Annotated in this window: 54 protein-coding genes and 1 riboswitch (2 of these 55 running past the window's edge); of the genes, 22 read left to right on the top strand and 32 right to left on the bottom strand. The window is 54.3% G+C overall.

Annotated features, from left to right (window positions below; all coding sequences use genetic code 11):
- On the top strand, positions 1–358 hold the 3' portion of the coding sequence (gene yegQ, locus ACOTXF_RS08265) for a tRNA 5-hydroxyuridine modification protein YegQ (protein ID WP_008500866.1). Its footprint begins 1,004 nt before the window's first position; the window shows 358 of its 1,362 coding nt (coding positions 1,005–1,362); its start codon lies off the left edge, out of view; its stop codon occupies positions 356–358.
- A gap of 161 nt (positions 359–519) precedes the next feature.
- Here the strand turns inward: yegQ and ACOTXF_RS08260 are convergent, their stop codons facing one another.
- Positions 520–1,020 (bottom strand): DUF523 domain-containing protein, encoded by a 501-nt coding sequence (locus tag ACOTXF_RS08260; protein ID WP_048961864.1) that lies wholly within the window; start codon positions 1,018–1,020, stop codon positions 520–522.
- A 141-nt stretch (positions 1,021–1,161) separates the two neighbouring features.
- Between ACOTXF_RS08260 and yegS the strand changes: the two genes are divergently transcribed.
- On the top strand, positions 1,162–2,061 hold the full coding sequence (gene yegS, locus ACOTXF_RS08255; protein ID WP_021241471.1) for a lipid kinase YegS: 900 nt from the start codon (positions 1,162–1,164) through the stop codon (positions 2,059–2,061).
- Between the two features lie 53 nt (positions 2,062–2,114).
- On the opposite strand, the gene fbaB is transcribed toward yegS, so the two are convergent.
- Positions 2,115–3,167, bottom strand: coding sequence for a class I fructose-bisphosphate aldolase (gene fbaB, locus ACOTXF_RS08250; RefSeq protein ID WP_008500869.1), 1,053 nt, complete (start codon positions 3,165–3,167; stop codon positions 2,115–2,117).
- Positions 3,168–3,417: 250 nt separating this feature from the next.
- Between fbaB and ACOTXF_RS08245 the strand changes: the two genes are divergently transcribed.
- The 3 genes from ACOTXF_RS08245 to ACOTXF_RS08235 are packed head-to-tail and all read left to right on the top strand — an operon-like array spanning position 3,418 to position 6,646.
- Entirely contained in the window at positions 3,418–4,695 is a 1,278-nt protein-coding gene (locus ACOTXF_RS08245; RefSeq protein WP_048961866.1) for a nucleoside permease, read from the top strand.
- A complete protein-coding gene (locus ACOTXF_RS08240) occupies positions 4,692–5,696 on the top strand; it encodes an ADP-ribosylglycohydrolase family protein (protein ID WP_032675183.1) in 1,005 nt (334 codons plus the stop codon). Before ACOTXF_RS08245 ends, ACOTXF_RS08240 begins: the two co-directional genes overlap by 4 nt.
- Positions 5,693–6,646 (top strand): PfkB family carbohydrate kinase, encoded by a 954-nt coding sequence (locus tag ACOTXF_RS08235; RefSeq protein ID WP_048961868.1) that lies wholly within the window; start codon positions 5,693–5,695, stop codon positions 6,644–6,646. The genes ACOTXF_RS08240 and ACOTXF_RS08235 overlap by 4 nt, the downstream gene beginning before the upstream one ends.
- Here the strand turns inward: ACOTXF_RS08235 and ACOTXF_RS08230 are convergent.
- From ACOTXF_RS08230 to thiM, 3 genes are read right to left on the bottom strand one after another with little or no spacing between them, the layout of a single operon-like run.
- Complete coding sequence (locus tag ACOTXF_RS08230; protein WP_047747595.1) at positions 6,620–7,366, bottom strand: GntR family transcriptional regulator; 747 nt, start codon at positions 7,364–7,366, stop codon at positions 6,620–6,622. The genes ACOTXF_RS08235 and ACOTXF_RS08230 overlap by 27 nt on opposite strands.
- Before the next feature lie 42 nt (positions 7,367–7,408).
- Positions 7,409–8,209, bottom strand: a complete 801-nt coding sequence (gene thiD / locus ACOTXF_RS08225; protein WP_047747596.1) for a bifunctional hydroxymethylpyrimidine kinase/phosphomethylpyrimidine kinase — start codon at positions 8,207–8,209, stop codon at positions 7,409–7,411.
- Positions 8,206–8,976, bottom strand: a complete 771-nt coding sequence (gene thiM / locus ACOTXF_RS08220; RefSeq protein WP_048961869.1) for a hydroxyethylthiazole kinase — start codon at positions 8,974–8,976, stop codon at positions 8,206–8,208. The genes thiD and thiM overlap by 4 nt, the downstream gene beginning before the upstream one ends.
- 35 nt (positions 8,977–9,011) lie before the next feature.
- Positions 9,012–9,108, bottom strand: a riboswitch (TPP riboswitch).
- 183 nt (positions 9,109–9,291) lie between these two features.
- On the opposite strand from thiM, the gene ACOTXF_RS08215 reads away from it, so the two are divergent.
- Positions 9,292–9,927 carry a hypothetical protein gene (locus ACOTXF_RS08215; protein WP_223861870.1) on the top strand — a complete coding sequence of 212 codons (636 nt, stop codon included), beginning with the start codon at positions 9,292–9,294 and terminating at the stop codon, positions 9,925–9,927.
- Positions 9,928–9,935: 8 nt separating this feature from the next.
- On the opposite strand, the gene ACOTXF_RS08210 is transcribed toward ACOTXF_RS08215, so the two are convergent.
- From ACOTXF_RS08210 to ACOTXF_RS08175, 8 genes are all read right to left on the bottom strand, one after another.
- Entirely contained in the window at positions 9,936–10,148 is a 213-nt protein-coding gene (locus tag ACOTXF_RS08210) for a hypothetical protein (RefSeq protein ID WP_048961871.1), read from the bottom strand.
- 119 nt (positions 10,149–10,267) lie between these two features.
- A complete protein-coding gene (locus ACOTXF_RS08205) occupies positions 10,268–11,302 on the bottom strand; it encodes a major capsid protein (protein WP_136466613.1) in 1,035 nt (344 codons plus the stop codon).
- A gap of 18 nt (positions 11,303–11,320) precedes the next feature.
- Positions 11,321–11,662, bottom strand: coding sequence for a hypothetical protein (locus ACOTXF_RS08200; RefSeq protein WP_048961873.1), 342 nt, complete (start codon positions 11,660–11,662; stop codon positions 11,321–11,323).
- A 656-nt stretch (positions 11,663–12,318) separates the two neighbouring features.
- Complete coding sequence (locus ACOTXF_RS08195) at positions 12,319–14,463, bottom strand: chemotaxis protein (RefSeq protein ID WP_150319398.1); 2,145 nt, start codon at positions 14,461–14,463, stop codon at positions 12,319–12,321.
- Entirely contained in the window at positions 14,463–14,843 is a 381-nt protein-coding gene (locus ACOTXF_RS08190; RefSeq protein WP_095450852.1) for a hypothetical protein, read from the bottom strand. Before ACOTXF_RS08190 ends, ACOTXF_RS08195 begins: the two co-directional genes overlap by 1 nt.
- 114 nt (positions 14,844–14,957) lie before the next feature.
- Positions 14,958–15,434, bottom strand: a complete 477-nt coding sequence (locus ACOTXF_RS08185) for a hypothetical protein (RefSeq protein WP_150319397.1) — start codon at positions 15,432–15,434, stop codon at positions 14,958–14,960.
- Positions 15,435–15,449: 15 nt separating this feature from the next.
- Positions 15,450–16,367, bottom strand: a complete 918-nt coding sequence (locus ACOTXF_RS08180; RefSeq protein ID WP_136466619.1) for a DUF6945 domain-containing protein — start codon at positions 16,365–16,367, stop codon at positions 15,450–15,452.
- A gap of 291 nt (positions 16,368–16,658) precedes the next feature.
- A complete protein-coding gene (locus ACOTXF_RS08175; RefSeq protein ID WP_136466621.1) occupies positions 16,659–17,087 on the bottom strand; it encodes a hypothetical protein in 429 nt (142 codons plus the stop codon).
- A gap of 1,776 nt (positions 17,088–18,863) precedes the next feature.
- Here ACOTXF_RS08175 and ACOTXF_RS08170 point away from each other — a divergent pair.
- From ACOTXF_RS08170 to ACOTXF_RS08160, 3 genes are all read left to right on the top strand, one after another.
- Positions 18,864–19,424, top strand: coding sequence for a tyrosine-type recombinase/integrase (locus ACOTXF_RS08170; protein ID WP_232926850.1), 561 nt, complete (start codon positions 18,864–18,866; stop codon positions 19,422–19,424).
- Between the two features lie 501 nt (positions 19,425–19,925).
- Positions 19,926–20,192 (top strand): hypothetical protein, encoded by a 267-nt coding sequence (locus ACOTXF_RS08165; RefSeq protein WP_136466625.1) that lies wholly within the window; start codon positions 19,926–19,928, stop codon positions 20,190–20,192.
- 108 nt (positions 20,193–20,300) lie between these two features.
- Positions 20,301–21,287: a DUF4062 domain-containing protein gene (locus ACOTXF_RS08160; protein ID WP_136466627.1), complete on the top strand. Its 987-nt coding sequence runs from the start codon at positions 20,301–20,303 to the stop codon at positions 21,285–21,287.
- A gap of 49 nt (positions 21,288–21,336) precedes the next feature.
- On the opposite strand, the gene ACOTXF_RS08155 is transcribed toward ACOTXF_RS08160, so the two are convergent.
- Complete coding sequence (locus ACOTXF_RS08155) at positions 21,337–22,692, bottom strand: integrase (RefSeq protein ID WP_234115145.1); 1,356 nt, start codon at positions 22,690–22,692, stop codon at positions 21,337–21,339.
- A 656-nt stretch (positions 22,693–23,348) separates the two neighbouring features.
- Here ACOTXF_RS08155 and ACOTXF_RS08150 point away from each other — a divergent pair.
- Both ACOTXF_RS08150 and ACOTXF_RS08145 read left to right on the top strand, forming a co-directional pair.
- Positions 23,349–23,768 carry a YadA C-terminal domain-containing protein gene (locus tag ACOTXF_RS08150; RefSeq protein ID WP_234115147.1) on the top strand — a complete coding sequence of 140 codons (420 nt, stop codon included), beginning with the start codon at positions 23,349–23,351 and terminating at the stop codon, positions 23,766–23,768.
- A gap of 222 nt (positions 23,769–23,990) precedes the next feature.
- A complete protein-coding gene (locus ACOTXF_RS08145; protein WP_063448250.1) occupies positions 23,991–24,452 on the top strand; it encodes a hypothetical protein in 462 nt (153 codons plus the stop codon).
- A 78-nt stretch (positions 24,453–24,530) separates the two neighbouring features.
- On the opposite strand, the gene ACOTXF_RS08140 is transcribed toward ACOTXF_RS08145, so the two are convergent.
- Together ACOTXF_RS08140 and ACOTXF_RS08135 are read right to left on the bottom strand one after the other, a co-directional pair.
- A complete protein-coding gene (locus ACOTXF_RS08140) occupies positions 24,531–25,964 on the bottom strand; it encodes a glycoside hydrolase family 32 protein (protein ID WP_047747598.1) in 1,434 nt (477 codons plus the stop codon).
- A gap of 16 nt (positions 25,965–25,980) precedes the next feature.
- The gene (locus tag ACOTXF_RS08135) at positions 25,981–27,222 is read right to left on the bottom strand and encodes an MFS transporter (RefSeq protein WP_021241479.1); all 1,242 of its coding nucleotides are present in this window, start codon (positions 27,220–27,222) and stop codon (positions 25,981–25,983) included.
- 238 nt (positions 27,223–27,460) lie between these two features.
- On the opposite strand from ACOTXF_RS08135, the gene ACOTXF_RS08130 reads away from it, so the two are divergent.
- From ACOTXF_RS08130 to ACOTXF_RS08120, 3 genes are all read left to right on the top strand, one after another.
- A complete protein-coding gene (locus tag ACOTXF_RS08130) occupies positions 27,461–28,468 on the top strand; it encodes a LacI family DNA-binding transcriptional regulator (protein ID WP_021241480.1) in 1,008 nt (335 codons plus the stop codon).
- 332 nt (positions 28,469–28,800) lie between these two features.
- The gene (locus ACOTXF_RS08125; protein WP_014884533.1) at positions 28,801–30,177 is read left to right on the top strand and encodes a diaminobutyrate--2-oxoglutarate transaminase; all 1,377 of its coding nucleotides are present in this window, start codon (positions 28,801–28,803) and stop codon (positions 30,175–30,177) included.
- Between the two features lie 18 nt (positions 30,178–30,195).
- Positions 30,196–31,662 carry an aspartate aminotransferase family protein gene (locus tag ACOTXF_RS08120; RefSeq protein WP_316937065.1) on the top strand — a complete coding sequence of 489 codons (1,467 nt, stop codon included), beginning with the start codon at positions 30,196–30,198 and terminating at the stop codon, positions 31,660–31,662.
- Positions 31,663–31,698: 36 nt separating this feature from the next.
- Here ACOTXF_RS08120 and ACOTXF_RS08115 read toward each other — a convergent pair whose 3' ends face one another.
- The 4 genes from ACOTXF_RS08115 to ACOTXF_RS08100 all read right to left on the bottom strand — a co-directional run bounded on the left by ACOTXF_RS08115 (position 31,699) and on the right by ACOTXF_RS08100 (position 36,059).
- Complete coding sequence (locus ACOTXF_RS08115) at positions 31,699–32,214, bottom strand: protein disulfide oxidoreductase (protein WP_023325651.1); 516 nt, start codon at positions 32,212–32,214, stop codon at positions 31,699–31,701.
- A gap of 76 nt (positions 32,215–32,290) precedes the next feature.
- Positions 32,291–34,471: a polysaccharide biosynthesis tyrosine autokinase gene (locus ACOTXF_RS08110; protein WP_047747599.1), complete on the bottom strand. Its 2,181-nt coding sequence runs from the start codon at positions 34,469–34,471 to the stop codon at positions 32,291–32,293.
- 17 nt (positions 34,472–34,488) lie between these two features.
- A complete protein-coding gene (locus tag ACOTXF_RS08105; protein ID WP_021241484.1) occupies positions 34,489–34,920 on the bottom strand; it encodes a protein-tyrosine-phosphatase in 432 nt (143 codons plus the stop codon).
- 2 nt (positions 34,921–34,922) lie between these two features.
- Positions 34,923–36,059: a polysaccharide export protein gene (locus tag ACOTXF_RS08100; protein WP_045372638.1), complete on the bottom strand. Its 1,137-nt coding sequence runs from the start codon at positions 36,057–36,059 to the stop codon at positions 34,923–34,925.
- A 488-nt stretch (positions 36,060–36,547) separates the two neighbouring features.
- Between ACOTXF_RS08100 and ACOTXF_RS08095 the strand changes: the two genes are divergently transcribed.
- Both ACOTXF_RS08095 and ACOTXF_RS08090 read left to right on the top strand, forming a co-directional pair.
- Positions 36,548–36,880, top strand: a complete 333-nt coding sequence (locus tag ACOTXF_RS08095) for an RcnB family protein (protein ID WP_008500887.1) — start codon at positions 36,548–36,550, stop codon at positions 36,878–36,880.
- Entirely contained in the window at positions 36,825–37,310 is a 486-nt protein-coding gene (locus tag ACOTXF_RS08090) for a GNAT family N-acetyltransferase (RefSeq protein WP_008500888.1), read from the top strand. The genes ACOTXF_RS08095 and ACOTXF_RS08090 overlap by 56 nt, the downstream gene beginning before the upstream one ends.
- A 92-nt stretch (positions 37,311–37,402) precedes the next feature.
- Here ACOTXF_RS08090 and apbC read toward each other — a convergent pair whose 3' ends face one another.
- Positions 37,403–38,512 (bottom strand): iron-sulfur cluster carrier protein ApbC, encoded by a 1,110-nt coding sequence (gene apbC / locus ACOTXF_RS08085; RefSeq protein WP_047747600.1) that lies wholly within the window; start codon positions 38,510–38,512, stop codon positions 37,403–37,405.
- Positions 38,513–38,649: 137 nt separating this feature from the next.
- Between apbC and metG the strand changes: the two genes are divergently transcribed.
- Entirely contained in the window at positions 38,650–40,683 is a 2,034-nt protein-coding gene (gene metG / locus ACOTXF_RS08080) for a methionine--tRNA ligase (protein ID WP_039025047.1), read from the top strand.
- A 110-nt stretch (positions 40,684–40,793) separates the two neighbouring features.
- On the opposite strand, the gene ACOTXF_RS08075 is transcribed toward metG, so the two are convergent.
- Genes ACOTXF_RS08075 through ACOTXF_RS08065 form a run of 3 tightly spaced genes read right to left on the bottom strand, consistent with a single transcriptional unit; the run spans position 40,794 to position 43,709 of the window.
- A complete protein-coding gene (locus ACOTXF_RS08075; protein WP_008500891.1) occupies positions 40,794–41,264 on the bottom strand; it encodes a DUF1456 family protein in 471 nt (156 codons plus the stop codon).
- A gap of 46 nt (positions 41,265–41,310) precedes the next feature.
- Positions 41,311–42,030 (bottom strand): two-component system response regulator BtsR, encoded by a 720-nt coding sequence (btsR, locus tag ACOTXF_RS08070; RefSeq protein WP_047747601.1) that lies wholly within the window; start codon positions 42,028–42,030, stop codon positions 41,311–41,313.
- Positions 42,024–43,709 (bottom strand): LytS/YhcK type 5TM receptor domain-containing protein, encoded by a 1,686-nt coding sequence (locus ACOTXF_RS08065; RefSeq protein WP_421635259.1) that lies wholly within the window; start codon positions 43,707–43,709, stop codon positions 42,024–42,026. Before ACOTXF_RS08065 ends, btsR begins: the two co-directional genes overlap by 7 nt.
- A gap of 218 nt (positions 43,710–43,927) precedes the next feature.
- Between ACOTXF_RS08065 and mlrA the strand changes: the two genes are divergently transcribed.
- Both mlrA and ACOTXF_RS08055 read left to right on the top strand, forming a co-directional pair.
- Positions 43,928–44,668, top strand: coding sequence for an HTH-type transcriptional regulator MlrA (mlrA, locus tag ACOTXF_RS08060; RefSeq protein ID WP_008500894.1), 741 nt, complete (start codon positions 43,928–43,930; stop codon positions 44,666–44,668).
- A gap of 69 nt (positions 44,669–44,737) precedes the next feature.
- Complete coding sequence (locus ACOTXF_RS08055; RefSeq protein ID WP_008500895.1) at positions 44,738–44,851, top strand: protein YohO; 114 nt, start codon at positions 44,738–44,740, stop codon at positions 44,849–44,851.
- Here ACOTXF_RS08055 and ACOTXF_RS08050 read toward each other — a convergent pair.
- The 5 genes from ACOTXF_RS08050 to bglX form a co-directional block, all read right to left on the bottom strand.
- Positions 44,826–45,563 (bottom strand): ABC transporter permease, encoded by a 738-nt coding sequence (locus ACOTXF_RS08050; RefSeq protein WP_047747602.1) that lies wholly within the window; start codon positions 45,561–45,563, stop codon positions 44,826–44,828. The two genes, ACOTXF_RS08055 and ACOTXF_RS08050, sit on opposite strands and share 26 nt — an antisense overlap.
- Complete coding sequence (locus ACOTXF_RS08045) at positions 45,547–46,497, bottom strand: ABC transporter ATP-binding protein (protein WP_008500897.1); 951 nt, start codon at positions 46,495–46,497, stop codon at positions 45,547–45,549. The genes ACOTXF_RS08050 and ACOTXF_RS08045 overlap by 17 nt, the downstream gene beginning before the upstream one ends.
- Positions 46,490–47,647 (bottom strand): ABC transporter permease, encoded by a 1,158-nt coding sequence (locus ACOTXF_RS08040; RefSeq protein ID WP_047747603.1) that lies wholly within the window; start codon positions 47,645–47,647, stop codon positions 46,490–46,492. The genes ACOTXF_RS08045 and ACOTXF_RS08040 overlap by 8 nt, the downstream gene beginning before the upstream one ends.
- A gap of 12 nt (positions 47,648–47,659) precedes the next feature.
- Positions 47,660–48,577, bottom strand: a complete 918-nt coding sequence (gene osmF / locus ACOTXF_RS08035; RefSeq protein WP_232926857.1) for a glycine betaine ABC transporter substrate-binding protein OsmF — start codon at positions 48,575–48,577, stop codon at positions 47,660–47,662.
- Between the two features lie 147 nt (positions 48,578–48,724).
- Positions 48,725–51,022: a beta-glucosidase BglX gene (gene bglX, locus ACOTXF_RS08030; protein ID WP_232926858.1), complete on the bottom strand. Its 2,298-nt coding sequence runs from the start codon at positions 51,020–51,022 to the stop codon at positions 48,725–48,727.
- 189 nt (positions 51,023–51,211) lie between these two features.
- On the opposite strand from bglX, the gene dld reads away from it, so the two are divergent.
- Entirely contained in the window at positions 51,212–52,960 is a 1,749-nt protein-coding gene (dld, locus tag ACOTXF_RS08025) for a D-lactate dehydrogenase (RefSeq protein WP_048962890.1), read from the top strand.
- 112 nt (positions 52,961–53,072) lie between these two features.
- Complete coding sequence (locus ACOTXF_RS08020) at positions 53,073–53,627, top strand: GNAT family N-acetyltransferase (protein ID WP_234115148.1); 555 nt, start codon at positions 53,073–53,075, stop codon at positions 53,625–53,627.
- Positions 53,628–53,710: 83 nt separating this feature from the next.
- On the opposite strand, the gene pbpG is transcribed toward ACOTXF_RS08020, so the two are convergent.
- Both pbpG and ACOTXF_RS08010 read right to left on the bottom strand, forming a co-directional pair.
- The gene (pbpG, locus tag ACOTXF_RS08015) at positions 53,711–54,634 is read right to left on the bottom strand and encodes a D-alanyl-D-alanine endopeptidase (RefSeq protein WP_023293820.1); all 924 of its coding nucleotides are present in this window, start codon (positions 54,632–54,634) and stop codon (positions 53,711–53,713) included.
- Positions 54,635–54,801: 167 nt separating this feature from the next.
- Positions 54,802–55,389 (bottom strand): Yip1 family protein, encoded by a 588-nt coding sequence (locus ACOTXF_RS08010; RefSeq protein ID WP_008500904.1) that lies wholly within the window; start codon positions 55,387–55,389, stop codon positions 54,802–54,804.
- Positions 55,390–55,546: 157 nt separating this feature from the next.
- Between ACOTXF_RS08010 and ACOTXF_RS08005 the strand changes: the two genes are divergently transcribed.
- Positions 55,547–56,119, top strand: coding sequence for a DedA family protein (locus tag ACOTXF_RS08005; protein ID WP_232926859.1), 573 nt, complete (start codon positions 55,547–55,549; stop codon positions 56,117–56,119).
- 424 nt (positions 56,120–56,543) lie between these two features.
- On the opposite strand, the gene ACOTXF_RS08000 is transcribed toward ACOTXF_RS08005, so the two are convergent.
- Positions 56,544–56,643: the end of an SDR family oxidoreductase gene (locus ACOTXF_RS08000; protein WP_008500906.1), read on the bottom strand. Its footprint extends 665 nt past the window's final position; the window shows 100 of its 765 coding nt (coding positions 666–765); the start codon falls outside the window, past its right edge — the gene reads right to left on this strand; it ends in the stop codon at positions 56,544–56,546.

Raw genomic sequence — 56,643 nt, 5'->3', positions numbered from 1 at the left:
CGAAGGCTTCCTGCGCCGTCATACCCACGACGACTACCAGAACTACGAGCACGGCTACTCCGTTTCCGAGCGCCAGCAGTTTGTCGGTGACTTCACCGGCGAGCGCAAAGGCGCGCTGGCGGCCGTTGCGGTGAAAAACAAATTCACCAAAGGCGACAGCCTGGAGCTGATGACCCCGCAGGGCAACATGAACTTCACGCTGGAGCATCTGGAAAACGGCAAAGGCGAAGCGATTGAGGTCGCGCCAGGCGACGGGCACACCGTCTGGCTGCCGGTTCCGGAAGAGGTGGAGCTGAAGTTCGCGCTGCTGATGCGTAACTTCAACGGTGAAAGCACCCGAAACCCACACGGCAAATAGTCAATCAGGGAAATTTTTTCGCGCTGGGATAATTCTTAGAATCGGATCACATACCGCTTCGTTCAATACGGGTATTATCCCCCCGCTGAAAAACATAACCCATAAATGCTAGCTGTACCAGGAACCACCTCCTTAGCCTGCGTAATCTCCCTTACGCGGGCTTATTTTTTGCCTTCTCTCTTCTCAATCCAGGCAATGAGTTCGTCGATTTGCTTCTCTGTGAACACGGCGATCCCATTCTCAGCGAGCAACGACGCAGCAACCCCCATCCCCGCTTTCTGTATACCGCGAAACGATCCGTCATAAATAAACTCACTGCCGCACGTGGGGCTGCCATCGGTTAGCAATGCAGCGCTACACCCCGACGCCTGAGCAGCGCGTAGCGCGAGCCAGGCTGCAAGCTGATAATGTGCGGTCACGTCCTGCCCGGTATTTTCCATAATTCTGGCTTGCCCGTGCATCACGTCTTTGCCATCAGCGAATTTAATCTCTGCCGGAGGACGCGGTACAGGCAGCCCGGCAGCCAATTCAGGGCAGTGGATAACCAGACGTTGTTCCTGTTGCCAGCGAGCGAGTGGCTCGTTCATTCGCGCTTTTTCACTTCCGTTATAACGGACCCTAAAGCCCATCAGGCAAGCGCTTACCAAAATTTTATTCATCATCACTTTCCTGTGATTACATTAATCTCATCGCTGAAGTGTAACGCGCTTTTGTGCCTGTTTTGTTCCTTTCATCCTGTTCTTACCCGCTTTTTCCCTCTCTGCTATACACTCTTACTAACGCTAAAAAAGGGAGCAGCGCGGATGGCAACCTATCCAGACAGTTTATTGATTCTCAACGGCAAAAGTGCGGGCAACGATCTGCTGCGTCAGGCCATTCAGGGTTTGCGTGACGACGGCGCGCGCATCCACGTCAGAGTAACCTGGGAAAAAGGCGACGCGGCACGTTATATCAATGAAGCCCTCGGGCTTGGCGTTGAGACCATCATTTCCGGCGGCGGCGATGGCACCATCAATGAGATCGCATCAGCGCTGATCGACCTGCCCCCGGCAGACCGTCCGGTGATGGGTATTTTACCGCTCGGCACCGCCAATGATTTTGCCACCAGCGCCGGGATCCCCGAGGCGTTAGAGAAAGCGCTTCAGCTGGCGATCCTCGGTAAAGCGACCGCGGTAGATATTGCGCAGGTGAATGACAAAACCTGCTTTATCAATATGGCCACCGGCGGGTTCGGCACGCGCATCACCAGCGAAACGCCGGAAAAACTCAAGGCGGCGCTGGGCGGCGTGTCGTATCTGATCCACGGTCTGATGCGCATGGATACCCTCAAGCCTGACCGCTGCGAAATTCGCGGCGAGGATTTTCAGTGGCAGGGCGACGCGCTGGTGATTGGCATCGGTAATGGTCGTCAGGCCGGCGGCGGGCAGCAGCTGTGCCCGGAGGCGCTGATCAATGACGGTCAGCTACAGCTGCGGATTTTCACGGGTGACGGCCTGCTGCCCGCGCTGTTTACCACGCTGACGCAGCCGGAAGAGAGTCCGAATATCATTGACGGGAAATCCGCATGGTTTGAGGTAAATGCCCCGCACGGGATGACCTTTAACCTCGACGGGGAACCGCTCAGCGGGACGCAGTTCCGAATTGAAGTGTTGCCCGGCGCGCTGCAGTGTCGGTTGCCGCCAGACTGTGTGCTTTTGCGCTGATGGTATTGCCGGGTGGCGGCTACGCCTTACCCGGCCTACGCTTCGCCCTCAGGTCAGGCAATCGTGACTTTGCTGTCCAGATAAACGTCCTGAACCGCATTGATCAGCTTCACGCCGTCAGCCATCGATTTCTTAAACGCCTTACGGCCAAGGATCAGCCCCATGCCGCCCGCGCGTTTGTTGATAACCGCCGTACGCACCGCGTCTGACAGGTCAGTATCGCCGCCCGCCGCGCCGCCGGAGTTAATCAGCCCTGCGCGGCCCATGTAGCAGTTCGCCAGCTGGTAGCGCACCAGGTCGATCGGGTTATCGCTGGTCAGTTTGCTGTAAACGCGGTCATCGGTGTAACCAAAGTTCACTGCTTTATAGCCGCCGTTATTCTCGGCCATTTTCTGCTTCACGATATCCGCGCCAATGGTCGCCGCCAGATGGTTCGCCTGGCCGGTCAGGTCAGCCGACACGTGGTAATCCACGCCGTCTTTTTTGAACGCCGAGTTGCGCAGGTACGCCCACAGCACGGTCACCATACCCAGCTCGTGCGCGCGCTCAAACGCCGCAGAGATCTCTTCAATTTGACGACGAGACTGTTCTGAGCCGAAATAGATGGTCGCCCCAACGGCAACCGCCCCCATATTGAACGCCTGCTCGACGCTGGCATAGAGCGTCTGGTCATATTCGGTGGGGTAGCTCAGGGTTTCATTGTGGTTCAGCTTCACGAGGAACGGAATGCGGTGGGCATAGCGACGCGAGACGGAGGCCAGCACGCCGTAGGTGGACGCCACGCAGTTACAGCCCGCTTCAATCGCCAGCTCAACAATGTTCTTCGGATCGAAATAGAGCGGATTCGCCGCGAAGGAGGCGCCCGCCGAGTGCTCAACGCCCTGGTCTACCGGCAGAATAGAGAGATATCCGGTGCCGCCGAGCCGCCCGGTGTTATAGAGCGTCTGCATATTTCTTAGCACGGCAGGCGGACGGTTATTATCGACCATCACGCGGTCAACGTAGTCATGACCAGGCAGATAAAGCTGGTCGGCTGGAATGGTCATACAACGATGCTGTAAAAGGCTGTCGGCGTCTTTGCCAAGCAACTGCGCAATATCAGTCATGTGATACTCCCGTAGGTTCGACGTCATGTCGGTGTGCGTTTATCCAGTCCCATCTTTTATGGGCAGACTAAGCCTGGTACCGACTTAACAGATTTTCCACCCTTTGCAATTTTTTTCAGCACAATCTGCTGGCTCGATTCGTGTACAACAAAACTGTTACATTGATCAAACAATCGCCACAAAGGTATTTAAAAGGTATTATTGAATGGTATGTTAAAGGCGTACCCTCTCTGACATGCAGGATTCAAAAATGAAAACGAAAGTCCAACTGTCATTCATGATGTTTGTTGAATGGTTTATCTGGGGCGCGTGGTTTGTGCCGCTGTGGCTGTGGCTGAGCAAAAGCGGTTTTACCGCCGGGGAAATTGGCTGGTCTTATGCCTGTACCGCCATTGCCGCCATCCTCTCCCCAATTCTGGTCGGCTCGCTGACCGACCGCTTCTTCGCCGCGCAGAAAGTACTGGCGGTGCTGATGTTTGCCGGCGCGATTCTGATGTACTTCGCGGCACAGCAAACCCAGTTCAGCACCTTCTTCCCGCTGCTGCTGGTTTACTCCCTGACCTACATGCCCACCATCGCGCTGACCAACAGCATTGCCTTCGCCAACGTGGACGACGTCGAGGCCGACTTCCCTCGTATCCGCGTGATGGGCACCCTCGGCTGGATCGCCTCCGGTCTGGCGTGCGGCTTCCTGCCGCAGATGCTGGGCTATAGCGATATTTCCGATACCAATATTCCGCTGCTGATGACGGCCGCCAGCTCCGCCCTGCTCGGCGTCTTTGCCCTGTTCCTGCCGAACACGCCGCCGAAAAGTACCGGCAAGCTGGACTTCAAAGTGATGCTGGGGCTGGACGCGCTGATCCTGCTGCGCGACAAAAACTTCCTCGTGTTCTTTTTCTGCTCGTTCCTGTTCGCCATGCCGCTGGCCTTCTACTACATTTTCGCCAACGGCTATCTCACTGAAGTGGGGATGAAAAACGCCACCGGCTGGATGACGCTCGGCCAGTTCTCTGAAATCTTCTTTATGCTGGCGCTGCCGTTCTTTACCAAACGCTTTGGTATTAAGAAGGTCTTACTGCTGGGTCTGATTACCGCCGCCATCCGCTACGGGTTCTTCGTTTACGGCGGTGCGGAACAATACTTCACCTACGCCCTGCTGTTCCTCGGAATTCTGCTGCACGGCGTGAGCTACGACTTCTACTACGTCACCGCGTATATCTACGTGGATAAAAAAGCGCCGGTGCATATGCGCACCGCCGCGCAGGGCCTGATTACGCTCTGCTGTCAGGGCTTTGGTAGCCTGCTGGGTTACCGCCTGGGCGGCGTGATGATGGAAAAAATGTTCGCCTACAAAGAGCCGGTGAAGGGGCTGACCTTCAACTGGGCCGGAATGTGGACATTTGGCGCAATCATGATTGCCGTGATTGCCGTGCTGTTTATGCTGTTTTTCCGCGAATCGGACAAAGAGATCGCTGCAATTGCGGTGGTTGATGGCGATGCCGCGCTGACACAAGGGGAAGTTAAATGAAACAAGAACGTATTCTCGGTGCCCTTTACGGGCAGGCGTTAGGGGATGCGATGGGCATGCCGTCGGAGCTGTGGCCGAGAAAGCGCGTCAAGGCGCACTTCGGCTGGATCGACCGCTTTTTACCCGGCCCGGCAGAAAATAACGCGGCCTGCTATTTCAGGCAGGCCGAGTTCACCGACGATACCTCAATGGCGCTGTGCCTGGCCGATGCGATTATCGAGTGCGACGGGGAAATTAATGCGGACGTTATCGGCAAGCATATCCTGAACTGGGCGCTTGATTTCGACGCGTTCAACAAGAACGTGCTTGGCCCCACTTCCAAAATCGCGCTTAATGCGATTCGTGACGGGAAGCCGGTCAGCGCGCTGGAAAACAACGGCGTGACCAACGGGGCGGCGATGCGCGCCTCCCCGCTGGGCTGTCTCCTTCCGGCGACGCGGCTGGAACACTTTGTTGAACAGGTGGCGCAGGCCTCCAGCCCGACCCATAAATCGGACCTCGCGATTGCCGGCGCGGTGGTGATGGCCTGGGCGGTTTCCCGCGCCATCGACGGCGAAAGCTGGCAGAACATCGTTGATGCCCTGCCGGGGATCGCCCGCTATGCGCAGGAGATGAAAACCACCACCTTCAGCGCGTCGCTGGCGGCACGTATTGAGCTGGCGCTAAAGACCGTACGGGAAGCCAACGGTATTGAGTCCGCCAGCGAGCAGGTTTATCAGCTGATTGGCGCGGGAACCAGCACCATTGAGTCCGTTCCGGCGGCCATTGCGATGGTGGAACTGGCAGGAACCGACCCGAACCGCTGCGCCATCTTATGCGCCAATCTGGGCGGTGATACGGACACTATTGGCGCCATGGCGACGGCCATCTGCGGCGCGCTCCACGGCGTGCAGGCGATTGATCCGGCGCTCAAAGCCGAACTCGACGCCGTCAACCAGCTCAACTTCGGCCATTATTGCGAAAAACTGCTGCACTTCAGGGAGCAAAGGGAGGGCGTATGAATGCATTTGCCCAACGTCTCGAAAACCTGCACGCCACGCGCCCGGTGACGGTGCTGGGCGCCGCGGTGATTGACGTCATCGCCGACGCCTACGCCCTACCCTGGCGCGGGTGCGATATCGAACTTAAGCAGCAGGGCGTAAATATTGGCGGCTGCGCGCTGAACATTGCCATCGCCCTGAAACGCCTCGGGATCGCCGCGCAAAATGCCCTTCCCGTCGGCCATGGCGTGTGGGCGGATATTATCCGCAACGCCATGGCGAAGCAGGATCTGCACAGCGCCATCGAGGCCGAAACCGGCGATAACGGCTGGTGCCTGGCGCTGGTGGAGCCAGACGGCGAGCGCACCTTTATGTCCTTTAGCGGCGTGGAAAACCAGTGGCAGCAGCGCTGGCTGGATACGCTTCACGTTCCGCAAAACAGCCTGGTTTATCTCTCCGGCTACCAGCTGGCCGCGCCGTGCGGCGAACTGCTGACAGGCTGGCTGGAGGGATTACAGGACGTGACGGCCTTTATCGATTTCGGCCCACGCATCGCGGATGTTCCTGATGCGCTGATGGAGAGAATCATGGCCTGCAGGCCAATCGTGTCGCTCAATCGTCAGGAAGCGGGGCTCGCGGCTGAAAGACTGGGTGTGGAGGCTGAAAACCTGGGTGAAGTGTGGCAGCAGCGCTTCGGCGCCGCGCTGATTGTGCGCCATGATAAAGACGGTGCTACGTGGTATGACGGTGACGCCTCGGGCGTTGTTCCGGCGTTTCCGGCGACGGTTGTGGATACCATTGGTGCAGGCGACAGCCACGCGGGCGGCACGCTGGCCGGGCTGGCTGCGGGATGGTCACTGGCAGATGCCGTTCTGCTGGGGAATGCAGTGGCGTCATGGGTGGTCAGCCACCGCGGCGGGGATTGCGCCCCGACGCGCGAGGCACTACTCCTCGCACACAAAGACGTATAGATCGCTGCGACAGTAGCTGATGCTGTACTCAATCGGCCGGTGCTGCTGGTCAAGCGCGACCTGCTTGATCACCAGCACCGGTATTTTTTCATCCATCTTAATGTGCGCCTGAAACTCGCTGTCGGGCATGCGGGCGCTCACCCTTGAGCGGGTGCGCTGCGGGTAGATGTTCTGACTGCGGAAGTAGTCATAGAGCGAAATGCCAATCGCATCCGGGTCGGGAATTAACCCGACGGGGACCCAGGACTCTTCAATCGACACCGCATCGTCTTCAACATAGCGAATGCGCTTGAGCAAAAAGACCTCGCTGTCCGGGGAGATCGACAGGTGGTTGGCCACCTCTTCCGGACACTTCACCACCCGCTTGTTGACCCAGAGCGTATTCGGCTTCTTGCCGCGCAGCACCACCTGCTGGGAAAAACCGCGCGCCTCTTTCAGCGAATATTCGAAGATATTGTTGATTTGCGTGCCATAGCCACGGGCGCGCGTCACCACGCCCTCTTCTTCCAGCGCCTGCATCGCTTTACGCACGGTAATGCGCGACACCCCGGTCAACTGGCTCAGATCGCGCTCGCCGGGCAAAATATTCCCGTGCTCCAGCACCCCGCTGCGCACCGCGTTTTTTACCGTTTCGGCAAACTTCAGGTACAGCGGCGTGTTATCGGGCGCGGCGATCCGTTCATTCAGTTGAGCGATTAACCGGGTATGCGCTTGTTCCATCTCTGTTTTCTCAGGCGTGATGTATTCTGCCAGTATACTGGCTTACCACCATGCATGAAAATGGTGTACCGGCCCAATACCGTGACCGACTTCCAGAGTATCGGCTTTTGCCAGCGCCGCCGAGAGCCAAGCTTTTGCTTCGCTAACCGTATCGGCCCAGCTTTCATGACGTGGGCGCAGCGCCGCCAGCGCGGCCGAGAGCGTACAGCCCGTGCCGTGGGTATTTTGGGTCTGCACGCGCGGCGCGGTAAAGCGTACTTCGCCGTCGCGGGTGAAGAGCCAGTCCGGACTTTCCGGATCATCAAGATGCCCGCCCTTCATCAGCACCGCCCCGCAGCCCATCGCCAGCAGCGCATTGCCCTGCTCTTTCATTTCCCGTTCAGTTTGCGCGTGCGGCGCGCCCAGCAGCGCGGCGGCTTCCGGAAGATTGGGCGTGATGAGCGCTACCTGCGGCAGCAGCTTATTGCGCAGCGTCTCGACGGCGGAGGCGGAGAGCAGCGGATCGCCGCTTTTTGCCAGCATGACGGTATCCAGCACCACGTTTTGCACCTGATAGCGCTTAAGCCGTTCGGCCACCGCTTCTACAATGTCCGTTTCGGCCAGCATGCCGATCTTGGTGGTATCAATACGCACGTCGCTGAACACCGAATCCAGCTGCGCGGCAACAAAATCTGGCTCGATGCGGTAGACCGACTGCACGCCGCACGTGTTTTGCGCCACCAGCGCGGTAATCACCGAGCAGCCGTACGCGCCCAGCGCCGAGAAGGTTTTCAGGTCTGCCTGGATACCCGCGCCGCCGCTGGGATCGGTGCCGGCAATGGTCAGGGCGTTAATCCGCTTCATGCCTGCTCCTCCAGCGTGTAGAGCGCGTCGAGGAACGCGCTGGCAAAACTGCCCGGGCCGCGCGAGTGCGCAACGGCCACCGTTCCGGCCCGCTTCATCCATCCGCAGGCGGCGGCGATGTTATCCAGCCGGTCACCCGGCAGCGAGCAACTCGCCGCCACAACGGCAGAGAGCGCGCACCCGGTTCCCACCACGCGCGTCATCAGCGGGTCACCGCCGGTTACCGTTCGGGTACGTTGCCCGTCCGTGATGTAGTCCACCTCGCCGGTGACCACCACAATCGTATTGATCTGCCGGGCCAGCGCCTGGGCAGCAGGCACCGCGCTGGCGGCGGTATCGGTCGTATCGACGCCGCGCCCGCCCGCGCTCATCCCGGCGAGGGCAAGGATTTCGGAAGCATTGCCGCGAATGGCGGCCGGTTTCAGGGCAAGGATTTGATGGCAAAACCGGGTGCGGAACGCCAGGGCGCCCACGGCAACCGGGTCCAGTGTCCAGGGTTTGCCTGCCGCTACCGCACTTTCAATAGCACTACGCATCGACTGGGCGCGCAGCGCGGTCAGCGTGCCAACGTTAACCAGCAGCGCATCGGCTATCGCGGCAAACTGCTCGGCCTCTTCGGCCTCGATCACCATCGCCGGGGATGCGCCAAGCGCCAGCAAAACGTTGGCCGTAAAGGTCTGTACGACGTCATTGGTCATACAGTGGGTCAGCGGAGAACGGGTTCGGAAGTGGTGTAAAACGTGTAAATCGAGCAGGTCAGGCTGCATGGGTTCGCTCCTGCCTTGCGTGAAGAAGCGATGACCGGGAAGGCATCTGACTTCCCTACGCTGGCATTATCCAGATCAGGTAATACGGGTATTTCTCAGCCTTCACGCAGAAGGGCACCCCGAGTCAAATAAATAAAAATCAAAAGCTTGCGATTAATGCTCCTCATTAATCCCTGATCAGGATAGTAATGCCAGCGGGAAGTCTTGTAAACGGCAAAAGTGGCCCTTTTGGGCAATGTGTGACAGGTTGAGTGACACAATGTGTGCCATGTAGAATGCTCTTAAGTCGTCAACAACCGCATAAAAAAAGAGGTCATGATGGATTTACAAGCATGGGATAACGTTATCTCTATCGCTTCGAATGCTGTAACAGCGCTGAGTGTGGTTGGTGGCGTCATCTTCGGAGGGGTTAAACTTCAGGAGATTGTGAAGACGAGAAAAATGGAGCGGGCAATTGATTCAGCAATCGCTCTTAAAGAAGAAATTGATGGCACCAGAAGCCGTTACAATCGTATGCGCTTTGACTTAAACCGTATTATGACTTTTCTCGACACACTGGCGAAATCAGGACAAAGAGCCGACGAAGAAAGCTATTATCATATTCAAGACTCCTTGAAAGATATGACGGAAAATACCTTTCGCATTGGTAGCTCTTTCATCAAGTTACGTCACTATAATGTTCTGATTAAAGAGGTTTCCTGGGAGCCATTCAACGCCCTTCTTCGATCTGCTGGTAATACGCAAATAGCCATCTCAAAACTGATGACTCTCATCATGCAGGCTTTGCTTAAAGAACAGATAACACCAGAAGAATTCATGGCAATACGTAACGCTTATGATGAACATGGCGCAAAGATGAAAGATGTTAATCACGCTATCTCTGAATTAGATATCATTAAATTTGACAATCTTTTTGACTTCAGCAAAGTACATAAAAAAAGCCGGGATTAACCCGGCTCTCATGTTTTCAGTTTTCGTTGTCGCTGTTCGCTGAGGTAGTACCTAATAGCACTGTCGAATCCGTGGTTTTGAATGCGGTCAAGTAGGCTGGAACGACTACAGCCGAGCCTACGGGCCAAAGCGGACATGTTAACAATCGCATCGTCATTGGTCCCGTCTAAAATCCACTGCATCAACGGCATGTTGCCAGTACCGATCAAAGCTAATTTCATATGTATCTCCTTTCCTTTGCCTCCAGCACCGAAGGTGTCTCGCAATAGCGAGAGTGCTTCGCACCGTTAGCCTCACCAGCAGCGGGGACAATGCGTCCCCAATAACTGCTTACTGATCGTTAAGCTGCGTCGTTCGCCAGTTTGGTCACAAAGTCTGGACGGTACACCACAGGCAAGATTGAGCTTTCCGCGAATAGCTCCACGTTCTTAAACTTGTCCTGTACGCTCCAGATACGGAAATCAACCGGATCAGCAAATGCCAGATCAAGATTGCGGCTGGTAGCCGTTGCTACATAACCGAAAGGTAGAGCAATATCAGAGGACAGGGGGCGGCTGAAACGTGGAACTAGGAAGGATTCATCCGGACCAATTCCATAAAGATTTTGGTCCGTTACTTCCACCACTCGGACATTTTCAATAATGAATGTTGAGAACGCAGGAAGCACTTCTTTGTTAAACAGAACATCACGATCAAGCACACCGAACTGAACATTCTGGCGCACGTCTGGGTGATACTTGATGCCGCGAAAAACATTGCTACCTGCAAACAGGATAAATCCATCAAGCTGACCAGCAAGGCCCCCCATACGCACTTTTGCGGCGGTTACAGCATCATCGAGGCTGCGAAGTGGGTCACCAGAGCTAACGTTGGTTTTGATTGTCCCGGTTGCCTGTTGGTATCCAAATTCATCTTCCCAGGAAATGATCGGCTGCTGGGTGTAGGTCGCTTCGACGGTATTACGAAAAAGCGCATCAGCAAAAATCCGCTCACGGGTACGCATGTACTTATCGTGCATTGCGACAGCAGAAGAAGTGACCGCATCCATTACAGACATTTGCAGGTCGGAGCCTGGTTTGCGATATGGTTGCACGTCTGCCGCTGTAATACGGTCCTGATAAGCATAAAGCGGAGCTTCAATCAGGTGATTGCTAGCGCTACGCTTAGGAATGCTAGACCACTCAGAGCCGTAACGATTAACAGAGCTTGCCACCTTCTGAGCGACTTCATCAATGATATCGAGGCTCACCTTCGGACTTGCAGAAGTCTGACGATCACTGAAAACATTAAGCGTGGACAGCAAAGTGTTCTTTGCATCCATGTTCACAAAGGTGTTGGTGTAATCCGCGTAGCTGAAATTGGTTGATAGTCCCATGTTGTCTTCTCCTTATTATTATTCTGCGTCCGGTGCGCTTGTACGGATAGCGCCCGTTTTGGTGAGTGCGGCAATAGCATTAGCGCCAGCGGTAGCGCCCATAACAGCGGTGATGGTGTCTTGTTTGATGTAAATCCCGCGATCAGCAACGATGATATGAGCAGCATCTTCTGCCCTGTGGTGGCTCAGAACCAGCAGGCAATCATCACCAGAGACATAAGCCGCGCCTGCACTGGTAATGCAACTACCCGGCTGGACTTCTACAGCTAGATCGACAGTAATAGTCTTGCGGTCAAAATTCGGATCGGCTGCATACGCGATCACGTCATTGTAAGAACGTTCAGTTGTTCCCATTTTCATATAATTAACTCCCGTTAAATTTCACATAGCTATGTAAACAAAAGGCCAGCGCCTGCTTGAGCCGTAAACGGCGACAGGGCCAGCCTTTCGAATTGTTCCGATGAAAAAGAAAACCGGACGGAGAGAGGCCCGGTGTGAATTTCACTGGTAGGAATGAGGAGGTGATCAGCGCCATCCATGAGGTAAGGAGCCTCAAACGCTGAACACCTGAGCCAGTTTGCATCATGGCTGATGACCGGAGGAGAGCCGGATTTAATGGCAAATCCAGACCGGAGGCCTAGACTTTGTACGCCCTATGACATCGCAGCGCGATTTAAAACAAAGTTTTAAACCCGTCCACGGGTACTAAAGGCGAATCTTTCTTTTCTAGAGTACACCCAGCGGCTATGGCGTAGCCTTTCTGTGAGAGTGCAGGTCATTGGATGTACTTTAGAAAAGAGGCTCTGACGGTGTCACAGAGCCTGCTTTATATTTCGTAAGGAGAAGGAATTGCTGTACAAACATACGATTCAAATAATCACGATATGTAATTATTTTACCACGAAACAATATCTTTCGCAACAAATACTTGGCATATTTGACGGAAATATATTGACTTCCCGTGAAATTTGCTATTGAGATAATGAGGCCCCATCATGAGGGCATTTTATGATGTTTTATTGAGCAACGCCCAGAATGAGGTTGTTCTGCGCCTGTTCGTAGTCCCTCAGTTTTGTATCAATCAGACCGTTAATAGCGCCGTCATTCACGTTAATATCAAGCGGTGAGAGTTTAATCTCAGCTTCGCCAGTGACCGCAACAGGAATCAGCTGTCGCTGCGTCATGCTGTCAATTGTCGGAACCGTAAACGTCGGTTGCTGGGGTGTCAGATAGTTCAGGCTAGGAACATTAAACGCTAGCGCTGGATCGTTATACGCCGTGCCTGAGCCGATATTGCTCGGAGCGGAACTATCCAGCCACGGGTAAATCTGCTTAAGCGTCTGACCGATGCTACGTGGATCAAAGCCGGTATTTTCCTTAATCCAATCAGCAGCACCATTTGCGGAGTCATCTACCACGCTCGTATAAACCGCATCCGGCAATGTCGCGCCTTTCTTGAGTTCTTCACCGACTCGACCAGCGAAGGAGAGAATGTTGGTGGTTAGCTCACCAAGGGCAACGCCGAGGGCATCGGAAATTGGGATCAGTCCAGTCATATTCTGACGTAGAGTGTCAGTATTGGCAGCGTACTGCCCTAGGCCTTCAACAAACGAGGCTGAGAAGTGATCCGCAAGGCTGGTTTGTACTCGGTTGTACTCTGCACCCAAAGCTGCCAGCTTATCAAGGTTGGCCTGCTGCGCATCAGATAGGGTCCATCCTTCAGAAGCGAGTTGATGCATACGCTGGATAAGTCCCTGCCCCTCATCATTGAACACTTCGAGGAAGACCGAACCATCATTCACAGCCTCAGCCAGGTGCCGGGTCTGGTTGTCCGTCCATTTGAAAGTTTTCTGCAACTGTTTGAGGTAAGTGATAAATTCTGGAAACGGCAGTTTTTGGAGTTCTCCGATAACCTTCTGTGCTACCTTCTGGTTGCCGTTGGTGGAGGTCAGCACGTTGTTGATGATATCTGCGAACTCGCCACCGCCGCTGAAATTCACCTGTCCAGTTTTCTTGTTACGTTTGAAAGAGCCGGTGTTCAACAATTCCCCGGCCTTTTCGGTTGTGTCCTTGTTGAGGTCAGCCAGCTTGTCAGCACTCAGTGAGTAACCAACACGGCTCATTGATAGATCCTGAAGTGCTGCAAACTCAAGGTTGCTGATCCCGTACTGCTGGAGCTTTTTCACATCGCGAGAACGCTCAAGGCTTCCCTGAATGGTCTGACCAACACGAGAAACGCCCATACTACCTACTAAGGACGCACCACCAATAACACCAGCGGCAGCAAGACCTGCTCTCCCACCACGGCTTTCTGTGCGTACACGACCAGCACGAACGCCAGCGGCTTTCTGCTCACGGGTAATACGCTGTTGCAGGCGGGCCTGCTTGCGTAATTCTGTGGTGATACGAGCCATTTCGAAGCGGGTCTCTTCAACCGTATAGCGCTCTTCTTTCTGGGCTTTAAGTGCCTCTTTTGCTGCACTGATGGCTTTGTACCGGGTAGCAACGTCAGCGCCGTTCACGTTTGCCAGAGTCAGAGCGCTACGGCGCAAACTGTTATAATAAGTCACCTCACGCTTAAGTCCTGCTTCTTTCTCACGCTGGCGCTTCTCCTCCAGAGCCATCGCCTTTTTGGTGGCTGCGATATCAGCAGCGACAGCGCCGTGACCACGGTTCATTGCTTCAGTCTGGCGAGAAACAAGACCGGGATCGTAATGTTGACCGCCCATGTTAGGGTTGTAGGTCATCGCACGGGAGCGACTCGCCTGTCTAACCTTTTCAGATATCGCCGCTAGTCTGGCAGATTGACGAGCTGCCTGCTCCTGCTGAGATAACTGGCGAGCCTGTAATGAGGTCATTTTATTGGCGTGGGCGATTGCGTCCCGCTCCATTTTGGCTTGTATCTGAGCTTGTTTCTGTTGCTGTTTTGACAATTGTTCAGCCTGGCGTAGCTTCGCTGTCTGGGCTTTCGCTGCGGCTAGTGCTACTTTGCCTTCACTCAGGACGGTCCGCTTCTGGGCCTTCTCAAGCGCTTTAGCTGGTTTCTCATGAGCAGCCTTAAGCGAAATTATCTTCTTTTTGGCTTTTTGATATGAGGCATCGTCTGTGATCCAGGAGATTTCATTAACGGTGCTGGTAACAATCTTATTGGTCCCACTCATCACACCCCCTGCTGCTTGATGATATTGCCGTAACGATCAGGATCGGATTTTGCGAGTGCAGCAGCCGCTGCTTTAGCTTTCGCAAGCATTTCAGGATCAATATGGTCAGCGGTATGACTTACCGCCGGACGGCTATCAGCGCCCAAAGATTTTTTAATCCGTTGTTCAGCACCAAAGGTGTCTCGCATTGGCGAGAGGGCTTCGCCCCGTTTATCCGTGGGGGTGTCAGACGAGGCTGATTTGAGCAACTCCGGATGTTGATCCAGAAAGTTATCGGTGACGCTCTTCAGATTGTCCCGCGCCTTTTGGAGTTCGTATTCCTCCGGTGTCATGCCGTGCATAGCGGCAAACAGAGCATTTTTAATGCTGTTCAATGTCATTTTTATGGTGTCTCCAAAGTAGGATCAGCCCATCACGGACGCAGCGATACGCCAGCCAGACAACGGGCAGGTAAGAAAGGATTGCTTCAAAGTTCATTGGCTCCCGATGTGGGATTATTTGGATTTACGCTTAGTGCGCTTCTTCTTCACTGTCGGCAGCTTGCAGATATTCGCGAACACGTCTGGGTAGTAACCCAACATTTCAGCGTCAGTGATCCCGGCGTTATGCAGGTAATATCTCAGGCTGACGTATGACAGACCATCGCAACGCTTGCGGATCTGTTCCGGGTGCATCCGATGTGACCACATTTCACGGACAAATTCTGTCCGGGCTGTCGGTGTCATCATCGCCCAGGTCACCGCTTGTTTTTGACGTGCGAGCCGCCAGACTTCAGCGAACGGCAGATCTAGGGTATTTGCGACAATATGCGGTGAAAATCCACGATTAAGCAATAAACGTGCTTTGCGTTGTGTTTCCGGATCGGAAGGTTTGGATCGGGATTTATATGTCGGTTTCTCCAGAATGGAGAACAGGCGGGATAGCTTTTGTTCTTCATCGGCGGTCAGTTCACCGCAAACGTGTTCACACAATTATTCCTCCAATTGCTAAAACGGTTTTTCATCATCAAATTCAAGCTGCTCATCCTCTTGTTGCTGCGGGGTATTAGTAGCCTGTTTCGCTTCGGCTGCTTTTCGCGCCTGCTGCTGTTTGTAATAAGCATCAGGACCGGATGAAGTATCGTTAGCGGCAGACCTCGATCCTTTGTAACCATCGCTCTGGATGATTCTGATATGGCTCTTTATCAGATCTGTTATCGCACCAGGTTTTTCTATCCCCCACGTCGCACCATAGGCCATAAATCCTTCATCGTCGTAGCCTTCTACCCAGTTGTTGAGGGTATTAAGATCGGCATAGAACCGTTTCTTCACCTCATCACTACCGGAAACATCATCGCCGCTATCACCAGCAGACTGTGAAACGCCAGATCGCTGTTGAGGATCATCCTTGGCAGATTCAGAGGCCACACCAGGGGATTGCTGTTCGTGCTCTTGCTGCTGTGCCTGCTCGCCATTGCCTTTTTTCTCCTCGTTTTTTGGCTGTTGACTAGATTTTCCTAAGCGTTTCTCATGGTCATACATTGGTTCTCCAGCCCACTCTGGGTAGGAAAACTCAAGATTTCCAGCAACCTTATCAACATCGATCACTTTGTAAATATTGCAACGCCCGACCTTTCCAGTGATTTCAACTAGACCAAGAGCGATCAGCTTATCGATCTGAGGCTTTGTTTTCTTCTTGGCGTCACCGATTCGAGCAACGGTCCCTAGACGCTCCTGCGACTCAGCAAATTGTTGATTTAATCCACTCCAGAAACGATACTGGCTCAGCATATAAGCGTATAATTTTTCTAGTGAATTACTAATCTCAACCACTTCACCAGTGGATTTATTTGTAACCGTGTCTGCATGGAAAAGGCGATTCTCGCTCTTGTAAAAACGCTCATTGGTGTTTCCGTTCTGGCTCATGTTGTTCTCCCTGTGGGTTCGTCAGTGGTTGTTCATTGCGTTTCTGAATGTGTTTCGCCAGGTTCTGGCACATGTTCCGGATCATCCTGGGAACCGGCATCCCGAGGCGGTCAGATTCCTCGCGTAAAATTGCATATGTTTCATCGTCTAAAGATAGTTTCATCTCAAGTTCCCCCCGAATGCATAAAGGTTATCGCCCCTGCGATCACTGTGGCGATCAGGGGTAAGGAGCCGTGTTTGCGGCGATTTCGTTTGGTGGCGTTGCTGCCAGCGGAGTAAAGCAGAGAATGGTTATTCGGTTGTGGTCAGTTCGGGAATGGCTTTTCCGGTAATGCCTTCGAGTTCACCGCCAGACTCAATCATCTTAAGCAGAAGGATCTGCTCATTCATCAGACCGATGCCATGAGAGGCGTAATAGACACGCCAAGCAGAAAGCACAGGTTCAATGATTTCCATAACATCACGGCCTTTTGCCAACTCATGGCTATAAGGCGTCAGAATATCCCGGATGATTTTTGCATTCTTAGCCTGCTGACGCAGACCTTTGATGATATTCATGGCTTCACGAGTTGCTGGGTATAGTTTGTCTGCTTTCCTGGAGCCGCCAACGCGGGTTCTGAAACTGCGAAGATTTACTAACGAAGTGATTTTGTTGTCGATTGCAGAAACAATCTCTGAGGCGGTAGCGTTCGAAAAGTCGAACAGGACTGGTTTTGTCATCTAATCTCCTATGTTGTTTAAATGTTTCCTTTTCTCAAGGTATGAATATATTATGTCATAAATCACACTTTTTGTCAAGTTTTTTGTTGCATAACAGACAAAAGTGTGCTATCAGCATTTTGGGGTGGGCCGCATAATTCCATAAAGCAACATACAATGTCATTAGCAATTCGTGCTGAATTTAATTATATGCATTGCATTCTTATTTCAGGTGGGAAATAATAAAGGGTTACACCCCCCATGGCGCGTTCTAAGCGATTCCAAGCCGTAGGCAGTACCTATGGGTTACCTCTACCGTTTAAATGCCGTGTAGCGTGTCTGATGCGCTCTGTGAACCTCCTGTTATCTAGTCTTGATTGTCCGTTGTCAATCAACGGTCACAACAATCAAGATGAATCGGGGATTCACCGCATAGCGGCTTTGTGAAGTCTGAGGGGGGAGCGCCGCCCCTCCAAGGGGGGAGTGTACGTCGCGTTGCAAGCTCCTCTGCGCCATGCTCGATTCACATTTGACTGACGCGCCTCGCGGCTTGTCTTCCACACATATCTGAAGTGGCAGAGCCATTCGGAGCGGAGCGATAAGACATCACTCCTTAACACCAACAATTGAACGCATGTTCAACCAGTCTTTGACCTGTCTTTAGATCTTGACCTTAAGTCTTACATGGTTCTAAAAGTCTTTTGTGGGTTTTATTAGTCTCATAAAAGAGTCTTTTTAGTGGGGTATTTTTACCCCCATTGCTGGCACTCTATATGGGTATATTTACCCCCATACCAAAATTCAATAGGGGTGTATTTACCTACATTCAAATTCCTATAGGGGTATTTTTACCCCCATGTGAGAGCATCTCACCACTTACCTTTCTTCAGTGGTCTGCTTCTCAAGGGCCCACAGCATCTAGGGATATTAAATTGTACTTAAATCGAATTAAGTGCCCCTTAAATCGCCATTTCTACCACCTATTGTGGGGTTGTAGTCACCTGCTAGCCTGTAGGATGTGGTGATCGTTATATCGAGATGTACACAACGAAGCCAGTAATGGCGTGGCCTCGGCAGATCTGTCACTCGTGGTGTGGCTAAACACAATCACCGATCCGCCCTTCAATACCGAAAAAATAAATTTTCTTAGCAAAAACAACTGAAAACCCTCCATTCCTGGGCCTGTGAGAGCCTCTCAGCGTGGTGCTGTGCTATGGGTGGGTCAGTTCACGATTGTGTGGAGATAACGCCGCTACGGGCTTCTGGTGGAGCGTAGAAGGGATTGGTGAGAATGCATACGCTGGTGTGGAAAAAGGTACGTATCCGTGACCTGTTACGGCGGGAGAATTTCGCCTGTTGGAGGCTGACGTAGTGGCCTGCTGGCAGGTATAAGAACTCACCTCTAACTTACACAATGTACATGTGTAAGTTATCAAATCATTGATTCTTATGAGATGTGTTGTGGATGAACATCTAAGAGGCTGTCTTATGCAGAATTTATGCAGAATCAGGCAAGGTTTATTCATTACTAGAGCCAGCATATGTGGTGTGCAAAGGACTACCCTTCGATATTTTAAAATGATGGTTCATTTTTATTGAACCACTGGAGAGACTGTCCAGCAGATCCCCAGGTAAACCAGGGTTTTTCCGACACTAATATCTGAAGAGTGGCCCTCACTTTCGTTTCCCACCGCGCGGGAGTGGGTGCAATAACATATAAAAAATCCTTTACAATGATCATATTATGATCAATATTTTCTTTGTAACTTACTTAATGAGATAGCAATGGGGAATTGTATGAAGAAGGTCGAACCAGTCAGAGACAAAGAGAAGATCGCAGAGGTTGAAAGACTGTTACGCCAGCATAACAGCAGCGCTATCTACGGTGATTTGTGGGTATTCCTTAATCAGACAGCGGCGCGTATTGGTGACGCTCTCAGATTGCGCTATACCGACTTTAATCACATCGAAGGGAACGTGTTGAACCTGAAGGAACAGAAGACAGGGAAAATCCGCTCGATCATTCTGACTGCCAAAGCACTTGAACTGGTAGCACAACGCCGTGCTGATAATCCTGGTCATGAATACCTGTTCGAAGTGGACAGCAACCGGGCCAAAGGAAAACCGATCAGCCGGGTGACGGTCTCAGCCAAATTCAAAGAAGCCGGGGATATGCTCAATTTGCACATTGCGGCGCACAGTCCACGTAAGAACCTTGGCTATCACGCCATAAAACGTGGGGTAAGTCTGCCGACGCTCACGAAGCTGTACGGGCATTCATCGCAGGCGGTCACGCTGGCGTATTGTGGGATCATGGATAAGGATGTTGAAGAAGTATTCCAGACCATCGACTATTAAGGACTGTTGATGTTAACTATATGTTGCACGCAACTATCAAAACCACTGGCAACATTCATTATTCTTATAAAGATTGCGCGATATCATGTTGCGCAATTCTGCCCTCCCGTTGAAGAAATCAGCACTCGATCAAATTTTGATTTTATTTTCTTAATCATTGACATGTCTTCCAGGCCTTATGCTGTGTAGGGTTTTGCATTTTTACCCTTTCACAACCTCAATTTAACGTCAAAATCAACCCTTGTGCAGAAAACAATCATCACTAGAATATCGACTATGTGGGGCCGCTATTGATTGACCACCCCCACATGTAGTGCTTCGCCTGAATTTTAGGCGTAAAAAAAACCGGATTCATTTGCATGAACCCGGCTTACAAAGCATGACCAATACGAGTCGCCAAACTCGTATGAATCTTAGCCTTGCCTTCATTTTTCACGGCTTGATTGTGCCAGGCAAAGAGGATCATGTAAACCATAAAATGACGCTCATAAGGAGCAATGCATGACTATTTGTAAACAATCACACCGTTACAACACTCTTTTCATTAGCTTACCTCACGATCAAGGTGGTGAAGGTCGCCATAAATGTTGCGGCTGCGCTTACGATCAGGGTTACCGCGCTGGCTTGGCTCGCACGGGTCAGGTTTGGGTAGATTTAGCCGCCTTACCTGATAGCCAGGCGGGAACTGTTCGCCATAAAAGCCCTCAAGCTGCTTTTGCTGATGGCTATCGTGACGGGGTACGTGATTCCTACCGTCAGGTTGGATAAAAGATGATCCGGATCACGAGGAGGGAGACCTCCTCGTGACCTGTAATTGAAACAGCATTTCAAAGAGAATATTCTTTTAAACATCTTAGTGAATAGCAAAGGTTAATAATGAAAAGGAAATTACAGGTTTTCGTATCCAGCACTTTTACTGATCTGATCGAGGAAAGACAAGCAGCGGTAAGTGCGATCCTTAAAGCTGGGCACATTCCCGCAGGCATGGAGCTGTTTACCGCTGCTGATCGATCACAAATGGATATCATAAAAAACTGGATCGATGAGTCTGACGTATATATGTTAATACTCGGCGGTCGCTATGGCTCAATCGAACCGACAACCGGAAAAAGTTATACTGAATTAGAATATGACTATGCTGTAGAAAAAGGCAAAGCGCTCTTCGCAGTTGTGATTACAAAGGAGGCGCTAGAAAAAAAAGTCATGGAAAAGGGAACTGACTTTATTGAATTAAAGGAACCGAAATCCTTAGCAGACTTCAAAGATAAAGTGTTATCAAACATGTCATCTTTTTTTGAGGATGTTAAAGATATTCGTTTGTGTGTGCATGAGAGCCTTTCTGATTTCAGCGCCAATAGAAAACTTAAGGGGTGGGTTTCAGCAGATGAAATCATTGATACTCATGATCTGGCTGAGGAAATCAAGAAATTAAATGAAGAAAACAGACAATTAAAATCACAGATTGAGATTAAAGACAAAAAAATAAGTTCATTTACGAATGATAAAGACATTGAATTAAAAGAGCTATACGATATCTTATCTGCAATAGAGATCACTGTTCCGCCAGAACATGCTGGCTCCGATGTGAGCATTGATACAAATCTTTTAAGTGTCTTCGTTGCATTCCGACGACCATTAATTAACGGAATAACCAATAATGTCGGAATGGATAGCACTGCCAACTATTTATATTTTACAATAAGTCCGATGCTTAAAGTTCATGGTCTCATGGAAAACGAGAAGGTTACAGGTGTTAAATATCGTAGGTATGTTATAACAGATAAAGGAGCTAAACTCCTTGCTTACGTTGAGAAAAACAAGGTCAAACGAGTTAAAGAGAAAAAGGAAGTCGTAGAAGAATGACATTATATGAGCCCTAGTAATAAAGGTTACTAGGGCTCGATCTCTAACGTTAAGACCAATTAAGCCCATCAATCACATAGCATACCGTGGATAGCGGGAATGTATGAAGATACCTTCTGGTAATCCCTGACCCGCTTTTCTCATGGCCTACGACCTGCTGCAAGTGTGCCAGATTGCCAACCCAGCCAGCTAAACAGGTTGAAATCATGGTATGCCGGAAACTGTGAACTAGCCGCCGCTGCCCATAATCATCAAGGTAGGGAATACCAAGCTGATCGCGGACATCGGCTAAAACTTTGCCGATCTTCGGCATATTCTTACCCGACACAGGCGAGAAAATCTTCTCTTTCCATTGGCGGTTTACAAAATCGAGGAACCCCCACTCGATCAGTTTGGGATGGATCGCCACCTGCCTTGTAGCGTTCTCGGTTTTCCCCTGCCCTCCTTCCGCGATCAGGAGATAGTGCCGCTGGCTATCTTCATCAAATTTGATCTGTGATTTCTCCAGCTTGGCGATTTCGCCTCTTCTGGCTCCCGTGTACGCCAACAACAAGGTGATCCATTTCTGCCAGCCATCAGGCTGCTTGAGCGCCCACCCTACAAACTTTCTCATTTCTGCTGCACTGTAAGCTCCAAACCTCGCTTTCGACGGTGCGGCGACAACTCCATCAGTCGGAGACTTCTCCAGAATATCTTTATTGTCAGTCAGGAAGGTTTTAAACAACGATTTGTAAATCTTTAAATGCTTGTGGATAGACTCAGCGCCAACCAAATCTTCAGGTGGCACATCATCACACTCGATCAATTGCTGAACCGTCATTGACCGATAAGGCTGCACTATACGCTTAGGCAAGTTTTCAACAACTTCCATCACCTGCTTAATGTCCTGTTTGGTGATCGTCGTGACATCGGTTGTTGTACCAAGGACAATTAACAGCACTTCCATAAAGCGCTCATTGGCTTGTGAGATAGCCTTCGTCCAGTTTTGGGCTTTCTCCTTTTTGTACATATTCCAAGCGCCAGCCAGTGTTAACACATCCTTTGACTGTGCTTCTGTTTGTTCTTCCTCATCTTCTGAAGGCGCAACAACCGCGCGGTATTCCTGAACAACTATCGGCTGAAGATTGCGCCGTTCATCACTGAGAAATTGTTGAACCAGCCAGTGTTCATTCTGTTGCTTTAAGCGGTTGCTGAAATCAGAAAGACGTTGACCAAACTGATCCGGGTGAATGGTTCCACGTTTGACTAATGGAATAGCTGGAGATGCAAATGACATCAAGAGTTGCGCGTGGCTGTGGCTATCTGTCTCTAACGACCGACGGAAATATTTATGACCCGACAGGCGAAAGCTGGCGTAGTAGATCCCGTTACGGATGATGGTGTGATTGATCGGTGTGTGTGCCATTTTGTTTGTCTCTGTGAGTGACAACATAACAAAATGAAGAGAAAAAACCGTGCAAGTCTTTGATTTATATCTTGGATAATCGCCAGGACTACGCTGGCATTATCCAGATCAGGTAATACGGGTATTTCTCAGCCTTCACAAAGAAGGGCACCCCGAGTCAAAATACTTTTAAAACAATGATTTATTAAAATCAATGTTCTCAATCAGTGTAACCGTGGCCACAGGCCAGGCGCAAGGAGTTTTGATTTATCACGGCAGCGTTCGCGTTATGAATCTCCCTAAACACGTTTTCGCTAGGGAAGGTGCGAATAAGTCACCAAACGCAAAAAAACGCCTATGTAAGTGATTGAATTTAATTGACTAAAAGTTTCATTTTCGTTGCGGAGGGTACTTATTCGCACCCTCCCTAACACTCAAGCGCTGGCAGGTAAGGTAGATAAAAGCATTTTCGACGCCGATCAGGATAGACAAGATCACGCCCTTCAGTATGCCTCTGACAAAGCGACTCAGGCATTTAATACGGGCGCTTATACGCAATCTTTAGCGGTTGATGCACAAACGGTAGCCGCTGCTAAGGAAGGTGCGAATAAGTCACCAAACGCAAAAAAACGCCTATGTAAGTGATTGAATTTAATTGACTAAAAGTTTCATTTTCGTTGCGGAGGGTACTTATTCGCACCCTCCCTAACAAAGCTGCTGTTGCTAACGTTCAGTCACGCCAGCAAGCACAAGAAACGACGATTCAGAATCACAGCGCACAATTAGCGAATCATGAATCACGTATTACTGCGTTAGAGAGTCAAAATAACGCGAAGTTCTCTTCTCTGGAGAATCAGCAGAATGAGGATCGCAAGGAATATCGTGCTGGTATCGCTGGCGCTGCTTCTCTTGCTGGTTTGCATTACGTTGATACCGATAACGCGGTTGCCGTCGGTGCTGCCAATTTCAAAGATGCGCAAGGTTACGCAGTCGGTTACCGTCATAAGTTCGCTGAGAATATAGCCGCTACCCTCTCTACATCAGGTACATCCAACGGTGATGAAATTGTTGCGGCGTCCGCATCTTACGGATGGTGATTTAACAATATTAAATTAAAATGCCAGCAAACCGCCAATCAGCTAAAAAACTCACCATTGAGTTTAATTAGCTGGCTATAACTCAATACATTGCTGCTAGCACAAAAATGACAAAGTACATTTTTATTTCCGCTGTTTTGTATCTCACTTTTATTTTATTAGGGATATGGATCGGCTTGATGTTAGGCACCTATATTTATAATTGTAATTACTGAGGCAATAATGAAAAAGTTAATGATGGTAGCGGCTATATTATCTCTTGCTGCGTGTTCCTCACCAGCTCAACGGATGGCTGATTGTCAAAGCAAAGGAGTGAGTAAAGATGCTTGTTATATTGCAGAGCAAAACCGCACCACAGCCATTAACGCTGCGGCTGAAAAACAGGCTTTAGAGAATGCTGCTCAACTTGCACAGTCAGCGCACAGGCGCCTTCCTGAAGGCTGCACTCAGGTTATGGATGCTGCCGGTCGTTGTGATAGCAAGCCAGCCAAAGTAAGCGGTGATTTAAAAAAGTTATCAGGTGATGCGGATCACGTTATGAATAAGCCTGTCTCTGATGCTGCTGAATATCTGCTTTCGAAAGGCTGGAAGCCAAATAAAGGTTCATGGCACAAGGGTAGCTATATTATGCAGCTGGTTGTCGAAAAAGAGAGAGTTGTAAACGCACAATTATCAAAAATGTGATCTTTGCAGGACGCTACCACCTGATAAGATTTACGTAGCCCCATGTTTATGGGGCTTTGTTTTAGCTCGTTAATAGATTTACTCCAGCTGCCACGCCCCGCCATGAATAAGCGATGCTCCTCCCGTCCAGGCAAATAACGCCAGCTCGCGGCAGTCGGCATCAGGATATATACGGCTGCTGAGGCACGCCTCACCCTCGTTAACAAACACTTCCACGGAAGAGCTATCAAAGAACAAACGAAGATTAAGCGCGTTGCTAAGGTTAAGCGCGACGCTTCGGGTCCCGCACAGGCCATACTGCGGATAGTCTCGCTCCAGCACCAGGCGCTGCATCTGCGCATCAACATAAAGGCGTAACCCGTCGCCAAGACGAATGCCGTACTGCTCCGCACTGCTGTTGGCGCAATCCCACTGCAGAATGACCTCCATCGCATCGCAGTGTTCCACCAGCGTCATCTGCTGGTTATTAAGCGTACTTATCGGCCAGGGGAACCACGCCCCGCGCAGGCTTTCCACTTCTCGGGCTGGCCGCATTTGCAGATGGTTATCGGCACTCAGCGTCAGTTCGCGCGGTAAAGAGAGCATGCCAGCCCACCCGTCCTCCTGTTCCGGAAGGGGAGATTCCCACATGTCCAGCCAGCCGATAACGAGGCGTCTGCCATCCGGCGTCAGGAAACTTTGCGGCGCATAGAAATCATGCCCGTAGTCCATCTCCACAAATTCACCTTCACGCACAAAAGGCTGACCAGGCTGCCATTCGCCTACCAGATAGCCGCTCTGGAAGAGATTGCGATGTTTAAATCCGTCTGCCGCCAGTCCCTGAGGCGAGAACATCAGCACGCGTTTACCATTGAGAGTGAAAAAGTCCGGGCATTCCCACATATAACCCAGCTCTTTTTCAGCCACCGCGAGCACGCCCCTGTCCTGCCACTCGCGCAGATCGGCAGACCGGTACACACGCACCTGGCCCGTATCCCCCTCGCGCGCGCCAACGACCATGTACCACCACGCCCCTTCACGCCATACCTTCGGATCGCGGAAGTGATGCAGCCCGGGCGGTGTATCAATGACTGTCCCGTGCCGCACAAACTGGATGCCGTCACGGCTGGTTGCCAGGCACTGCACCTGGTAGAGATTAGCCTCATCGCCAGGATCGCCGTGGAATTTGTGGCCGGTGTAAATCAGCGCCAGCGTGTCGCCATCCACCACCGCTGAGCCGGAAAAACAGCCGTCCTTGTCGTCTGGCCCTTCCGGGGCCAGCGCAACCGGGAGGTGCTCCCAGCGAACTAAATCTTTGCTGCGCGCATGGCCCCAGTGCATCGGCCCCCACTGGGTCGAATACGGATGGTGTTGATAAAAGGCGTGATACCAGCCGTCAAACCAGACCAGGCCATTCGGGTCGTTCATCCAGCCAGCGCGCGCTGCGAGGTGGTAACGGGGATACCAGCGCAGATTAAGCCCTTCGCGTCTGGACTGCAGTTCCTGTTCTGCTTTCGTAATGGAATACATCATTTCTCTACTCTTTCGATCAGATGGTGGAAGGTTGCGGCATGAGCGGGTCAGAAGAGGACTTACCCGAGCGCAACAGGAAGATGGAGATAAACGTGGTGCTGAAGACCAGTAGCCCCATGATGAGATATGACTGGGCAAAGCCGTATTTCTCATAGCTGTAACCTGCCAGCGGCGACAGCACCGAGGCAATCACCGAGCTTGTACAGGCAAAGCCCACCAGATAGAGGGTGGAAGAGAGCCGTTTATCAAAATGCAGGCTGTTGTATTTAAAGATGGAGACCAGCAAAACGGGTAGTTCAACCGCGTGCAATAGCTTGGTAATGGAGATCAATACCGGTCCCTCAACCAGACCCGATGCCACCATACGCATCGCCATCACCATTCCGGCGAAAATCAGGCCGTTTTTCGCACCGAGGCGATTCACCAGCCACGGGGCGCAGAACATGCCCGCCGCTTCCAGGAAAACCTGAAAGGAGTTGAGATAGCCGTACATGGCGTTTCCTTCCTGCAGCGTCGGGAACTGTGAGGAGAAATAGACCGGGAACTGCTGGTCGTAAACGCCGTAAATACAGGTGCCAATAACGAAAAACACCAGCGCCCAGAAGCGCGGCAGCGTCAACAGACGTAAGGCATCCTCCAGCGTGACCTTACCGCCGGATACCGCCTCCTGCATGGCGTGCGGCGCGGAAGAGACTCTTAGGCGCGCCAGCAACACAAAAAACACCAGCCCGGCGCAGCTCGCCACCGCGAAGTTCAGCTTCGGATTGATGTTGAACAGCAGACCGGCAAAAAAGGTTGCCACCGCCCAGCCAAGGGATCCCCACATCCTCGCCTTGCCAAACTCAAACTGACTCTGGCGGGCCACGCGCTCGGTATAGGATTCCAGTACACCAATCCCGCCGTTAAACGTCAGCCCGATATAAATCCCGCCGAAAATACTGCCGAGTAACACGTTAATCTGCAGCAGATAACCAAACAGCAGGAAGGCCGGACCGGAAAGAATGAGCAGGCTGGTCAGAAACCAGAGCAGGTTTTTTCGCAGGCCGAGTTTGTCCTGAATGAAGCCGTAGCAGATTTGCGCGCACAGCGCGGAGACGGACAGCACGGCATAGATGACCCCCGTATCCCCTGCCTTTAACCCCACCTCCTGGTGAAGCCAGATAGAGAGCAACGAGCCGGAAGATGACCACGTGACAAAAAAGAAAAACAGTAATGCGCTTAATAAAGGGTAGCTGTGAGAGTGATGCGTTTTCATCATGACATTCTCATGTTGGAGTAATGACGCAATGGTAACGTTAACATTTACGCTTTCACATGCTGTTTGGCTGAAATTTAAGATGTTAATCACGAAAGTTAACGTTAACATTAAGAGAATGAGATCGCGATCAAATATTCATCACTGAGGTAAACATGACCCGGCCTGGGCATCAGCCTTTCTTTTACATCAGCGACTTAGTTGTATACCCTTTCACGCAGAGCATTCACGGAGTAAGACAATGGCTTCCCTGAAGGACGTCGCAAAGCTGGCTAACGTATCGCTGATGACGGTCTCCCGCGCGCTGAACAGCCCGGAGCGCCTTAAGCCGGAAACGCTGGCGCGCGTTCAGCTGGCTATTGAGCAGACCAGCTACGTGCCCGATCTGTCCGCCAAGAAAATACGCGGCGCGCATGCCTCGCCTAAAACCATAGGGGTACTGGCGCTCGATACGGTGACGACACCGTTCTCGGTGGAGATCACGCTGTCTATTGAAGAGACGGCCAGAATGCACGGCTGGAACAGCTTCGTGATGAATATGTTTACCGATGACAATCCGGACGCCATTGTCGACCTTCTCCTCTCTCATCGGCCCGACGGAATTATCTACACCACCATGGGGTTACGTCAGGTTCCTCTCCCGGCCAAACTCCTCACCCTTCCCTGCGTGCTGGCCAACTGCGAAAGCGACGGCGAAAAGGTCGCCAGCTATATTCCCGATGATGAGCAAGGGCAATATACCGCCGTGCGGGCGTTACTCGCGGAGGGTTATCGACGCCCTCTCTGCCTGCATTTACCTGAGGGGCATCTGGCCACAACCCGCCGTCGTCAGGGGCTGGAGCGTGCATGCCGTGAAGCGGGGCTCGATCCGGACAGCCTGGAGCACTGCTATATGGCACTCGGCGATGAGCACTATCGCGACATTCCGGCCGTGTTGCTGGCGCACATGCAGAATGGCATTCCCAGGTTCGACGCCGTTATCTGCGGTAACGATCGTATCGCGTTTATGGTGTACCAGACGCTACTGGGACAAGGGCTTCGTATACCGGACGACGTCGCGGTGATCGGCTATGACAATATGGTGGGCATTGGGGAGTTGTTCCTTCCTCCTCTCACGACGGTACAACTGCCGCACTATGAAATTGGTCGCCTGAGCGCCCTGCATATTATTAACGGTGAAGAACATCAGGAAACCACGCGCGTAGAAAGTCCATTTTTACTGCGTGATTCCGTTGCACAGGCAACGTGAGCACCGTTTTCTGCACCTGCCGGATAAACAGGGAAAGCTTCCCTCCTTTTATGCCGTTCAATGGCACGATTTGTCACACTCTTTTCTGCGGCTTTACACACCGGGCAAATAGCCTGTAACTAGCTGTTTTTATTTGGCATAAAATACAATTTTCATTTTAAAAAAGGGGATATTTCCTCGCTATACACACGTGTCACAAAACAGTAAACAAATTAACCATTGAGCCCCGTGGCAAAAGGCTCTATATTGGCGGCGTTTTTTTCAGGCCCCTTCTGTTTTTTAACTTTTTATTCAATCGTGGCTCATAACGAAGCGGCGGTTGTAGGAGTGATATGATGACGGATAAAGTCCGTATTGACACCGTAGATGCCCACAAAAGCAACGAAACCTATCTGGCCCGTCAGGCCGAGTTTGAATCTAACGTCAGGAGTTATCCGCGCAAACTGCCTTTAGCCATCACTAAAGCAGAAGGCGTGTGGATCACCGATGCAGATAATAAAGAATACCTTGACTGTTTAGCAGGTGCAGGGACCCTTGCGCTTGGCCATAACCATCCTGATGTGCTGAAAAGCATCCAAAATGTCATTACCAGCGGCTTGCCGTTACATACTCTGGATCTGACAACGCCTCTGAAAGACGCGTTTTCCGAATACCTGCTCTCTCTGCTGCCTGGCCAGGGCAAAGAGTACTGCCTGCAGTTCACCGGTCCATCCGGTGCTGACGCCGTTGAAGCAGCGCTGAAGCTGGCGAAAAAAGTGACCGGCCGTAGCGGTATCATCAGCTTCTCTGGTGGTTACCACGGCATGACCCACGGCGCACTGTCCGTGACCGGCAACCTGTCTCCGAAAGAAGCGGTAGACGGTATGATGCCAGAAGTGCAGTTCATGCCTTACCCGCACGAATACCGTTGCCCGCTGGGTATCGGTGGTGAAGCGGGCGTGAAAGCGCTGACTTACTACTTCGATAACCTGATCAACGACGTTGAAAGCGGCGTGCGTAAACCTGCTGCGGTGATCCTGGAAGCGGTTCAGGGCGAAGGCGGCGTGAACCCGGCTCCGGCTGAGTGGCTGCAGCGCATCCGTAAAGTGACTCAGGAACACGGCATTCTGCTGATCCTCGACGAAGTTCAGGCTGGCTTTGCCCGTACCGGTAAATTCTTCGCCTTCGAACACGCGGGCATCGAGCCAGACATCATCGTGATGTCTAAAGCAGTCGGTGGCGGTCTGCCGCTGGCCGTACTCGGTATCAAAAAGCAGTTCGACGCATGGGCGCCAGGTCACCACACCGGTACCTTCCGCGGCAACCAGCTGGCGATGGCAACCGGTCTGACGACGCTGAAAATCCTGAAAGACCAGAACATCGCAGGCAAAGTGGCGGCACAGGGCGAATGGCTGAAAGGCCAGCTGAAAGAGATGGCGAAACGTTATCCGGTTATCGGTCACGTTCGCGGTCTGGGCATGATGATCGGTATTGAGATCGTTAAGCCGCACGAAGCCGCTGACCACATGGGCTGCTTCCCGGGCGACGGCGAGCTGTCTGCACTGATTCAGAAGAAGTGCTTCGAAGCCGGTCTGATTCTGGAGCGCGGTGGTCGTAACGGTATCGTTCTGCGTCTGCTGCCTTCTCTGCTGATCAGCGATGAAGAGCTGAAGATCTTCCTGGATAAATTTGAGCAGGCACTGCTTGCTGCGGGCGTTCGCCCGGCGTAACCGGAGTTATTGATTACGATGTCTGATTCAAACCCAATTTTGTTCTCCTCTGCGCAGAGCATTGAAGCTTACCAGCAGGCGATTGAACAAAGCACTCAGGCTGTGATGCAGTGGCTGAAACAGCCTGAGATGTACCAGGGCAAAACGGTCGCGGAACTGCGCGACCGTATTAAGCTGGATTTCAACCCGAAAGGGCTGGGCAACGAAGCGGCGATTGAACGCGCCGTGGAGTTCTTCCTGAAAGACAGCCTGTCCGTTCATCACCCGCAGTGTGTGGCGCACCTGCACTGCCCAAGCCTGGTCGTAAGCCAGGCGGCGGAAGTGCTGATCAACGCCACTAACCAGAGTATGGACTCCTGGGATCAAAGCCCGTCCGCAACCATCATCGAGATCAAACTGATCGAGTGGCTGCGTACCCGCGTGGGTTATCAGGCTGGCGACGCCGGTGTCTTCACCAGCGGCGGAACCCAGAGCAACCTGATGGGCCTGATGCTGGCGCGCGATGCGTTCTTTGCGCGTCAGGGTCACTCCGTTCAGCAGGACGGTCTGGTGGGCGATCTGCGTAAGATCCGCGTACTGTGCTCTGAAAACGCGCACTTCTCCGTGCAGAAAAACATGGCGCTGATGGGTCTGGGCTACCAGTCCGTGGTGCAGGTGAAAACGGACGAATTCTCCCGCATGGATCTGACCGATCTGGCGGCGAAAATCGAACAGTGCAATGCGAACGGCGAGCAGATTCTGGCGATCGTCGCAACGGCAGGTACCACCGATGCCGGTGCTATCGATCCGCTGCGCGCCATTGCTGAACTGGCGGCGAAGCAGAACATCTGGGTACACGTTGATGCGGCCTGGGGCGGCGCGCTGCTGATGTCTGAGCAGTATCGTCACTACCTGGACGGCATTGAGCTGGTGGATTCCGTCACCCTGGACTTCCACAAGCAGTTCTTCCAGACCATCAGCTGCGGCGCGTTCCTGCTGAAAGAAGCGCGCCACTATGAGCTGATGCGCTATCAGGCGGCTTACCTGAACTCTGAGTTCGACGAAGAAGCCGGCGTGCCGAACCTGGTCTCCAAATCTCTGCAGACCACCCGTCGTTTCGACGCGCTGAAGCTGTGGATGAGCCTGGAAGCGCTGGGTCAGGAGCAATACGCGGCGATCATCGATCACGGCGTGACCCTGGCACAGCAGGTTGCGCCGTACGTGAAAGCGCAGCCTGCGCTGGAACTGGTTATGCAGCCGCAGCTGGCAAGCGTGCTGTTCCGCTTCCGTGGCGAGGTGCAGGCAGATGATGCCGGTATCGCCCTGCTGAACCAGAAAATTGGTGATGCGCTGCTGGAATCCGGCCGTGCAAACGTCGGCGTGACCGAGCATAACGGCGTGACCTGCCTGAAGCTGACGCTGCTGAACCCAACCGTGACGCTGGAAGATATCAAAATCCTGCTGTCTCTGGTTGAGCGCACCGCGCAGGAAGTTCTGGCTAAGTAATATAAAACCCCTCTCCCGCCGGGAGAGGGGTTATTCTTATAAGCCCGCCCACCACATCCTGATTTTTAATCCCCAGTAGCTCGTCCAGCCCGTTGTGGTACTGACCACGTTCCCCTTCGATACAATGACTAACGTCGGCGTCACGCTCACCTGCCACGCCTGCGACAGCGCACCGTTTTCATCGTTTATCACCGGCATTTTAAGCTGTTTCTTGTCAACCCAGCGTGCAAGCTTTGCGTTATCACCAGAGCGCATGGCGATACTCACCACGTTCCCGCCCTCTTCTGCCAGCTGATTAACCGCAGGCGTGGTGTAACGGCAAATGCTGCACCAGGTCGCCCAGACGTAGATCAGCAGCGGACGCTCCTGGCTGAGCGCCGCAATATCATGCATTTTTCCGTCGATGCTCGTCATCGGCGTTGCACTAAAACTGGCGGGGAGTGTCGGTTTTCGGTATTGATCAACTCCCCACGCCACGGCCAGCGTCAGCAGAACGAGTATTACCCCTTCCCGCGCCCAGCGGCGCAGTCGATTGATTTTGCGGTTATCCATTGTGACCTCGCGTTTTAACGAAGGTCATCTTAACGGGCAATACACCATCACGCTGTAAAGAAATGTCGCGCCAGGGTTACTCCCGGGTATAGCCATAGTCGTAAGCGCTATACCCCGAGTTGTAATAGAGCGCCGCCGATTTCACAATGTCATTGAGGATCACGCCATTCACCTTTACGTTCATCCGTTCCATACGCTTAAGGCTGGTCTCGATCTCTTTCACGCTGGTTTTACCAAAGCGGGCGACCAGCAGCGTAGTGGCTGCTGCTCTGGCGATCAGCAAAGCATCCGTCACGGCAAGCACAGGTGGAGTGTCGATAATCACGATGTCATACCGCTTTTCAATCTGCGCCATCACATCCTGGAAGCGATCACTCATGAGCAGGTCAACGGGATGCGTAGGTTGAGGTCCGCAGGTCAGTACATCAAAACCGCCTTTCTCAAAGCGTTGAACCGCCTCCTGCCACTCAACGGTTCCGTCGAGCACGCAGGACAACCCCCGATGATTGTTCAGCCTGAACACATTGTGGACATACCCTTTGCGCATATCCGCATCAACAAACAGCACCCGCTGTCCGGCCTGTGCCACAATCGACGCCAGTGAAGTACTGACCAGCGTCTTTCCGCAGTCCTGCGTGGGGCCAGACACCACGACAACCCGGTTTGCGGTATCCATCATGGTAAAATGCAAACTGGTGCGCAGCCCACGCATCGCCTCGACAAACGTATCAGCCGGACGGTCAATGGGCAGGAAAGGCACGTTGGATATCCTGTGCTTCCAGTGGGAAGTAAACAGGTTTCTCCTGCGCAGGTGCGTTTTTTTCCATAACCATACCGAGCGCGGAAGCGTTACCAGCAGCGGCATCCCGAATTCTTCAAGTTGTTCTGACGAGGTAATGCCCCGCTTGAAGGCGGAACGCACTAAAACCGTTCCGGCAGAGAGGAGCAGCCCTATCATCATACCAAACAGAGTGATGAGGGCTTTGCGCGGTTTGACAGGGGCCAGCTGCGTCACCGCCGGGTCTATGATCCGCACATTCCCGATAGCGCTGGAGCGCGAGATGCTCAGCTCTTGCTGACGCGTCAGCAACTGCATGTATACGGCGCGCCCGGATTCAACATCACGACTCAGGCGTAATATTTCCTGCTGCGTGGATGGCATTGAGGAGACGCGGCTATACAGGCGCGCGCGTTCCCGCTCAAGCGTTTGTTTTTTCTCCAGTAAAGCACGGTAGGTGGGATGGCCCTTTTTGAACAGCTGAGAGACCTCTGCCTCGCGAAACGTCAGCGCGTTAAGCTGATTTTCCACGTTAACCACCTGATCAAGAACCGACTTTGCCTCAAGAGATAAATCGACCGAATCGCTTTGCTCTCGATAAGCATTCAGTCGCGCCTCGGCTTCATCCAGTTCGCGACTGATTTTAGGTAACTGATCCTGTAAGAACGTGAGGCTACGGGAATCTTTAGCTTCCTGGCGCGCAATGTTCTGGCTGAGAAAATTTTCGGCAATCGTATTAAGTACCGTAGCGGTCTTGCCGGGATCGTCACCCGTTAACGTTAAGGTGATCATTCCACTCTGTTTCGACGACTCCACAACCGTCAGTCTGCTCTGAATGGCGTTGATCGCCTCAAGCCTGGTAACGATGCTGAGGGTAAACTGGGTTCCCGGTGCCGCATTGAGGGAGGTCACCAGAAGAGAGACGCCCTCTTTAAGTAGCGCTTTTCCAACAACGCCCTCAGCCTCAAGCGTTTGTCCCTCAAGACGATATCGCCCTTGCTCGAGAGCAGTGAGTAAAAGCGTTTGTGGATCCCCCTCCACAGACGGAATATTCAGCGAGCCAATCGTGATTTCAGCGGGGTTGCGCCCGTGAACGTGCTCCCAGAAAGCCCCAATGACGGGGAACAAGCGCCTATTAACCTCGTAGGTCAGCCCTAACCGATCAACGGTCTGTCCGAGGACCATCCGTGATTTAAGGAGTAAAAGTTCTGGAGCGACATCGGGTGAGAGATCGGATCTGAGCGAGGTCAGGTTCTTGAGCAGCGCGTTGCCCTGCTTCGCTTCGACCTGCACCAGGGCATCAGCCTGATAAACCGGCGTGACGCTGAAGGCGTAGATTCCCGCACATACCGTGAACAGAAGCGTAACACACGCGATCATTACCCGGTGATCGAACATCTCAGCAAGCAACTGAATGAGATCCATTTCGTTATTCTGCGGTGTCGCAGCACTATATTTGTCTGATTTAGAAGACGACATTACGGCTTCATTCCTTGTTAACTCAAACGACGAGCCCATTCCTGACTGGCTTTCCCCAATTGCCCGAAAACATATTCAAAGGCTTCACGGCTTTTGCGATACGGGTCGGGAATGTCCTGGGTTTCCAGCCATTGTCCAAATAGCAGCGATTTTCCCCGGTTCTCCGGGGCCATTGTGGCAATAAAACGAAGGTGTTCCGGCTCCATCACCAGAATCAAGTCGGACTGTTGCAACAGACTGCACGTCACCCTGCGGGCAACGTGCCCCTCCAGCGAAAGGCCGTGACGCAAGGCCACAGCCTGCGCACTCGCATCCGCCGGGCGTCCTTCTAGTCCGAAAATACCTGCAGAGGTAACCTGCCTGCCGGGTAATTGCTGACGCAATAGCCGCTCACCAATGGGTGAGCGGCAAATATTGCCGGTGCAGACCACTAAGATTGAATGGAACATGACTACGGCCACGATCGGATGTTACGAACGGTTTCGGTCAGGTCATGTACGCCGCTGATGGTGGGCACCAGTTGGGAGATCACGCGATTCCAGCGCGATAGCGGTGCCGTGGTGACGTAGACAATGTCATACGGCTCAAGCTGGAATTCCGTACCCAGCACCATGGCTGAAGCATCTTCCGCATTCAGCTGATAGATATTGGCGATTTTGTCGGTGTCACCTTTTTTCGATACCTGGCGAATAACAAAAATGCCGGTTGCATCGGCCATATTTTGGTTAAGCCCCCCGGCATTGCCCAGGGCCTCGGCCAACGTCATGCCGCTACGATCCATCTTAAGGGTGCTCTGTTTCACCACCTCGCCCATTACGAACACTTTCAGCGCGTCGTTCCGGGGAACAAACAGGATATCGCCAGGATAAAGCAGCTTATTTTGGGTCAAATCGCCATGCTGCATCAGGGCATAGAGTGAGAGGTGGGCGTCCTGTCCATTATGTGTGAGCACGACGTTACGCCAGTCGGCATCCGCCGAGAGCCCACCCGCGGCGTTAATCGCATCCATCACCGTCAGCGGAATATTGGTTATCGGCTGTTGACCCGATTTTTCCACCTCTCCGGTGACGTAGGCTTTTTGTGAACGGAAGGAGGCTACGCTGACGTCCACCTGCGGGCTCTCAATGACGCTATCCAGTCGAGCCGTAATCTCTTCACGTACCTGTGAAACCGTTTTTCCTGCCACCCGCAGTTTACCGACATAGGGATAAAAGAGCGTACCGTCAGCGTTGACCCAGTTGCCTGTATCGCTCGCGCTACGATATTGTCCTGCGGGCGTTGTTAATTCAGGGTGATCCCAGACGGTGACCGTCAGGATGTCGCCTGCACCAATACGGTATTCCCAGTTTTTGATCTGCTTGTCCAGATTAGGATTTGCCTGAGATTTCGACACGGGCGGACGCAGTTTTTCAATCCACTCCGGCGTCAGCGGAAAAATTTCCACGCGCTTATCAAGCTGATAATTTGCCTCTTTCGCCGAAATAACTTTCTTACCTGACACACTTAAGTTCTGACCAGGTGAAAAAACACACCCTGTTAACTGACTAATACTGAGAAATAACAGCGAAAATGCAGTTGTACTTTTCATTAATATAAATATTTCTTTTTAACGTTGCGTTTATCGTTAAGCCTGTAAAAAGACCCAATCCAACCCCATGAAATGTAATCAATTATGCTTATGAGAGATGAACTTCCTGCCCTTATAAAACACACCTCACCCGCGCTTTAAAAAACAGATCCTATACTCGACCTGGTTAAAAAAACGGATGTCAGCACGCTTCATCCGGAGGCAATATTAAATGCTCTTCAGAGAGAAAGCATTCGCCTCGCTTTCTAACTTTGATATGGAAAGTTATTTTCAGAATTAATTAATGAAATGATAAATATTAAAAATATAATGCATCGACAATATTCCCGACACTGATAAACATCACGCAATTGGGCTACACAAAACCGTCCACTTTTGTTACATTTTTTTTCAAACATACCCTGCGTTGATACTTAAAATGGACTGTCTGCTTCGCTTTCGACGTCCCGCAGACGAAAAGTATCTGTAACGATATCACTGGAGAAAAAATGGCTAAGCGTAAACTGCTGCTTCTGGGTGTATTACTGTCTCTGGCGGGATCCGCATTCTCTGCCCCGCAAACGGCCGCTGCACCCTCCGGCATCAAGGCCTATGAAGAACAAGAGTTCATCGCTGACTTCACGAAATTCAAGATTGGCGACACGGCGCCGGCGCAGTATCAAACGCCGGAGTACACCATCAAACAGTACCAGCTGCGTAACCTGCCGGCCCCGGATGCCGGAACCCACTGGACCTACATGGGCGAGAACTACGTGCTGATCGGCGATGCGGACGGCAAAATCTACAAAGCCTATAACGGAGATATTTTCTATCACCGCTAAGACCATTCTGATCCGCCCCTGGCAGGAAAGCGATCGTCCTTTCCTGCGCACGCTCTTTCTCCACGCCCGGCGTGAGGCCTGGCCATGGCTGGACAGTTCAGACTGGCAGCTTGAAGACTTTGACGCGGCCACCCGTGACGAAGTGATTTGGGTTGCCACGCAGAACGGCCATCGCCTGGGCTTTGCCTCCGTCTGGGCGAACGATAATTTTCTGCACAACCTCTTTGTTGACCCGCAGTATCAAAGCCACGGCGTCGGGAAAATGCTTCTGGAACAGGTGCAGAAGACGTTTACCAGTACAGGTTCGCTTAAGTGTCTGGTGAAGAATGCGCGGGCTGTCGCGTTTTACCAGCGGCACGGCTGGCACATTGAGGCGACGGGGGATTCTCCGGAGGGAGAGTATTATTTGATGCACTATCGGCTTGGGTAAAGTCAGGTGGCGCTTCGCTTACCTGACCTACAAAACCGTATTTCGTAGGCCGGGTAAGGCGAAGCCGCCACCCGGCACTAAGCGAAGAGGTATTACACCGCGCGGAACGCGATTTCGCCCGGGATGACTTCGCCCTGCCAGTAAAGCTGCGCCGCAACGCGTCCCGCCAGCTGACGATACATCTCTGCAAATTCGCTGTCCGGACGGCTGACGACCGTCGGCTTGCCGCTGTCCAGATCTTCACGCAGGGTAATGTGCAGCGGCATCTGTCCCAGCAGTTGGGTGTGATACTTCGCAGCCAGTTTTTCTGCCCCGCCCGTACCGAAGATAGGTTCGTGGTGACCGCAGTTGCTGCAGATGTGCATGCTCATGTTCTCAACGATACCGAGCACCGGCACTTCCACCTTCTCGAACATCACGATGCCTTTTTTGGCGTCGATCAGCGCGATATCCTGCGGCGTGGTCACCACAACGGCACCCGTCACCGGAATGTTCTGCGCCAGCGTGAGCTGGATGTCACCGGTCCCCGGCGGCATGTCCAGCACCAGATAATCCAGCTCCGGCCACATCGTCTCCTGCAGCATCTGCAGCAGCGCTTTGCTGGCCATCGGGCCGCGCCAGACCATGGCGTTATCGTCAGTCACCAGGTAACCGATGGAGTTGGTCGCCAGACCGTGCGCCATGATCGGTGCCATGTGGGTGCCGTCCGGTGAGGTTGGACGCTGGTTTTCCGCGCCTAACATATTTGGAATAGACGGACCGTAGATGTCAGCATCCAGAATACCGACCTTTGCCCCTTCCGCTGCCAGCGCCAGCGCCAGGTTTACGGCGGTAGAGGATTTCCCCACCCCGCCCTTGCCCGAGCTGACGGCAATGATGTTTTTCACGCCGTTGACGCCAGGCTGGTTTTTCACGCGCTTCAGCGTGGCGATGCTGTGGCTCAGCTTCCAGTCGATCGCCTTCGCGCCGGTAATGCGCAGCAGCTCGGCGCTGGTCTGCTCTTTCAGCGCGTCAAAGGCGCTGGTCCAGACGAACGGCATCTGCAGCTCAACGTGCAGCGTGTCGTCCAGCCAGGCAACGTGGTGTAACGCTTTCAGCGTAGTGAGATTGTGCTTCAGGGTTGGATGCTGAAAGTTAGCCAGCGTCCCGGCGACCATTGCTCGTAAGGCTTCCGGTGATTTGGCCTGGGATTGAGAACTCATCCCGACTCCTTTGTTCTTGTGAATAAGACCTTAGATGAACAAGTTTACCTGAAAGGCCGTGGTTTGTGCTTACTTAATAATGCCCCTTTTGGTAATATCAAAAACCCTTTTCACAGTTAAAAGAAGTAATGCCTACTATGACTCAAGTCGCGAAGAAAATTCTGGTAACGTGCGCACTGCCGTACGCCAACGGCTCAATCCACCTCGGCCACATGCTGGAGCATATCCAGGCTGATGTCTGGGTCCGTTACCAGCGAATGCGCGGCCACGAGGTTAACTTCATCTGTGCGGACGATGCCCACGGCACGCCGATCATGCTGAAAGCACAGCAGCTGGGGATCTCCCCGGAGCAGATGATTGCCGAAATGAGTCAGGAGCATCAGACCGATTTTGCTGGCTTTGACATCAGCTATGACAACTATCACTCCACGCACAGCGACGAAAACCGCGAGCTGTCGGAGCTGATCTACACCCGTCTGAAAGAGAACGGTTTTATCAAAAACCGCACCATCTCTCAGCTGTACGATCCGGAAAAAGGCATGTTCCTGCCGGACCGCTTCGTCAAAGGCACCTGTCCGAAATGTAAATCCCCGGACCAGTACGGCGATAACTGCGAAGTGTGCGGCGCGACCTACAGCCCAACCGAGCTTATCGAGCCGAAATCCGTGGTTTCCGGCGCCACGCCTGTGATGCGTGACTCCGAGCACTTCTTCTTTGACCTGCCGTCCTTCAGCGAAATGCTGCAGGCATGGACCCGCAGCGGCGCGCTGCAGGAGCAGGTAGCGAACAAGATGCAGGAGTGGTTCGAATCCGGCCTGCAGCAGTGGGATATCTCCCGCGATGCGCCGTACTTTGGCTTCGAAATCCCGAACGCGCCGGGCAAATACTTCTACGTCTGGCTGGACGCGCCAATCGGCTACATGGGCTCCTTCAAGAACCTGTGCGACAAGCGTGGCGACACCGTCAGCTTCGACGAATACTGGAAGAAAGACTCCACTGCCGAGCTGTACCACTTCATCGGTAAAGACATCGTTTACTTCCACAGCCTGTTCTGGCCGGCCATGCTGGAAGGCAGCAACTTCCGCAAGCCAACCAACCTGTTTGTTCACGGCTACGTGACGGTGAACGGCGCCAAGATGTCCAAGTCCCGCGGGACGTTCATCAAGGCCAGCACCTGGCTGAACCACTTCGACGCGGACAGCCTGCGCTACTACTACACCGCGAAGCTCTCTTCCCGCATCGACGATATCGACCTGAACCTGGAAGATTTCGTGCAGCGCGTGAACGCGGACATCGTGAACAAGGTGGTGAACCTGGCGTCCCGTAACGCGGGCTTTATCGCCAAGCGCTTTGACGGCGTGCTTTCTGCCGAACTGGCCGATCCGGTGCTGTATAAAACCTTCACCGATGCCGCCGCTGCGGTTGGCGAAGCCTGGGAAAGCCGTGAATTCGGTAAAGCGATTCGTGAAATCATGGCGCTGGCCGACGTTGCCAACCGCTATGTGGACGAGCAGGCCCCGTGGGTGGTCGCGAAACAGGAAGGCCGTGACGCCGACCTGCAGGCGATCTGCACCATGGGTCTGAACATGTTCCGCGTGCTGATGACCTGGCTGAAGCCGGTTCTGCCGCAGCTGGCAGCCCGCGCTGAAGCGTTCCTGAACACCGAACTGACCTGGGATGCTATTCAGCAGCCGCTGCTCGGCCACAAGGTGAACACCTTCAAGGCGCTGTACAACCGCATCGAGATGAAGCAGGTTGAAGCCCTGGTGGAAGCATCCAAAGAAGAAGTGAAGGCGGCTGCGGCACCGGTCACCGGCCCGCTGGCGGACGATCCGATTCAGGAAACCATTACCTTTGACGATTTCGCCAAAGTCGACCTGCGCGTGGCGCTGATCGAGAACGCGGAGTTTGTGGACGGCTCTGACAAGCTGCTGCGCCTGACGCTGGATCTGGGCGGCGAGAAGCGCAACGTCTTCTCCGGCATCCGTTCTGCCTATCCGGATCCGCAGGTGCTGATCGGCCGTCAGACCGTGATGGTGGCGAACCTGGCGCCGCGTAAAATGCGCTTCGGCATCTCTGAGGGGATGGTGATGGCCGCAGGCCCTGGCGGGAAAGATATCTTCCTGTTAAGCCCTGACGAAGGCGCGAAGCCGGGTCAGCAGGTGAAATAACAAAAAAGCCGGAGATTATCTCCGGCTTTTTTTTGCCCGGCGGCGCTACGCCTGCACGGGCCTACGGGTTTTGTAGGCCGGGTAAGGCGAAGCCGCCACCCGGCTAAACATCACGCCTTCGGGTGATGCACCCGGTGGGTCAGCCCGCGCAGGAAATTACGCAGAAACTGGTCGCCGCACTCGCGGTAGTTTTTATGATCCGGTGCGCGCATCATGGCGGTCACTTCCGGCACGGATACGCGGAATTTTTGCTCGGTCATGATCGCCACGATATCGTCCGTTTTCAGCGAGAACGCGATACGCAGCTTTTTCAGCACCGTGTTGTTGTTCACCCGACGCTCCAGCGCCAGCTCTGGCGCGGCCGGATCTTTGCCGCGCTTATCGTAAATCAGGCCGTTCAGGAAGCCCGACAGAATGATATCAGGACAGCGGACAAACCCCTCTTCGTCTTCTTTGGTCATCCACGTGTCAAAACTCGCAGACGTGGATTCCATGTCGGACAGCGCAAGAATGCGCACCATGTCGTTATTGTTCGCTTTCAGGGTGTAGCGCAGGCTACGAAGAATATCGTTACTTAGCATAGAGCCTTCGAATGTCGATGATGCAATGGCGCGCAGTGTACCAGCTTTACAGCCCAATCGCCTCTTTCAAACTCTTCAGGTAGCGGCGGCTGACCGGGACGGTTTGCCCGGCGCGCAGCACCAGCTCGGCCTGGCCGTTATCTTCCAGGCGGATCTCCTTCAGATGCGCCATATTCACCAGGTACTGGCGGTGACAGCGAATCAGCGGCGTGCGGCTCTCCAGCGTGCGCAGGGTCAGCTCGGTAAACCCTTCGTTCCCTTCCGCGCTGGTAACAAATACCCCGCTCAGGCGGCTGCTGACAAAGGCCACATCATCCATCTGCAGAAGATAGATCCGGCTGTGCCCGGTGCAGGGAATAAACTTCAGCGGCTGCTGGTTCTCCGCCAGCAGCGTGACGTCCTGCACGGTGCGCTCCTGGCGTAAACGGTTGAGCGTTTTATCCAGACGCTTCTCTTCAATCGGCTTGAGTAAATAATCAAACGCATGCTCCTCAAAGGCCTTAACGGCATATTCGTCGAACGCCGTCAGAAACACGATGTAGGGACGATGTTCCGGGTCAAGCATGCCGACCATCTCCAGCCCGCTGATGCGGGGCATCTGAATATCGAGGAACAGCACGTCCGGGCGCAGCTTGTGCACCGCGCCGATAGCCTCAATGGCGTTGGCGCATTCCCCCACAATCTCAACATCCGGCTGCTCCTGCAGCAGAACGCGCAGGTTTTCCCGTGCCAGCGGCTCGTCATCCACAATCAGCACTCTTAACATGCGTTTTCCTCCAGCGGCAGTCGTACGGTAATACGGGTAAATCGGTCGGGCTCGCAGGCGACGGTAATGCCACAGTCGTCGCCAAAATGGGCGCGCAGACGTTTATCCACCAGGCTCATCCCTAATCCGCCGGAGGCGGAAGGCTGATAAAGCCCGGCATTATCTTCAATATCCAGCACCAGGTGATGGTTGAATCGGCTGGCGGCAATGGTTATCTCCCCCCTTCCCAGCAGCTGTGATGTACCGTGCTTAATGGCGTTTTCGACAATCGGCTGCAGGGTAAAGGCCGGAAGATGCTGATACGCCAGCTCGTCCGGCACGGAGAGAGACACCTGCAGACGCGACTGGAAACGCGCCTGCTCAATCTGCAGATAGGCATTCACGTGCTCAATCTCATCGGCGAGGGTCACGATCTCCGACGGCCGCTTCAGGTTCTTGCGGAAAAAGGTCGACAGAAACTGCACCAGCTGCGCGGCCTGATCGCTGTCGCGGCGGATCACCGCTTTAAGCGTATTGAGGGCGTTGAACAGGAAATGCGGATTGACCTGGGCATGCAGCAGCTTAATCTCCGACTGCGTCAGCAGGGCTTTCTGCCGCTCATACTGCCCGGCGAGGATTTGCGCGGACAGCAGCTGGGCGATCCCCTCCCCCAGCGTGCGGTTGATGGAGCTGAACAGACGTTTTTTCGCCTCATACAGCTTGATGGTGCCCATCACCCGCTGATTCTCGCCGCGCAGCGGAATCACGAGCGTGGAGCCCAGCTTGCACTGGGGATGCAGCGAACAGCGGTAAGGCACTTCGTTACCGTCGGCATACACCACCTCGCCGGTTTCGATGGCGCGCAGCGTATAGGCTGAGGAGATCGGCTTGCCCGGCAGATGGTGATCGTCGCCCGTACCGGTAAAGGCCAGCAGCTTTTCCCGATCGGTTATCGCCACCGCGCCGATATCCAGCTCCTTGTAGAGCACCTGGGCCACCTTCATGCTGTTCTCTTCGTTGAACCCCTGGCGCAGGATCCCTTCCGTCGAGGCGGCAACCTTCAGCGCCGTGGCGGAAAAGGCCGAGGTGTACTTCTCAAACATGGCGCGCTTGTCGAGCAGAATGCGCATAAACAGCGCCGCGCCCACGGTATTGGTCACCATCATCGGAGCGGCAATGCTGCTGACCAGGTGCAGCGCATCCTCAAACGGACGGGCAATCAGCAGAATGATCGCCATCTGCGCCATTTCGGCCACAAAGGTAATGGCACCGGCGGTCAGCGGACTAAATACCTTGTCCGGGCGACCGCGCTTAATCATATAGCTGTGCACCAGACCGCCGAGAAGCCCTTCAACGATCGTGGAGATCATACAGCTCAGCGCCGTCATCCCGCCCATGGAATAGCGATGCAGCCCCCCGGTTAAGCCAACAAGCCCCCCGACGACGGGACCGCCGAGCAGCCCGCCCATCACCGCGCCGATAGCGCGCGTATTGGCAATAGAGTCTTCGATATGAAGACCAAACCAGGTCCCCATAATGCAGAATATGGAAAATACGACGTAGCAGAGGAATTTGTGCGGCAGACGGACGGTGACCTGCATCAGCGGGATAAACAGGCGCGTTTTGCTCATCAGCCAGGCAATGACCAGAAACACGCACATCTGCTGAAGCAACAGCAGCACCAGGTTAAACTCGTACATACTCAAAACCGCACACGCTAAAAAACGCGTAACATACACGGATGCGGCTCAACTTTCTTTGAAGCATCCCAAAAAAGCGCAAAATCGTGCCCGTTATCACACCTTTTTCAGAATATCGCATACGCTTCGCATTCTTTGCGTAAAAAACAATCAATTCTTCCTGGTTCGGCAAAGTGGGTCTACAGTTAAGCTGGGGACGCGTAAGCCAGGGGGCGAATATGGCGCTTTACACGATCGGTGAAGTGGCACTCCTTTGTGATATCAATCCCGTTACCCTACGGGCGTGGCAGCGACGGTATGGATTACTCAAACCGCAGAGGACCGACGGTGGGCATCGCCTTTTTAATGATGACGATATCGACCGCATTCGCGAAATCAAAAGCTGGATCGACAACGGCGTGCAGGTTGGGAAAGTGAAGTCCCTGCTGAGCCACGACGACCCGGATACGCAACATCTCTGGCGCGAACAACAGGAAACCCTGCTGCGGCTCCTGCAGGCGGGCAACCTGCAGCGCCTGCGTGGATGGATAAAAGAGCAGGGTCGCGATTATCCGGCGCAGACGCTGATCTCCCATCTTTTCATTCCGCTCCGGCGACGCCTGCAGTGCCAGCAGTCCACCCTGCAGGCGCTGCTCAGCATGCTCGACGGCGTGCTGATCAACTACATTGCCGTCTGCCTTGCCTCAGCGAAGAACAAAGCCGGAAAAGATGCGCTGGTTGTCGGCTGGAACGTACACGACACCACCCGCCTGTGGCTGGAAGCGTGGATTGCCACCCAGAAGGGCTGGCGCGTGGATGTTCTGGCGCACTCGCTGGCGCAGCTCAGACCTGAGTTTTTCGACGGCCAGACCCTGCTGGTCTGGTGTGGCGAAGTGCCGTCCGCCTCGCAGCAACAGCTGCTGACGGAATGGCGTGAGAATGGTTACCCGGTCTATTCCCTTGGTCCGGATGAGCCATAACGGCATTTAATGGTTCATTAACAGCTGCGCTTCACCGTATAATTGTTCCGTTAACAACAGGAGCACATGATGAAGGCAACCAAACTGGCCATTATTACCCTTTTTGTCCTGATGGCCGTAAGCGGTATCGGCGGCGTGATGCTGGCAGGGTACTCGTTTATTGTTCGCGGCGGTGTCGGCTGAGGTACAGCGCCAGCCGCTCAAAAGCGCGATCGACGACGATTGCCGCCAGCGCAACCAGCAGCGCTCCCTGCACAATATACGCCGTATTAAACCCGCTTAAGCCGATAATGATCGGCGTGCCCAGCGTATTAGCGCCGACCGTCGACGCAATGGTCGCCGTCCCAATGTTAATGATGACCGACGTGCGGATCCCGGCAATGATAACCGGTGCCGCTAGCGGCAGTTCAACCTTGCGCAGCCGCTGACCGCGACTCATCCCCATCCCTTCCGCCACGCTCAGCACGGACGCAGGTACCGCCGCGAGGCCCGCCAGCATGCCCTGCAGCACCGGCAATACGCCGTACAGAATCAGCGCAATGATGGCAGGCTGTTGGCCAAAGCCCATCACCGGCACCGCTATCGCCAGCACCGCCACCGGGGGAAATGTCTGTCCGATGGCCGCAATCGTCTCCACCAGCGGGCGAAACTCCCGGCCCGCGGGCCGCGTGACCGCGATGCCCGCCCCCACGCCCAGCACAACCGCGATGGCGCTTGAGAGCGCCACCAGCCAGAGATGCGCCAGGGCGAGATTAATGAAGCTCTCCTGCTGATACACCGGCCGCGGCAGCCCGGGAAAGAGACTGTTAAACAGCGCCGCGCTGTGGGGCATCAGAAACAGTAAGCCGACAAAGAGCGCTACCAGCCAGAGAAGCGGATCACGCAGTGCCTTCACGCGTCACCTCCCCGGCCAGCAGATCGCGAAAGTGTAAGGTGCCGCACGGCGCGCCCCGGGCATCAGAAACGGGCAATACTTCGCACTGGCGCGCGACAAACGCGGAGAGCGCATCCCGCAGGCTCATCTGCGCCTGCAGCGGTTCGCCGCTCACCGGCGCCGCCTCCCGACGCATATAGTCGCTCACCGTTCGCAGGGAGAGCAGCCTGACGCCCAATTCGCTGCGGCCAAAAAACTCGCGCACAAAGTCGTTCTTCGGCCAGGTTAACAGCTCAAGCGGCGAGCCCTGCTGCACCACTTCGCCATGATCCATCAGTACCAGATGGTCGGCCAGGCGCAGGGCTTCATCAATATCGTGCGTCACGAGAACGATCGTGCGTCCGAGAATGCGGTGAATGCGGGTCATCTCCGCCTGGAGCGCGCCGCGCGTGACCGGATCCAGCGCGCCGAAGGGTTCGTCCATCAGCAGCACCTGCGGGTTGGCCGCCAGCGCGCGCGCCACGCCCACGCGCTGCTGCTGCCCGCCGGAAAGCTGGTGCGGATAGCGGTCGCGCAGCGCGGGCTCTAGCCCCAGCAGAGCCATCAGCTCATCAACACGTTCGGCGATTTTCGTCCGCGACCATTTTTCCAGCTGCAGCACGGTGGCGATGTTCTGCGCCACCGTCCAGTGCGGAAACAGGCCGATAGACTGTATGGCATAGCCCATCCGACGGCGCAGCTCCAGCACCGGCAGGCTGCGGATCTCTTCCCCGGCAAAGCGAATCAGCCCGCTGTCATGCTCAACCAGCCGGTTGATCATCTTCAGCGTGGTGGACTTGCCCGACCCCGAGGTGCCTATCAGCACGGAAAACGCCCCCTCGGCAAAGTTCAGGTTCAGGTGGCTCGCCGCGGGGCGACCGGCAAAGGTTTTACTGACATCATGAAATTCAATCATTGGCTCTTCTCCCGAGCAGCGCGAGCCATAAGGCAAACAGTGCGTCGACGACCACCGCCAGCGCAATCGTGGGCACCACGCCCAATAACACCAGATCCAGGGCACTGCTCAGCAGCCCCTGGAAGACCAGCGCGCCAAAGCCGCCCGCGCCAATCAGCGCCGCAATCACCGCCATGCCGACGGTCTGGACCGCCACCACCCGCAGGCTGCGCAACAGCAGAGGCAGCGCCAGCGGCAGCTGAATTTTCCAGAAACACTGCCGCGCGCTCATTCCCATCGCATGGGCGCTTTCCAGCACGTCAGGTGCGACCTGGCCTAAGCCTGCGACCACGCCGCGCACCAGCGGCAGCAGGGCATACAGCACCAGCGCGATAAGCGCGGGCGTTAATCCCGTTCCGGCTATTCCCAGCATTCCCAGCGCCGGAAACGACTTCACCAGCCCGGCCAGCGGCGCAATCAGCAGGCCAAACAGCGCGACGGAAGGAATGGTCTGGATAACGTTGAGCACGGTAAAAACCCCGCCCTGGCGTGAAGGATGGCGATAGCACCACATGCCAAGGGGGATCCCAACCAGAAGCGCCGGAAAGAGCGTACCGAAGAGGATCGTCAGGTGCTGCGCGAGGGCATCATCAAACACCTCCTGACGGTTGGCGTACTCTTTTAACAGCGAGAGGTTGTTCAGCTCACCGCTGAACAGCAGGAGTAAAGGAATACACCATATCTGCGCATTGAACACCCATCGCCAGACGGCGCTGGGGATGAGTCGACGAATCGCATCGCTGCAGGCCAGCAGGCAGAGCGCCAGCCACAGCCACAGGCCGCTGCCGATAGTGGTTCTCGCCAGCGGACTTTCCGCCGAGGCCATATGCGTCGCCGCCAGCCCGGCGCTCCAGAACAGGAGAATAAACAGCCCTTCAGAGAGAAGCAGCATCAGCCACTGGGCCAGGCGTCCCTGCCAGAGCGACAGGATCACCCACGCGCCCAGCGCCGCCGCCAGCCACCCCGGCGTAAACGACCAGACCTGCCAGAGCGCTTTTCCCTCCCCCGACATCAGGCGGTTTGGGGCAACGTTGACAAACGGTAACGCGACCGCCGCGATGGCCACGCAGGCCAGCAGCAGCAGGACGCGGTTATGACATTTTATTGGCACAGCCTTTTCCCGTTACTTCACAAGCCCTTGTTGTTTCAGGAAGTCGGCGGCCACTTTTTTGGCATCCAGCCCCTCGACGGCAATGCTGGCATTCAGCTGCTGCAGCGTTTTTTCATCCAGCTTTTCGAAGACCGGTTTGAGCCATTCTGCAATGTCCGGGTACGCTTTCAGCACCACCTCACGCACCACCGGGGTCGGCGCGTAAATTGGCTGTACACCTTTTGGATCGGTCAGGGTCTGCAGGCCAAGCGCCGCCACCGGGCCGTCGGTGCCGTAGGCCATGGCCGCGTTCACGCCGGAAGTTTGCTGTGCCGCCGCTTTGATGGTCACCGCGGTATCCCCGCCCGCCAGCGAGAGAAGCTGCGCCTGGTCGAGCTTGAAGTCGTAGGCTTTTTCAAACACGGGCAGCGCGTCAGGACGCTCGATAAACTCCGCCGACGCCGCAAGCTTAAAGTCGCCCTTCTCTTTCAGGTAGCGGCTGAGATCCGCCAGGGTAGTCAGCTTCCCTTTCTCCGCCACGTCCTTGCGCACGGCGATAGTCCAGGTATTGTTGGCCGGTGCCGGGGTCAGCCAGACCAGTTTGTTCTGTTCCGCGTCGAGTTTTTTGACTTTCTCATACCCGGCTTTGGCGTTTTTCCATGCCGGATCGTTTTCATCTTTGAAGAAGAATGCGCCGTTGCCGGTGTATTCCGGGTAGATATCCAGCTCGCCGGAGGTAATCGCGCCGCGCACGACGGGCGTGGTGCCGAGCTGGACTTTATTGACCGTTTTCACGCCGTGGCTTTCCAGCACCTGCAAGATGATATTGCCGAGCAGCGCGCCCTCGGTATCGATCTTCGAACCCACTTTTACCGGCTCCGCCGCCTGTAACGGCAGGCTCAGCGCCGCCAGTAACACCGCAGATCCCAACATCCCCTTTGCAATCGTCATTCCGCTATCCTCATTTTTTTGCTGCCTTTTTCAGAGGCTTGAGAGAAAAGCGTAGCTTAAAACGGCGGAATTAACCGTCAAAATGCCTTTTTAGCATAAGGTAAGACGCCTCCCCCGCAGGACGGGGGGAGGCAAAGGAGGGAAAGGTTACAGCAGCTCGAACTCGCCTTTATTCACGCGGGCGGAGTCCATGCCGATAAAGACGTTAAATTTGCCCGGTTCCGCATCGTATTTCATCTGCTGGTTCCAGAACTTCAGCGCATCCACGTCGATCGGGAAGCTGATGGTTTTGGTTTCCCCCGGCTTCAGCGTGACCTTCTCGAAGCCGCGCAGCTGTTTCACCGGACGGCTCATCGACGCGGTGACATCCTGCACGTACATCTGGATCACCGTAGCCCCTTCGCGCTTGCCGGTGTTGGTCACCTCAACGCTGGCGGTGACCTTGCCGTCACGCTTCAGGGTCGGCGCCGACATTTTCACGTCGGAGACCTTGAAAGTGGTGTAGCTCAGGCCGTAACCAAACGGATAGAGCGGGCCGTTAGCTTCGTCGAAGTAGCGAGAGGTGTACTTGTTCGGCTTGTCGGCGTTGTACGGGCGACCGGTATTCAGGTGGCTGTAGTACACCGGGATCTGCCCGACGGAGCGCGGGAAGGACATCGGCAGCTTGCCCGACGGGTTGTAATTGCCAAACAGCACGTCGGCGATGGCGTTACCGCCTTCGGTACCGGCGAACCAGGTTTCCAGAATGGCGTCAGCCTGCTGGTCTTCCTTCACCAGCGCCAGCGGACGACCGTTCATCAGCACCAGCACCAGCGGCTTGCCGGTGGCTTTCAGGGCGGCGATCAGATCGCGCTGGCTCTGTGGAATGGTGATATCGGTTCGGCTGGAGGCTTCGTGCGCCGTACCCTGCGCTTCACCCACGACCGCAACAACGACGTCAGACTGCTTCGCGGCGTTCACCGCCTCGTCAATCATCTCCTTCGGCGTGCGCGGATCGACCTTCACCGCTTCCTCGTACTGGTTGAGGAAGGTCACGATGTCTTTATCGTTGGTGACGTTCGCCCCTTTGGCGTAAATCACTTTGGCGTTTTCACCAACGGCACTCTTGATACCGGTCAGCACGGTCACGGACTGGTCAGCCACGCCCGCGGCAGACCAGCTGCCCATGACGTCGCGCTTGCTGTCGGCCAGCGGACCCACCACGGCAATGGTGCCGGATTTTTTCAGCGGCAGCGTGTCGAGGCGGTTCTTCAGCAGCACCAGGCTTTCGCGCGCGACGTCACGCGCCTCTTTGCGGTGCAGGCGGCTTTCGGCATTGGTATCTGCCCGGTCGGAGTCTTTCGGACCCAGGTGGCTGTACGGATCGTTAAACAGCCCCATGTCGTATTTCACGTTCAGCACGTGACGGGTGGCATCGTCCAGCTCCGCCATCGTCACCTTGCCGCTCTTCACCAGCCCCGGCAGATACTTGCTGTAATACTCGTCGCTCATGCTCATGTTGATGCCGGACTTGAGCGCCACGCGCACCGCGTCTTCCGGATCGGAGGCGGTACCGTGTTTGATCAGCTCTTTAATCGCGCCGTGGTCGGAAACGGTAATGCCCTTAAAGCCCCACTGGTCGCGCAGCACGTCTTTCAGCAGCCAGGAATCAGAGGTTGCAGGCGTGCCGTTCAGCGAGTTCAGCGCCACCATCACCGCGCCGCTGCCCGCATCCAGCCCTGCCTTGTACGGCGGCATGTAGTCGTTGAACAGGCGCTGCGGGCTCATGTCGACGGTGTTGTACTCTTTACCGCCCTCCACCGCGCCGTAGGCCGCAAAGTGTTTGACGCTGGTCATCACCGAGTAGCGGTCCGCCGGGCTTTTGCCCTGCATCGCTTCCACCATGGTTTTACCCATCGTGGAGGTTAAATACGTATCTTCACCAAAGCCTTCCGAGCCGCGGCCCCAGCGCGGATCGCGCGAGACGTCCACCATGGGCGCCCATGTCATGTTCAGCCCGTCGTCCGCCGCTTCATAAGCCGACACGCGCCCGACGGTTTTCACCGCGTCGAGGTTAAAGGAAGACGCTAAGCCGAGGCTGATGGGAAAGACGGTTCGCTGGCCGTGCACCACGTCATAGGCAAAGAACAGGGGAATTTTCAGGCGGCTGAGATCCATCACCTGGTCCTGCATCTTGCGGATATCCTGGCGGGTGACGGTATTAAAGATGGCCCCTACCTGCCCGTCTTTGATCATCTCGCGGATGGCCTCTTTCGGGTTATCCGGGCCGACGCTGATCAGACGCAGCTGGCCGATTTTCTCATCGACCGTCATTTTCTTGAGCAATTCCGTGACAAACGCGTCCCGCGCTTCAGGCGTGAGCGGGTGATTGCCAAACAAATCCTCTGCCAGCGCAGGTTGCAGCGCCAGGCTGACGGCGACACCTACAGAACATAGCCATTTCATGTCGTTTTACTCTCTCATCAATAACCGCCGGACGATCTCGGCCATACCGTGCGAAAAGCGCAGTGTGCCACAAACCCTCCGATCGTTGCAGGGTTATTCTCTGATTTTTCTCGTGAATACTCGACCGCTTAACAGTTAATCGCGCTATGCTTTACAGCGAGAAATTTGCCCCACCACAAGGAGTGGAAGATGTCTTCTGTTCGAACTGACGATAACAAAACCTTTATTAACGAACTGTCGCGCCTGGTTGGCTCCTCTCACCTGCTTGCCGACCCGGCTAAAACCGCCCGCTACCGCAAGGGCTTCCGCTCCGGTCAGGGCGAGGCGCTGGCGGTGGTTTTCCCCGGCACGCTGCTGGAGCTGTGGCGCGTCCTGAGCGCCTGCGTCGCCGCCGACAAGATTATTTTAATGCAGGCGGCCAACACCGGCCTGACCGAAGGCTCCACGCCGAACGGCAACGATTACGATCGTGACATCGTGATTATCAGCACCCTGCGCCTCGACAAGCTGCACCTGCTGGACAAGGGCGAGCAGGTGCTCGCTTTCCCCGGCACGACGCTCTACTCCCTCGAGAAAGCGCTTAAGCCGCTGGGCCGCGAACCGCACTCGGTGATCGGCTCCTCCTGCATTGGCGCCTCGGTGGTCGGTGGGATCTGCAATAACTCTGGCGGCTCGCTGGTGCAGCGCGGCCCCGCCTATACCGAGATGTCCCTGTTTGCCCGTATTGACGAAAACGGCAAGCTGACGCTGGTGAACCACCTGGGAATCGATCTCGGCGTCACGCCAGAACAGATCCTCAGCAAGCTCGACGACGATCGCGTGAAGGACGAAGACGTTCAGCACGACGGTCGCCATGCGCACGATCATGACTACGTGACCCGCGTGCGGGATATCAACGCCGATACGCCGGCGCGCTACAACGCCGACCCGGATCGCCTGTTTGAATCCTCCGGCTGCGCGGGCAAGCTGGCCGTTTTTGCTGTGCGTCTGGACACCTTCCCGGCCGAGAAAAAGCAGCAGGTATTCTACATCGGCACCAACCAGCCTGAGGTTCTGACGGAGATCCGCCGTCATATTCTGGGCGAATTCACCCACCTGCCGGTGGCGGGCGAATACATGCACCGGGACATTTACGACATCGCCGAGCGCTACGGCAAAGACACCTTCCTGATGATCGACAAGCTCGGCACCGACAAAATGCCGTTCTTCTTCACCATGAAGGGCCGTACCGACGCGATGCTGGAGAAAGTGTCGCTGTTCAAACCCCACTTCACCGACCGCTTTATGCAGAAGCTGGGCAACGTTTTCCCGGCGCATCTGCCGGAGAGGATGAAAACCTGGCGCGACAAGTACGAACATCACCTGCTGCTGAAAATGGCCGGAGACGGAATTGCCGAAGCGCAGAGCTGGCTGACCGAATTCTTTAAAACGGCCGAAGGGGATTTCTTTGCCTGTACGCCTGAAGAGGGCAGCAAAGCGTTCCTGCACCGCTTTGCCGCCGCAGGGGCCGCCATCCGATATCAGGCGGTACATTCCGAAGAGGTGGAAGATATTCTGGCGCTCGATATCGCCCTGCGGCGTAACGACACCGAGTGGTTTGAACACCTGCCGCCGGAAATCGACAGCAAGCTGGTGCACAAGCTCTATTACGGCCACTTTATGTGCTATGTCTTCCATCAGGATTACATCGTCAAGAAAGGGGTCGATGCACACGAACTGAAGGAGCAGATGCTCGCCCTTCTGCGTGAACGCGGCGCACAATATCCTGCGGAACACAACGTCGGACATCTTTATAAAGCCCCTGACGCACTTAAGCAGTTTTATCGCGAGAATGACCCTACAAACAGCATGAATCCCGGCATCGGTAAAACAACGCGGAAGAAATACTGGAAAGAGAGCGCAGACGCGGAGCAGCACATAACGCAAACGTCTGATTAATTCCTACAGCCAAATTTGAGAGATTGTTAAGCGCTCCTTAATCGTAATAGAGTAACGGCTTATCGCCGGAGAAACGTTTCTCCGGCCTTCGATAACGAGGAGCAGGCACATCATGTCGGCTATTGATGTTTTATCCGAGACCGAGCTGGAAGTGCGCGACGCCCGTCCCGATGATGTGCATGCCATTGCCGCGATCTATGCCTGGCATGTGCTTCACGGGCGCGCGTCATTTGAAGAAGTCCCTCCGACTATTGACGAAATGCGTCATCGCATGAAAAGCGTGGCGGAGAACGGTTTACCGTGGCTTATCGCGCTGTACCGCGGCATTGTGGTGGGCTACTGCTATGCCACCCCTTACCGACCGCGACACGCCTACCGCTATACCCTGGAAGAGTCGATTTACGTGGATGCCAGCATCACCGGGCGCGGTTTTGGCACGGCACTGATAGATGCGCTGATCGCACGCTGCGAGCAAGGGCCGTGGCGGCAGATGATTGCCGTGGTAGGAGATGGCAATAACAATGCCGGCTCGTTACGTCTGCATAAAAAACATGGCTTCGTGATTGTCGGTCAGCTGCGCAGCGTAGGCTATAAGAAAGGCGACTGGCGGGATACGGTGATTATGCAGCGTCCGCTCAACGATGGTGACTGGACGCTGCCGGAATAAACGCAAAACGGTAACCTGGGTTACCGTTTTTAGTGTTTGTAGGCCGGGTAAGGCAAAGCCGCCACCCGGCGCTGACTGACGGCTCAGTCGTTCTGCGCCGTCGCCATCTGCTCCGCTTTCTGCTTTTTATACGTCAATGCCGCGGCCGGGACAGGCTGCACTTTTCCTGTTTCAATCCAGGTACGCAGGCGGCTCGCATCCGCGAAGTGCGTGTATTTGCCGAAGGCATCCATCACTACCAGCGCCACCGGCTTACCGTTAAATACGGTGCGCATCACCAGACAGTGTCCGGCCGCGTTGGTAAAGCCGGTTTTCGTTAGCTGAATATTCCAGTTATCCCGGTATACCAGATGGTTAGTATTGCGGAACGGCAGCGTATAGGCCGGGTTCGCAAAGGTCGCCATCTCTTCACGGGTGGTACTGAGCTGACCAATCAGCGGGTACTGTTTGCTGGCAATCAGCAGTTTCGTCAGATCGCGCGCCGTGGAGACGTTGTTGATCGACAGCCCCGTCGGTTCAACATAGTGCGTATTGTTCATCCCCAGCGCTTTGGCTTTCGCGTTCATCGCGCGGATAAACGCGTCGTAGCCGCCCGGATAGTGGTGCGCCAGGCTCGCCGCCGCGCGGTTTTCAGACGACATCAGCGCCAGCAGCAGCATATTTTTACGGCTGATCTCACTGTTCAGCCGCACGCGGGAGTAGATCCCTTTCATCTCCGGCGTGTGGCTAATATCCACTTTCAGTTTTTCGTCCAGCGGCAGATGGGCATCAAGCACCACCATCGCGGTCATTAATTTGGTAATTGAGGCGATCGGTCGCACCAGGTCCGGATGGCTGGCGTAAATCACCTTATTGGTGTTGAGATCGACAATCATCGCGCTGCCGGACGCAATTTGCGGCTGAGCAGCAGCGGTGGTCACCGCGGGCGTTTTGGCGACGGCCGGTACGACTGCGGACGCACCCAGCAACAGCGCCAGGCTAAGTAAAGAGACTCGGAATTTCAGCATGGTGAGACTTCTGATAATTATTCACGCACGTTATGACGTACACCGCCTGGGTTGTTGGATAAACACAGGCTGGCCTCGGCATCATAGCCGTCAGCGGGCGTTGTCGCCAGAGGATAATCGTGAACGGATGCTGCATTGCTGGCATTTACGCCAGCAATGCAGTGAACTCAGAAGAGACGGTATCCATAACCCCAAAGAATCACCGTCAGCGCCAGGAGCGCCTCCAGCACCAGCACCCCGATGGCGAGCGTTGAGCTCGAGAAGCTCAGCCCCTCTTCTTTATTGATATTCAGGAAGGTAGGAACCCCCAGATACAGCAGATAACCGGTGTAAAAGAGGGCAATGGTACCGATCAGCGCGCACAGCCAGACCAGTGGATAAAGCGCAACAATACCGCTTAAGAACAGCGGGGTCGCGACATACCCGGCAAAGACCATACAGTGCGCCAGCGATGGACGCTGCGGATAGTTACGCGCCATCCAGTGAATCACGCGCCCCATGACCGCTACCCCCGCCAGCATCAGGCCATAAAAGATGATGGCAAGATAGAGTCCGGTAAACCAGGAAAGCTGAACCACGGTGCCGTCACCGAAGTTCCAGCCGATTTGTGTCGTTCCGATAAAAGCGCATATTACCGGCACCGCGGCCATCAGCAGCACGTGGTGCGTGTAATGATGCGAGACCGTTTCGTTCTCACTTTTAATGACATGCATTTCACGATCGGGATGGGAGAAAAGTCCCCAGACATGGTTCATAGCGCCCCCTTGTTGTCGGCCCGTCAGCGATACCTTAAGTATAATGCAGGCTTTAGATTATTTTATGTACAGTGGGAAATTTCCGTTGATTTCCCCGCCGTTGATTCAAGGGGTATATGATTAAACGAGGCACGCAGAGGGAGAAAACCGTTACGTAATGGATATTAACGCACTCATTGAGCAATATGGCTATGCCGCGCTGGTCATCGGCAGCGTGGCAGAAGGTGAAACCATCACGCTGTTAGGTGGCGTCGCCGCGCATCAGGGGTTACTGAAGTTCCCGCTGGTTGTTGCCGCGGTCGCGCTGGGCGGGATGATAGGCGATCAGCTGCTCTACTTTCTGGGGCTGCGCTTTGGGCCCACGCTGCTCAAGCGTTTCGCAAAGCATCAGAAGAAAATCCGCCGCGCTCAGCGGCTCATTCAACGTCATCCCTACCTGTTCGTTATTGGCACGCGCTTTATGTATGGCTTTCGCATTATCGGGCCGATACTGATTGGCGCCAGCCATCTGCCGCCCAAAATTTTTCTGCCGCTCAATATTGTGGGCGCGATTGCCTGGGCGCTGATCTTTACGACGCTCGGTTATGTAGGGGGCAAAGTGATTGCGCCCTGGCTGCATAATCTCGACCAGCACCTGAAGCACTGGGCGTGGTTGATTCTGGTGGTCGTGGCGGTGATTGGGGTGCGACTGTGGCTGAAGCATCGGGAAAAGACGCGGGATGAGGAGTGAGTGCGGCCTGATGCCCACACCCTAAGCCTCACCCACAGGGGTGAAGGGGAACATACGGCTGTGGAGGTCATTCCGTTCACTTTATGTTCCTTGCTACTCTGTAACGACATGACCGGTGAACGTGCCAGGGTGGCTCAATCGCCACCACCCTGGCGACCCGGGCTCCCGGCGGTAAATCGCCGCTTCGCGATGCCCTCAGCTTATTCCTTCAGGCTATCGGGTCGGGCATGAGCCTGCATCCCTGCAGGCTACGCCCTCTCGGCGCATCCCTGCGCCTCGCCCCGGCCTTACGGAAACGCTTCGGCGATTTACAGCCGGACCAGGGCGTCGCTGTAAGTGATTAATTTTACTGAAGCAACGTTCATCGCTTCAGGTAAAAAAATGACTGGGATCACTCAGCCCACAGGGAGAGGTCGAAAGGAAACTATCCCTCCGGCTTAAACTGCGGGTTCGCCAGCATAAAGCCCCCGTCGACGATAAACGATTGCCCTGTTGTATAGCTGGCGTCGCTGTCACACAGCCAC

The sequence above is a fragment of the Enterobacter cloacae complex sp. IR53041 genome, from assembly GCF_049238285.1.
GTDB classification, from domain to species: Bacteria; Pseudomonadota; Gammaproteobacteria; order Enterobacterales; family Enterobacteriaceae; genus Enterobacter; species Enterobacter roggenkampii.
Note: the sequence above shows the minus strand (reverse complement) of the source record. Positions and strands in the feature narration are given on the sequence as shown.

What these genes read in the sequence shown, in the direction of transcription:
- ACOTXF_RS08135 (WP_021241479.1), bottom strand. Translation starts at nt 27,222, where the DNA reads ATGATGAAAACGCATCACTCTCACAGCTACCCTTTATTAAGCGCATTA.
- yegS (WP_021241471.1), top strand. Translation starts at nt 1,162, where the DNA reads ATGGCAACCTATCCAGACAGTTTATTGATTCTCAACGGCAAAAGTGCG.
- ACOTXF_RS08100 (WP_045372638.1), bottom strand. Translation starts at nt 36,059, where the DNA reads ATGAAAAGTACAACTGCATTTTCGCTGTTATTTCTCAGTATTAGTCAG.
- thiD (WP_047747596.1), bottom strand. Translation starts at nt 8,209, where the DNA reads ATGAAGCGGATTAACGCCCTGACCATTGCCGGCACCGATCCCAGCGGC.
- ACOTXF_RS08240 (WP_032675183.1), top strand. Translation starts at nt 4,692, where the DNA reads ATGAAACAAGAACGTATTCTCGGTGCCCTTTACGGGCAGGCGTTAGGG.
- apbC (WP_047747600.1), bottom strand. Translation starts at nt 38,512, where the DNA reads ATGAGTTCTCAATCCCAGGCCAAATCACCGGAAGCCTTACGAGCAATG.
- ACOTXF_RS08010 (WP_008500904.1), bottom strand. Translation starts at nt 55,389, where the DNA reads ATGAACCATGTCTGGGGACTTTTCTCCCATCCCGATCGTGAAATGCAT.
- ACOTXF_RS08160 (WP_136466627.1), top strand. Translation starts at nt 20,301, where the DNA reads ATGAAAAGGAAATTACAGGTTTTCGTATCCAGCACTTTTACTGATCTG.
- ACOTXF_RS08230 (WP_047747595.1), bottom strand. Translation starts at nt 7,366, where the DNA reads ATGGAACAAGCGCATACCCGGTTAATCGCTCAACTGAATGAACGGATC.
- ACOTXF_RS08145 (WP_063448250.1), top strand. Translation starts at nt 23,991, where the DNA reads ATGAAAAAGTTAATGATGGTAGCGGCTATATTATCTCTTGCTGCGTGT.
- ACOTXF_RS08170 (WP_232926850.1), top strand. Translation starts at nt 18,864, where the DNA reads ATGAAGAAGGTCGAACCAGTCAGAGACAAAGAGAAGATCGCAGAGGTT.
- ACOTXF_RS08245 (WP_048961866.1), top strand. Translation starts at nt 3,418, where the DNA reads ATGAAAACGAAAGTCCAACTGTCATTCATGATGTTTGTTGAATGGTTT.
- ACOTXF_RS08200 (WP_048961873.1), bottom strand. Translation starts at nt 11,662, where the DNA reads ATGAAAATGGGAACAACTGAACGTTCTTACAATGACGTGATCGCGTAT.
- ACOTXF_RS08120 (WP_316937065.1), top strand. Translation starts at nt 30,196, where the DNA reads ATGTCTGATTCAAACCCAATTTTGTTCTCCTCTGCGCAGAGCATTGAA.
- ACOTXF_RS08095 (WP_008500887.1), top strand. Translation starts at nt 36,548, where the DNA reads ATGGCTAAGCGTAAACTGCTGCTTCTGGGTGTATTACTGTCTCTGGCG.
- ACOTXF_RS08175 (WP_136466621.1), bottom strand. Translation starts at nt 17,087, where the DNA reads ATGACAAAACCAGTCCTGTTCGACTTTTCGAACGCTACCGCCTCAGAG.
- thiM (WP_048961869.1), bottom strand. Translation starts at nt 8,976, where the DNA reads ATGCAGCCTGACCTGCTCGATTTACACGTTTTACACCACTTCCGAACC.
- osmF (WP_232926857.1), bottom strand. Translation starts at nt 48,577, where the DNA reads ATGACGATTGCAAAGGGGATGTTGGGATCTGCGGTGTTACTGGCGGCG.
- ACOTXF_RS08210 (WP_048961871.1), bottom strand. Translation starts at nt 10,148, where the DNA reads ATGAAATTAGCTTTGATCGGTACTGGCAACATGCCGTTGATGCAGTGG.
- ACOTXF_RS08115 (WP_023325651.1), bottom strand. Translation starts at nt 32,214, where the DNA reads ATGGATAACCGCAAAATCAATCGACTGCGCCGCTGGGCGCGGGAAGGG.
- ACOTXF_RS08195 (WP_150319398.1), bottom strand. Translation starts at nt 14,463, where the DNA reads ATGAGTGGGACCAATAAGATTGTTACCAGCACCGTTAATGAAATCTCC.
- bglX (WP_232926858.1), bottom strand. Translation starts at nt 51,022, where the DNA reads ATGAAATGGCTATGTTCTGTAGGTGTCGCCGTCAGCCTGGCGCTGCAA.
- ACOTXF_RS08125 (WP_014884533.1), top strand. Translation starts at nt 28,801, where the DNA reads ATGATGACGGATAAAGTCCGTATTGACACCGTAGATGCCCACAAAAGC.
- ACOTXF_RS08180 (WP_136466619.1), bottom strand. Translation starts at nt 16,367, where the DNA reads ATGAGCCAGAACGGAAACACCAATGAGCGTTTTTACAAGAGCGAGAAT.
- ACOTXF_RS08215 (WP_223861870.1), top strand. Translation starts at nt 9,292, where the DNA reads ATGATGGATTTACAAGCATGGGATAACGTTATCTCTATCGCTTCGAAT.
- ACOTXF_RS08020 (WP_234115148.1), top strand. Translation starts at nt 53,073, where the DNA reads ATGTCGGCTATTGATGTTTTATCCGAGACCGAGCTGGAAGTGCGCGAC.
- ACOTXF_RS08045 (WP_008500897.1), bottom strand. Translation starts at nt 46,497, where the DNA reads ATGATTGAATTTCATGATGTCAGTAAAACCTTTGCCGGTCGCCCCGCG.
- pbpG (WP_023293820.1), bottom strand. Translation starts at nt 54,634, where the DNA reads ATGCTGAAATTCCGAGTCTCTTTACTTAGCCTGGCGCTGTTGCTGGGT.
- ACOTXF_RS08005 (WP_232926859.1), top strand. Translation starts at nt 55,547, where the DNA reads ATGGATATTAACGCACTCATTGAGCAATATGGCTATGCCGCGCTGGTC.
- ACOTXF_RS08110 (WP_047747599.1), bottom strand. Translation starts at nt 34,471, where the DNA reads ATGTCGTCTTCTAAATCAGACAAATATAGTGCTGCGACACCGCAGAAT.
- ACOTXF_RS08140 (WP_047747598.1), bottom strand. Translation starts at nt 25,964, where the DNA reads ATGATGTATTCCATTACGAAAGCAGAACAGGAACTGCAGTCCAGACGC.
- ACOTXF_RS08075 (WP_008500891.1), bottom strand. Translation starts at nt 41,264, where the DNA reads ATGCTAAGTAACGATATTCTTCGTAGCCTGCGCTACACCCTGAAAGCG.
- dld (WP_048962890.1), top strand. Translation starts at nt 51,212, where the DNA reads ATGTCTTCTGTTCGAACTGACGATAACAAAACCTTTATTAACGAACTG.
- ACOTXF_RS08155 (WP_234115145.1), bottom strand. Translation starts at nt 22,692, where the DNA reads ATGGCACACACACCGATCAATCACACCATCATCCGTAACGGGATCTAC.
- ACOTXF_RS08260 (WP_048961864.1), bottom strand. Translation starts at nt 1,020, where the DNA reads ATGATGAATAAAATTTTGGTAAGCGCTTGCCTGATGGGCTTTAGGGTC.
- mlrA (WP_008500894.1), top strand. Translation starts at nt 43,928, where the DNA reads ATGGCGCTTTACACGATCGGTGAAGTGGCACTCCTTTGTGATATCAAT.
- ACOTXF_RS08235 (WP_048961868.1), top strand. Translation starts at nt 5,693, where the DNA reads ATGAATGCATTTGCCCAACGTCTCGAAAACCTGCACGCCACGCGCCCG.
- ACOTXF_RS08090 (WP_008500888.1), top strand. Translation starts at nt 36,825, where the DNA reads ATGCGGACGGCAAAATCTACAAAGCCTATAACGGAGATATTTTCTATC.
- ACOTXF_RS08065 (WP_421635259.1), bottom strand. Translation starts at nt 43,709, where the DNA reads ATGTACGAGTTTAACCTGGTGCTGCTGTTGCTTCAGCAGATGTGCGTG.
- ACOTXF_RS08055 (WP_008500895.1), top strand. Translation starts at nt 44,738, where the DNA reads ATGAAGGCAACCAAACTGGCCATTATTACCCTTTTTGTCCTGATGGCC.
- fbaB (WP_008500869.1), bottom strand. Translation starts at nt 3,167, where the DNA reads ATGACTGATATTGCGCAGTTGCTTGGCAAAGACGCCGACAGCCTTTTA.
- metG (WP_039025047.1), top strand. Translation starts at nt 38,650, where the DNA reads ATGACTCAAGTCGCGAAGAAAATTCTGGTAACGTGCGCACTGCCGTAC.
- ACOTXF_RS08190 (WP_095450852.1), bottom strand. Translation starts at nt 14,843, where the DNA reads ATGACATTGAACAGCATTAAAAATGCTCTGTTTGCCGCTATGCACGGC.
- ACOTXF_RS08205 (WP_136466613.1), bottom strand. Translation starts at nt 11,302, where the DNA reads ATGGGACTATCAACCAATTTCAGCTACGCGGATTACACCAACACCTTT.
- ACOTXF_RS08105 (WP_021241484.1), bottom strand. Translation starts at nt 34,920, where the DNA reads ATGTTCCATTCAATCTTAGTGGTCTGCACCGGCAATATTTGCCGCTCA.
- ACOTXF_RS08165 (WP_136466625.1), top strand. Translation starts at nt 19,926, where the DNA reads ATGACTATTTGTAAACAATCACACCGTTACAACACTCTTTTCATTAGC.
- ACOTXF_RS08130 (WP_021241480.1), top strand. Translation starts at nt 27,461, where the DNA reads ATGGCTTCCCTGAAGGACGTCGCAAAGCTGGCTAACGTATCGCTGATG.
- btsR (WP_047747601.1), bottom strand. Translation starts at nt 42,030, where the DNA reads ATGTTAAGAGTGCTGATTGTGGATGACGAGCCGCTGGCACGGGAAAAC.